At 72.7% G+C, this 55,937-nt stretch carries 50 protein-coding genes, 2 tRNA genes and 1 pseudogene (2 of these 53 only partly in view); 17 read left to right on the top strand and 36 right to left on the bottom strand.

All coding sequences use genetic code 11. From position 1 onward, the window contains the following. Together ACPPVO_RS15185 and ACPPVO_RS15180 are read right to left on the bottom strand one after the other, a co-directional pair. Positions 1–489, bottom strand: partial view of an alpha/beta fold hydrolase gene (locus ACPPVO_RS15185; protein WP_426511846.1) — the 5' portion only. Its footprint begins 297 nt before the window's first position; 489 of the gene's 786 nt are visible here — the first part of the coding sequence; its start codon is at positions 487–489; the stop codon falls past the left edge of the window. Next, complete coding sequence (locus tag ACPPVO_RS15180) at positions 486–1,751, bottom strand: LLM class flavin-dependent oxidoreductase (RefSeq protein WP_426511845.1); 1,266 nt, start codon at positions 1,749–1,751, stop codon at positions 486–488. Before ACPPVO_RS15180 ends, ACPPVO_RS15185 begins: the two co-directional genes overlap by 4 nt. A gap of 155 nt (positions 1,752–1,906) precedes the next feature. Between ACPPVO_RS15180 and ACPPVO_RS15175 the strand changes: the two genes are divergently transcribed. The 5 genes from ACPPVO_RS15175 to ACPPVO_RS15155 all read left to right on the top strand — a co-directional run bounded on the left by ACPPVO_RS15175 (position 1,907) and on the right by ACPPVO_RS15155 (position 10,029). After that, on the top strand, positions 1,907–2,212 hold the full coding sequence (locus tag ACPPVO_RS15175; RefSeq protein ID WP_360389674.1) for an acyl carrier protein: 306 nt from the start codon (positions 1,907–1,909) through the stop codon (positions 2,210–2,212). A gap of 31 nt (positions 2,213–2,243) precedes the next feature. Next, entirely contained in the window at positions 2,244–8,432 is a 6,189-nt protein-coding gene (locus ACPPVO_RS15170) for a type I polyketide synthase (protein WP_426511844.1), read from the top strand. A 70-nt stretch (positions 8,433–8,502) separates the two neighbouring features. After that, positions 8,503–9,267, top strand: coding sequence for a thioesterase II family protein (locus ACPPVO_RS15165; RefSeq protein ID WP_426511843.1), 765 nt, complete (start codon positions 8,503–8,505; stop codon positions 9,265–9,267). Further along, positions 9,264–9,638, top strand: coding sequence for a hypothetical protein (locus tag ACPPVO_RS15160; protein WP_360389665.1), 375 nt, complete (start codon positions 9,264–9,266; stop codon positions 9,636–9,638). The genes ACPPVO_RS15165 and ACPPVO_RS15160 overlap by 4 nt, the downstream gene beginning before the upstream one ends. A gap of 10 nt (positions 9,639–9,648) precedes the next feature. Then, entirely contained in the window at positions 9,649–10,029 is a 381-nt protein-coding gene (locus ACPPVO_RS15155) for a hypothetical protein (RefSeq protein WP_426511841.1), read from the top strand. Here ACPPVO_RS15155 and ACPPVO_RS15150 read toward each other — a convergent pair. After that, positions 9,968–10,825 carry a helix-turn-helix domain-containing protein gene (locus tag ACPPVO_RS15150; RefSeq protein WP_426514632.1) on the bottom strand — a complete coding sequence of 286 codons (858 nt, stop codon included), beginning with the start codon at positions 10,823–10,825 and terminating at the stop codon, positions 9,968–9,970. The two genes, ACPPVO_RS15155 and ACPPVO_RS15150, sit on opposite strands and share 62 nt — an antisense overlap. A gap of 161 nt (positions 10,826–10,986) precedes the next feature. Between ACPPVO_RS15150 and ACPPVO_RS15145 the strand changes: the two genes are divergently transcribed. The 3 genes from ACPPVO_RS15145 (at position 10,987) to ACPPVO_RS15135 (ending at position 14,683) form a co-directional block, all read left to right on the top strand. Continuing rightward, positions 10,987–12,465 (top strand): MFS transporter, encoded by a 1,479-nt coding sequence (locus ACPPVO_RS15145; protein WP_426511840.1) that lies wholly within the window; start codon positions 10,987–10,989, stop codon positions 12,463–12,465. A 240-nt stretch (positions 12,466–12,705) separates the two neighbouring features. Further along, positions 12,706–13,104, top strand: coding sequence for an acyl carrier protein (locus ACPPVO_RS15140; protein WP_426511839.1), 399 nt, complete (start codon positions 12,706–12,708; stop codon positions 13,102–13,104). Between the two features lie 34 nt (positions 13,105–13,138). Then, a complete protein-coding gene (locus ACPPVO_RS15135; protein ID WP_426511838.1) occupies positions 13,139–14,683 on the top strand; it encodes a long-chain-fatty-acid--CoA ligase in 1,545 nt (514 codons plus the stop codon). A gap of 15 nt (positions 14,684–14,698) precedes the next feature. Here the strand turns inward: ACPPVO_RS15135 and ACPPVO_RS15130 are convergent, their stop codons facing one another. The 4 genes from ACPPVO_RS15130 to ACPPVO_RS15115 form a co-directional block, all read right to left on the bottom strand. Then, positions 14,699–15,433 carry an AfsR/SARP family transcriptional regulator gene (locus ACPPVO_RS15130; RefSeq protein WP_426511837.1) on the bottom strand — a complete coding sequence of 245 codons (735 nt, stop codon included), beginning with the start codon at positions 15,431–15,433 and terminating at the stop codon, positions 14,699–14,701. A gap of 439 nt (positions 15,434–15,872) precedes the next feature. After that, positions 15,873–17,126, bottom strand: a complete 1,254-nt coding sequence (locus ACPPVO_RS15125; protein WP_426511836.1) for a sulfate adenylyltransferase subunit 1 — start codon at positions 17,124–17,126, stop codon at positions 15,873–15,875. A 2-nt stretch (positions 17,127–17,128) separates the two neighbouring features. Then, on the bottom strand, positions 17,129–18,049 hold the full coding sequence (gene cysD, locus ACPPVO_RS15120; RefSeq protein ID WP_426511835.1) for a sulfate adenylyltransferase subunit CysD: 921 nt from the start codon (positions 18,047–18,049) through the stop codon (positions 17,129–17,131). After that, positions 18,036–19,409, bottom strand: coding sequence for a cation:proton antiporter (locus tag ACPPVO_RS15115; RefSeq protein ID WP_426511834.1), 1,374 nt, complete (start codon positions 19,407–19,409; stop codon positions 18,036–18,038). The genes cysD and ACPPVO_RS15115 overlap by 14 nt, the downstream gene beginning before the upstream one ends. A gap of 60 nt (positions 19,410–19,469) precedes the next feature. Between ACPPVO_RS15115 and ACPPVO_RS15110 the strand changes: the two genes are divergently transcribed. After that, positions 19,470–20,222: an SDR family NAD(P)-dependent oxidoreductase gene (locus tag ACPPVO_RS15110; RefSeq protein WP_426511833.1), complete on the top strand. Its 753-nt coding sequence runs from the start codon at positions 19,470–19,472 to the stop codon at positions 20,220–20,222. 5 nt (positions 20,223–20,227) lie between these two features. On the opposite strand, the gene ACPPVO_RS15105 is transcribed toward ACPPVO_RS15110, so the two are convergent. The 7 genes from ACPPVO_RS15105 to ACPPVO_RS15075 form a co-directional block, all read right to left on the bottom strand. Next, positions 20,228–21,619, bottom strand: coding sequence for a class-II fumarase/aspartase family protein (locus ACPPVO_RS15105; protein WP_426511832.1), 1,392 nt, complete (start codon positions 21,617–21,619; stop codon positions 20,228–20,230). A gap of 13 nt (positions 21,620–21,632) precedes the next feature. Continuing rightward, on the bottom strand, positions 21,633–22,784 hold the full coding sequence (locus ACPPVO_RS15100; RefSeq protein ID WP_360376098.1) for a Glu/Leu/Phe/Val dehydrogenase dimerization domain-containing protein: 1,152 nt from the start codon (positions 22,782–22,784) through the stop codon (positions 21,633–21,635). Further along, on the bottom strand, positions 22,781–24,160 hold the full coding sequence (locus ACPPVO_RS15095; RefSeq protein WP_426514631.1) for a pyridoxal-phosphate dependent enzyme: 1,380 nt from the start codon (positions 24,158–24,160) through the stop codon (positions 22,781–22,783). Before ACPPVO_RS15095 ends, ACPPVO_RS15100 begins: the two co-directional genes overlap by 4 nt. Before the next feature lie 2 nt (positions 24,161–24,162). Next, positions 24,163–25,824, bottom strand: a complete 1,662-nt coding sequence (locus ACPPVO_RS15090; RefSeq protein WP_426511831.1) for a thiamine pyrophosphate-dependent enzyme — start codon at positions 25,822–25,824, stop codon at positions 24,163–24,165. Between the two features lie 4 nt (positions 25,825–25,828). Next, positions 25,829–27,058, bottom strand: coding sequence for an ABC transporter substrate-binding protein (locus ACPPVO_RS15085; RefSeq protein WP_426511830.1), 1,230 nt, complete (start codon positions 27,056–27,058; stop codon positions 25,829–25,831). A gap of 27 nt (positions 27,059–27,085) precedes the next feature. Next, a complete protein-coding gene (locus tag ACPPVO_RS15080; RefSeq protein ID WP_426511829.1) occupies positions 27,086–28,207 on the bottom strand; it encodes a sulfotransferase family protein in 1,122 nt (373 codons plus the stop codon). Between the two features lie 151 nt (positions 28,208–28,358). After that, positions 28,359–28,441: transfer RNA gene (locus ACPPVO_RS15075), tRNA-OTHER, on the bottom strand. A 146-nt stretch (positions 28,442–28,587) separates the two neighbouring features. On the opposite strand from ACPPVO_RS15075, the gene ACPPVO_RS15070 reads away from it, so the two are divergent. Both ACPPVO_RS15070 and ACPPVO_RS15065 read left to right on the top strand, forming a co-directional pair. Next, positions 28,588–29,586 (top strand): bifunctional lysylphosphatidylglycerol flippase/synthetase MprF, encoded by a 999-nt coding sequence (locus ACPPVO_RS15070; protein ID WP_426511828.1) that lies wholly within the window; start codon positions 28,588–28,590, stop codon positions 29,584–29,586. Between the two features lie 13 nt (positions 29,587–29,599). Continuing rightward, on the top strand, positions 29,600–29,737 hold the full coding sequence (locus ACPPVO_RS15065; RefSeq protein WP_426511827.1) for a hypothetical protein: 138 nt from the start codon (positions 29,600–29,602) through the stop codon (positions 29,735–29,737). On the opposite strand, the gene ACPPVO_RS15060 is transcribed toward ACPPVO_RS15065, so the two are convergent. The 10 genes and pseudogenes from ACPPVO_RS15060 to ACPPVO_RS15015 form a co-directional block, all read right to left on the bottom strand. Further along, the gene (locus ACPPVO_RS15060; protein WP_426511826.1) at positions 29,707–30,348 is read right to left on the bottom strand and encodes a DNA-3-methyladenine glycosylase family protein; all 642 of its coding nucleotides are present in this window, start codon (positions 30,346–30,348) and stop codon (positions 29,707–29,709) included. The two genes, ACPPVO_RS15065 and ACPPVO_RS15060, sit on opposite strands and share 31 nt — an antisense overlap. A gap of 63 nt (positions 30,349–30,411) precedes the next feature. After that, positions 30,412–30,753, bottom strand: coding sequence for a VOC family protein (locus tag ACPPVO_RS15055; RefSeq protein ID WP_360376122.1), 342 nt, complete (start codon positions 30,751–30,753; stop codon positions 30,412–30,414). A gap of 12 nt (positions 30,754–30,765) precedes the next feature. Further along, positions 30,766–31,992, bottom strand: coding sequence for a serine--tRNA ligase (gene serS / locus ACPPVO_RS15050; protein ID WP_426511825.1), 1,227 nt, complete (start codon positions 31,990–31,992; stop codon positions 30,766–30,768). Beyond that, complete coding sequence (locus tag ACPPVO_RS15045; protein WP_426511824.1) at positions 31,961–33,547, bottom strand: amino acid permease; 1,587 nt, start codon at positions 33,545–33,547, stop codon at positions 31,961–31,963. Before ACPPVO_RS15045 ends, serS begins: the two co-directional genes overlap by 32 nt. Before the next feature lie 13 nt (positions 33,548–33,560). After that, the gene (locus tag ACPPVO_RS15040; protein WP_426511823.1) at positions 33,561–34,568 is read right to left on the bottom strand and encodes a VlmB-like protein; all 1,008 of its coding nucleotides are present in this window, start codon (positions 34,566–34,568) and stop codon (positions 33,561–33,563) included. Continuing rightward, the gene (locus ACPPVO_RS15035) at positions 34,565–35,068 is read right to left on the bottom strand and encodes a flavin reductase family protein (RefSeq protein WP_426511822.1); all 504 of its coding nucleotides are present in this window, start codon (positions 35,066–35,068) and stop codon (positions 34,565–34,567) included. Before ACPPVO_RS15035 ends, ACPPVO_RS15040 begins: the two co-directional genes overlap by 4 nt. A gap of 11 nt (positions 35,069–35,079) precedes the next feature. Then, a complete protein-coding gene (locus ACPPVO_RS15030; protein WP_360376136.1) occupies positions 35,080–35,607 on the bottom strand; it encodes a hypothetical protein in 528 nt (175 codons plus the stop codon). Positions 35,608–35,628: 21 nt separating this feature from the next. After that, the gene (locus ACPPVO_RS15025) at positions 35,629–36,768 is read right to left on the bottom strand and encodes an acyl-CoA dehydrogenase (RefSeq protein WP_426511821.1); all 1,140 of its coding nucleotides are present in this window, start codon (positions 36,766–36,768) and stop codon (positions 35,629–35,631) included. A gap of 145 nt (positions 36,769–36,913) precedes the next feature. Beyond that, positions 36,914–37,002: pseudogene (locus ACPPVO_RS15020) on the bottom strand. Between the two features lie 60 nt (positions 37,003–37,062). Continuing rightward, positions 37,063–37,146, bottom strand: a tRNA-OTHER gene (locus ACPPVO_RS15015). A 134-nt stretch (positions 37,147–37,280) separates the two neighbouring features. Here ACPPVO_RS15015 and ACPPVO_RS15010 point away from each other — a divergent pair. Beyond that, a complete protein-coding gene (locus ACPPVO_RS15010) occupies positions 37,281–38,690 on the top strand; it encodes a pyridoxal phosphate-dependent decarboxylase family protein (RefSeq protein WP_426511820.1) in 1,410 nt (469 codons plus the stop codon). A gap of 106 nt (positions 38,691–38,796) precedes the next feature. Here ACPPVO_RS15010 and ACPPVO_RS15005 read toward each other — a convergent pair whose 3' ends face one another. The 9 genes from ACPPVO_RS15005 to ACPPVO_RS14965 are packed head-to-tail and all read right to left on the bottom strand — an operon-like array spanning position 38,797 to position 48,038. Beyond that, the gene (locus ACPPVO_RS15005) at positions 38,797–40,290 is read right to left on the bottom strand and encodes a class I adenylate-forming enzyme family protein (protein ID WP_426511819.1); all 1,494 of its coding nucleotides are present in this window, start codon (positions 40,288–40,290) and stop codon (positions 38,797–38,799) included. Further along, positions 40,287–41,225, bottom strand: coding sequence for an LLM class F420-dependent oxidoreductase (locus ACPPVO_RS15000; protein WP_426511818.1), 939 nt, complete (start codon positions 41,223–41,225; stop codon positions 40,287–40,289). Before ACPPVO_RS15000 ends, ACPPVO_RS15005 begins: the two co-directional genes overlap by 4 nt. Then, positions 41,222–41,617, bottom strand: coding sequence for a nuclear transport factor 2 family protein (locus tag ACPPVO_RS14995; RefSeq protein WP_360376150.1), 396 nt, complete (start codon positions 41,615–41,617; stop codon positions 41,222–41,224). The genes ACPPVO_RS15000 and ACPPVO_RS14995 overlap by 4 nt, the downstream gene beginning before the upstream one ends. Then, positions 41,614–43,290: a class I adenylate-forming enzyme family protein gene (locus ACPPVO_RS14990; protein WP_426511817.1), complete on the bottom strand. Its 1,677-nt coding sequence runs from the start codon at positions 43,288–43,290 to the stop codon at positions 41,614–41,616. The genes ACPPVO_RS14995 and ACPPVO_RS14990 overlap by 4 nt, the downstream gene beginning before the upstream one ends. Before the next feature lie 33 nt (positions 43,291–43,323). Next, positions 43,324–44,631, bottom strand: coding sequence for an ABC transporter substrate-binding protein (locus ACPPVO_RS14985; RefSeq protein WP_426511816.1), 1,308 nt, complete (start codon positions 44,629–44,631; stop codon positions 43,324–43,326). Next, positions 44,567–45,676, bottom strand: a complete 1,110-nt coding sequence (locus tag ACPPVO_RS14980) for a branched-chain amino acid ABC transporter permease (protein WP_426511815.1) — start codon at positions 45,674–45,676, stop codon at positions 44,567–44,569. The genes ACPPVO_RS14985 and ACPPVO_RS14980 overlap by 65 nt, the downstream gene beginning before the upstream one ends. Beyond that, entirely contained in the window at positions 45,676–46,572 is an 897-nt protein-coding gene (locus tag ACPPVO_RS14975) for a branched-chain amino acid ABC transporter permease (protein WP_360376161.1), read from the bottom strand. Before ACPPVO_RS14975 ends, ACPPVO_RS14980 begins: the two co-directional genes overlap by 1 nt. Before the next feature lie 12 nt (positions 46,573–46,584). Next, the gene (locus ACPPVO_RS14970; RefSeq protein WP_426511814.1) at positions 46,585–47,286 is read right to left on the bottom strand and encodes an ABC transporter ATP-binding protein; all 702 of its coding nucleotides are present in this window, start codon (positions 47,284–47,286) and stop codon (positions 46,585–46,587) included. A gap of 29 nt (positions 47,287–47,315) precedes the next feature. Then, entirely contained in the window at positions 47,316–48,038 is a 723-nt protein-coding gene (locus ACPPVO_RS14965) for an ABC transporter ATP-binding protein (protein WP_426511813.1), read from the bottom strand. 233 nt (positions 48,039–48,271) lie between these two features. Here ACPPVO_RS14965 and ACPPVO_RS14960 point away from each other — a divergent pair, with 233 nt between their 5' ends. The 5 genes from ACPPVO_RS14960 to ACPPVO_RS14940 are packed head-to-tail and all read left to right on the top strand — an operon-like array spanning position 48,272 to position 53,576. Then, positions 48,272–49,798 (top strand): AMP-binding protein, encoded by a 1,527-nt coding sequence (locus tag ACPPVO_RS14960; protein ID WP_426511811.1) that lies wholly within the window; start codon positions 48,272–48,274, stop codon positions 49,796–49,798. Then, on the top strand, positions 49,799–50,299 hold the full coding sequence (locus ACPPVO_RS14955; protein ID WP_426511810.1) for a nuclear transport factor 2 family protein: 501 nt from the start codon (positions 49,799–49,801) through the stop codon (positions 50,297–50,299). Then, a complete protein-coding gene (locus ACPPVO_RS14950; RefSeq protein ID WP_426511809.1) occupies positions 50,296–51,030 on the top strand; it encodes an SDR family oxidoreductase in 735 nt (244 codons plus the stop codon). The genes ACPPVO_RS14955 and ACPPVO_RS14950 overlap by 4 nt, the downstream gene beginning before the upstream one ends. After that, positions 51,031–52,050 (top strand): hypothetical protein, encoded by a 1,020-nt coding sequence (locus tag ACPPVO_RS14945; protein ID WP_426511808.1) that lies wholly within the window; start codon positions 51,031–51,033, stop codon positions 52,048–52,050. Next, on the top strand, positions 52,047–53,576 hold the full coding sequence (locus ACPPVO_RS14940) for a long-chain-fatty-acid--CoA ligase (RefSeq protein ID WP_426511807.1): 1,530 nt from the start codon (positions 52,047–52,049) through the stop codon (positions 53,574–53,576). The genes ACPPVO_RS14945 and ACPPVO_RS14940 overlap by 4 nt, the downstream gene beginning before the upstream one ends. Positions 53,577–53,740: 164 nt before the next feature. Here the strand turns inward: ACPPVO_RS14940 and ACPPVO_RS14935 are convergent, their stop codons facing one another. The 3 genes from ACPPVO_RS14935 to ACPPVO_RS14925 form a co-directional block, all read right to left on the bottom strand. Beyond that, positions 53,741–54,406 (bottom strand): nitroreductase, encoded by a 666-nt coding sequence (locus ACPPVO_RS14935; protein ID WP_426511806.1) that lies wholly within the window; start codon positions 54,404–54,406, stop codon positions 53,741–53,743. 198 nt (positions 54,407–54,604) lie between these two features. Then, positions 54,605–55,300: a hypothetical protein gene (locus tag ACPPVO_RS14930; RefSeq protein WP_426511805.1), complete on the bottom strand. Its 696-nt coding sequence runs from the start codon at positions 55,298–55,300 to the stop codon at positions 54,605–54,607. After that, positions 55,293–55,937: the 3' portion of an AMP-binding protein gene (locus ACPPVO_RS14925; protein ID WP_426511803.1), read on the bottom strand. Its footprint extends 627 nt past the window's final position; 645 of the gene's 1,272 nt are visible here — the last part of the coding sequence; the start codon falls outside the window, past its right edge — the gene reads right to left on this strand; the stop codon is at positions 55,293–55,295. Before ACPPVO_RS14925 ends, ACPPVO_RS14930 begins: the two co-directional genes overlap by 8 nt.

The following is a 55,937-nucleotide window of genomic DNA, read 5'->3' as shown; positions in this document are numbered from 1 at the left end:
GGGCAGGGTCAGGGCGGCCTTGGCGGCGTCGCCGGCCGGGTCGTGGAAGAGCATCCCGGCCGTCTTGTCCGGGGCGACCGTCGTCCAGTTCACCACCGGGTGGTCGTCGTGCCACAGGCCGACCGGCGCGACGAGCACCAGCCGCGACGGCAGCGCCGGGAAGTGCGCGGCGAGGTCGGCCGCGAGCATGCCGCCGAAGGACTGGCCGACGACGACCGGCCGCTCCAGGCCGAGCCGGCGGGTCACCTCCTCGTAGGCGAGGACCACGTCGGTCCAGCCGTCGAGGGCGTGGATGGCGTACGGGTCGCCGGGCGTGGTCCCCGGGAACTCCGGCGCGAACACGGTGTACCGCTCGGCCAGGTGGGTCAGCAGCGGGTCGCGCGGGGCGAGACCGCCCTCGGGGTGGATGTACAGCAGCGGCTCCCCCTCGCCGAACCGCTGCACGCGCAGGCTGATCCGCCCGCCCAGGATGTCGAACGTCGTGGTCATGCCACGGCCTCCTTCGCGCGCGCCTTGCCACCCAATCTTTCAGGCCACCAGTGGTGCTCGAACGCAGTCCCGGTCGAGGAATCGGAATCCGACCAGACCTTGCGCAGCCGCGGCAGGACCTCGGCCGAGAACAGCGCGATATTCTTGAGCACCAGCTCCTTCGGCATCGAGCCGAAGCCGAGCATGGCGTGCAGGTTGCCGATGCGGTACTCGGTGCAGAACTCCACCAGCTGGTCCGCGACGGTCGCCGGGCTGCCGATGACCACGGCCCCGGAGCCGACGATGTCGGCGTAGCTCGCCCCGCGCATCTGCCGGGACATGCCCAGGTCGCCCGGGTCCTTGAGGATCGCCTCGACGCCGCGGATGTCGACCGCGCCGGGGATGCCCAGCAGGTGCGCCGGGATCGCGCCGAGGCCCTTGCGGTACGCGTACTCGACGTGCGGGGCGTACTCGCGCTCGGCCCGCTCGTCGGTCTCGGAGACGGCGATGGTCTGCAGGAAGCCGACGCGGTACGGGTTGCGGGGCAGCCCGGCCTGGTCGACGAGGTCCCAGAAGCGCGGGAAGATGCGCTTGCCGGTGAGCTTCGGGCCGGAGAAGCCGAAGTAGTTGAAGCCGAAGTCGCGCTCCAGCGTCATCTGCATCGTGATCGGGTTGCCGATGCCGGTGACCCACACGGGCGGGCGCGGCTGCTGCAGCGGGCGCGGCCAGATGTTCACCATCGGGTGGCGGCTGTGCCGGCCGTTCCACGCGAACGGCTCCGGGTCGCTCCACGCGCGCAGCACCAGCTCGAGGTTCTCGTTGAACCGGCCGCGGCCCTCGATCGGGGGCACGCCGTTGTTCACGGTCACGTCGTAGCTCAGCCCGACCGGGAAGCCGGCGATGAGCCGGCCGCCGCTGATGAGGTCGAGCATCGCGTACTCCTCGGCCACCCGGACCGGCTCGCGCGTCTTGCCCAGCGTGCGCCCCATCGGGTAGATGCCGACGTCGAGCCCCTCGGCCTCGGTGGCGTAGGCCAGCGCGCCGGCGACGATGTCGGGGTTCGGGGTCAGGTCGTAGGAGCTCTGGCCGTGCTCGGTCACCATGAGCGCGTCGAAGCCGGCCCGGGCCCCGGCCATGAGCTCGTCGAGGAAGCTGCGCATCGAGGTGTACGCCAGCTCCGGGTCCACCAGCGAGTACGGGGTGTCGCAGACCGAGTCGTACCGCTCCTCGAAGTCCGCGGGCAGGTACCGGTACGGCGCCTGCTCGAACAGCGTTACCTTCATGCCTCCACGATTGCCCTCGGCGCTGACCGCCCGCTGACCCCCGGATGACCGTCCACAAGGGATCACGGGGATCAGTTCAGCGTCAGAAGCCGGTCAGCGCGCGCTGTTTGACTTGCCGATACGCGGCATCCCCGGGCAACGAGGAGTGAGTGGTGATGGAGAGCGCGACGGAATCGCCGGCCGTGCTGCAGCTGCGCGAGCTTCCGCGCTCCGAGCGCCGCGAGGCGCTGGAGGAGCTGGTCGTCGCGCAGCTGCGCGCGACATTGCTGATGGAGGACGACGAGGAGCTGTCCGACACCGAGAGCTTCTTCGACATGGGCCTGACCTCGCTGCTCATCGCCGACATCAAGGAGCGGCTGGAGCAGACCCTGGCCTGCTCGATCAGCGCGAATGTCCTGTTCAACAGTCCGAACGTGCGCCGGCTGGTCGACCACCTCGCCACCGACGTGCTGGCGCTGTGACCACCCCGACGTAATTCGAAGGAGACGGACGATGCCGGACGTCGAGCCGATCGCCATCGTGGGAGCCGGCATCCGGTTCCCCGGCGGCAACGAATCCCTGGACGACTTCGCGGCGTTCCTGCGCCGTGGCGGCAACGCGATCCGGCCGGTGCCGGAGGACCGCTGGGACAGTGCCGCGTTCACCTCCGACGACCCCGAGGCCCGCGGGAAGATCCGCGCCGCCGGCTTCGGGTTCATCGACCAGATCGACCAGTTCGACGCGCCGTTCTTCGGCGTCTCGCCGCTGGAGGCGCAGTACACCGACCCGCAGCAGCGGATGCTGCTGGAGGTCGCGTGGGAGGCGCTGGAGCACGCCAACATCGACTACGAGACGCTGCGCCACGGCAGCGGCGGCGTCTACATCGGGGCCAGCTGCATCGACTTCGCGCTGGAGCTCGACTCGCTGTCCTACGAGGAGCTCGACGGCCACCTCGCGGCCGGCATCACGATGTTCCCGATGTCGGGCCGGCTGTCGTACTTCCTGGGCTGGCAGGGCCCCAGCCTGACCACCGACACGGCCTGCGCGTCGTCGCTCACGGCCCTGCACCTGGCGGCCGAGGGCCTGCGCAACGGCGAGTGCGACATCGCCCTGGCCGGCGGCGTCGCGGCCATCCACCACCCGCGCATCCCCGTGATGTTCACGCACGGCAGCATGCTGGCCCCGGACGGGCAGTGCAAGACGTTCGACGACTCGGCCAACGGCTACGTGCGGGCCGAGGGCTGCGGCGTGCTGGTGCTCAAGCGCCTCGGCGACGCCCGCCGCGACGGCGACCGGATCATCGGCGTCGTCCGCGGCACCGCCATCGGCCAGGACGGCGCCAGCGCCGGGCTGACCGTGCCCAACGGCACCGCCCAGGAGGGCGTGATGCGCACCGCGCTGCGGGTGGCCGGGGCCGACCCGGGCGACGTGCAGTACGTGGAGGCGCACGGCACCGGCACCGCGCTCGGCGACCCGATCGAGATGGGCGCCATCGTCGACGTCTTCGGCGCCTCGCACACCCGCGAGCGCCCGCTGGTCGTCTCCTCGGTGAAGACCAACGTCGGGCACATGGAGCCCGTCGCGGGCATCGGCGGCCTGGTCAAGGTGCTGCTGCAGATGCGCGAGCGCAGCTACTTCCCGCACCTGAACATGACCAGGCCGTCCGGGCGCATCCCGTGGGACCGCATCCCGGTGTCGATCCCGACCGACCTGCGGCCGTGGGAGGCCGAGACCCGCCGGGCCGTCATCAACAGCTTCGGCTTCGGCGGCGCGATCGCCGCGGCCGTCGTGGAGGAGCCCGCCGTGTCCGGGCAGGCCCCGCCGCCGCCGGCCCCGGGCGCCGCGGTGTTCACGCTCTCGGCGAAGAGCAAGCGCTCGCTGGGGGCACTGCTGCAGCGGTACCGCGACCGCCTCGCCGCCGACCCGGAGCTGACCGCCGAGGACGTCTGCTACACGGCAAACGTCGGGCGCACCCACCTGCCGCTGCGGGTCTCCGGCGTGGTCGGCGACCGCTCGGAGCTGGACCGGCTGCTGGAGCGCGAGCTCACGCGCGTCGACAAGGCCGGCGGGGCGACCCGGCGCAAGGTCGCGTTCCTCTTCGCCGGGCAGGGCGCGCAGTACCCGGGCATGGGCGCGGCGCTCTACGAGCAGTTCCCGGTGTTCCGCGAGCAGGTCGACGCCTGCGACGAGCGCTTCGCCGGCCCGCTCGGCTGTTCCGTGCGCGAGCTCATGTTCGGGGACGACGCCGACCGGCTGCGCCAGACCCGGTACACCCAGGCGGCGCTCTTCACGCTGGAGTACGCCCTGGCGAAGCTGTGGCTGTCGTGGGGCGTGCGGCCCCACGCGCTCATCGGCCACTCCATCGGCGAGGTGGCCGCGGCCGCCGTCGCCGGGCTGTTCACCCTCGACGACGCCGTCCGGCTCGTCGCCGCCCGCGGCCGGCTCATGCAGTCGGTGACCGCGTCCGGCGGCATGGCGGCCGTCGACGCCCCGGCCGAGGAGCTCGCCGCGGCCGTCGCCGAGCACCCGCAGCTGGCCGTCGCCGCGCTGAACTCGCCGCAGCAGACCGTCGTCTCCGGCGAGACCGGCGCGCTCGACCGGCTCTGCGCCACGCTGGAGGCGCAGGGGCGCAAGGTGACCCGGCTCGCCGTGTCGCACGCGTTCCACTCCCCGCAGATGCGGGAGGTGTACGACGGCTTCCGCCGCGAACTGGCGGGCATCGAGTTCCACGAGCCGACCCTGACCCTCGTCTCCAACCTGACCGGCAAGGTCGCGCGGTTCGCCGAGCTGGCCGACGTGGAGTACTGGGTCCGCCACATCGGCGAGCCGGTCGACTTCCGCGCCGGGATGGCCACCATCGAGAAGCGCGGCACCCACGCCTTCGTCGAGATCGGCCCGGGCCGCTCGCTGACCGCCCCGGCCCGCCAGTGCGTCACCGGCGAGAAGCACCTGTGGCTGTCCAGCCTCGACCGCAACGACCCCGAGGGCGTCGTCGTCCGCGAGGCCCTGGCCCAGTACTACCGGGCCGGCGGCGCCGTGCACTGGCCCGGCTTCCACGCCGGGCGGGAGCGGCGCAAGGTCGGGCTGCCCACGTACGCGTTCGACCGCAAGCGGTACTGGCTGCCGATCAAGGGCCCGCGCCACGGCGTCGGCGGCGCGCGCACCGCGGGCGGGCGGCTCCACCACCCGCTGCTCGGCGCCGAGATCCCCGCCGGGGAGGGCGTGCGCGAGTTCAAGGCGCGCTGGAGCGCCACCGCGCCGGCCTACGTCGCCGACCACGTCGTCATGGGCCGGGTCGTGATGCCCGGCACCGGCTACCTGGAGGCGCTGCTGGCCCTGCAGGACGCGGTCTTCGGCGAGGCCGGCCGGCCCGTCACCGACGTGCGGATCCTCGAGCCGCTGTTCCTGCCCGACGACGGCGACGTCGAGGTGCGGGTGCGGCTGCGCGACGGGGTCCGCGCCGAGATCGTGAGCGTGGCCGACGGCGGCGTGGAGCGCGCCCACCTGCGGGCCGTCATCGGCGAGCCCGGCCCCGCGGCGCTGACCGAGGCCGGGGAGGCGCTGCTGAGCCGAGCCGCCCAGGCGGAGCCGGCCGACGAGGTGGTCGACGCCGAGACGGTGTACCGGCTCTACGCGGCGGCCGGGCTGGAGTACGGCCCGCAGTTCCGGCGGATGGGCGACGTGTCCCGGCACGGCGCCGACTTCGCCACCGGCGAGCTGCGCGGCGCCGACGCCGACGCGGCCGAGCTGGTGCCGCCGTTCATCGTGGACGCGGCGACCCACGCCTTCGCCGCCGTCGGCAACGACGGCAACAGCTACCTGCCCGTGCGGTACACCTCCTTCCGGATGTTCAAGAAGCCCAAGGCGGCGACGCTGCGCGTCCTGCTGCGCCTCGACCCCGACCCGGTGCCGGAGGTCGACATCGCGATCGACCTCGTCGCGCTGGAGGGCGACCGGCCGGTGTTCGAGCTGCGCGGCCTGGGCATGAAGCGGGTCGCCGACAACGGCGCCCGGCGCGAGCTCGCCCACGACCTGCGCTGGCTGCGGCGCTCGCTCGTGGTTCGCGGCGAGGAGCCGCACTCGATCCTGGCCGTGCGGGCGCCGCAGCACGCGCGGGGGGCCCTGAACGGATCCCGGTTCGTCGACGAACCCGGGGCCGCGGACCTGCACGACGTCTCGGACGTGTGCTGGTTCTGGGAGCCGGGCGGCACGCTCGCGGAGGAGTCGGAGCGCAACTACCGGCGCCTGCTCGACCTGCTGCGGACGCTGGGCGAGGCCGGCTTCGGCCGCGACCAGCGGCTGTGGCTCGTGACCGAGCGGGCCCAGCACCTGGCCGGCGACGCGGCCGCCCTCGACCGCCCGCCGGCCGCGGCGAGCCTGTGGGGCTTCGGGCACACGCTGCTCAACGAGCACCCGGCGTACCGCACCACCATGGTCGACCTGCCCGGCGACGAGGGCGGCTACGGCTCCCTGCTGGAGGAGGTCGGGGCCTCGCCCGCCGGGGAGTTCCAGATCGCGTACCGCGACGGCCGCCGCCACGTGCGCCGGCTCGTCCCGCTGGAGCTGGCCGCGCCCGGGCCCGACGACAGCTTCGCGCTCGCGATCCGCGAGTACGGCCAGTTCGCCGGCGTGCGCAAGGTGCACGCCGAGCGGGTCGCGCCGCGGGGCGACGAGGTCGAGATCCTGGTGCGCGCGGCCGGCCTGAACTTCAAGGACGTGCTCAACGCGCTGGGGCTGCTCAAGGAGTTCGGCGAGCAGCCGCTGGGCTTCGAGGCCGCGGGCACCATCGTGGCCGCCGGCCCCGAGGCGACCCACCGCGTCGGCGACGACGTCGTGGTCAACTACCTCGGCTGCATGCAGCGGCACGTGGTCGCGCCGTCCGCGGTCGTCGTGGCCAAGCCGCCGCGGCTGAGCCACGCGGAGGCGGCGGGGCTGCCGGCGGCGTACGTCACCGCCCACTACGCGCTGCACACCCTCGCGGGCATCAAGACCGGCGACCGGATCCTGATCCACGCGGCGGCCGGCGGCGTCGGGCAGGCGGCGGTACAGCTGGCGAAGGCGGCCGGGGCCGAGATCTACGCGACCGCGAGCCCGCACAAGTGGCCGCTGCTGCGCGAGCAGGGCGTGACCCACCTGTACAACTCGCGCTCGCTCGACTTCGCGGCGCAGCTGCTGGAGCAGACCGGCGGGGCCGGGGTCGACATCGTCCTCAACAGCCTGAACAAGGACTTCATCCCGGCGAGCATGTCCTGCCTGGGCCGCAACGGGCGGTTCGTGGAGATGGGCAAGGTCGGTGCCTGGACGCCGGAGCAGGTGCGCGCCGAGCGGCCGGATGTGGCGTACCACAACTTCGACCTCAGCGAGCTGCCGTGGGACGACGCGGTGCGGGTCACCGCCGAGGCGATGCGGCTCGTCATCGGGCAGGTCGCCGACGGCACGCTCGCGCCGCTGCGGACCAGCGTGTACTCCCTGGACGAGGTCGAGGAGGCCTTCGGGGTGCTCAGCCGGGGCGCCAACGTCGGCAAGCTGGTGCTGGACCTGGACGGCCCGCGCCGCGGCGCGCCCGTCGAGCTGCGCGACGACCGCACCTACGTGGTCACCGGCGGCCTCGGCGCGCTCGGCGTGGTGACGGCCCGCGCGCTCGTCTCGGCGGGCGCCCGGCACATCGTGCTCACCGGGCGCGGCGGCACCCCGGCCGCGGACGTGGCCGGGGAGTTCGAGCGGCTGGGTCAGGACGCCGACGTGCGGGTGATCCGCGGCGACATCGCCAAGGACGCCGACGTCGTCCGCATCCTCGCCGAGGCGGGCCGCACCTGGCCGGTCGGCGGGATCGTGCACTCGGCCGGCACCCTGCAGGACGCGCCGGTCGCGGCGCAGACCTGGGAGACCATCGAGCCGGTGTTCTCGGCCAAGGTGTACGGCACCTGGTTGTTGCACCGCGCCGCGCGGGACCTGCCGGAGCTGGACTTCCTGGTCGGGTACTCCTCCGCCGCCCCGATCGTGGGCACCCCCGGCCAGGCGAACTACTCCGCGGCCAACGCCTTCCTCGACGAGGTCATGGTGCGCCGCTTCGCCGCCGGCACGCCCGGCACGACGGTGAACTGGGGCCCGTGGGGCGAGGTCGGCATGTCAGCCCGCCTGGCCGACGTGCTCTACAAGCGCTGGGCCGACGAGGGCATCGTGCTCACCACGCCCGCGGTCGGCATGCGGGCCCTGCGCGCCCTGCTGCGCCGCCCGGCCGGGCAGGCTGTGGTCGGCGAGTGCGACTGGGACCGCTTCGCCGGCGGCAAGCCGGTGGCCAACGCGGTGTACCAGCGGCTGCTGTCCGACAGCGGGGCCGGCGGCACCGACCGGCCCGACCTCGACGAGTTGGCCGCCGCGCCGCGCGAGGAGCGGCTGGCCCGCATCGACGCCTTCGTGCGGGCCCGGGTCGCCGCGGTGCTGCACTTCGACGACGCCGACGCGGTCGACTCGGCCACCGAGTTCGTGCGGCTGGGGCTCGACTCGCTGGTCGCCGTCGAGCTCAAGAACTCCCTCGAGGCGGCGTTCGGGGTGCCGCTGCCCTCGGCGGTGGCGCTGGAGTACCCCAGCGCCGAGCTGCTGGCGGAGTTCATCGACCGGCAGATGTTCCCGTCAGGCGACACCGGCCCCGTCGGTGGAGACGCAGTCGGCCGGCAGCGGCCCGAGCCGGCCGCGGTGTAGTCGGCGCCGGCCGGCCCGGGCCTCGCGACGGGCCGGCCGGCGTCTCGTTCCCTTCTGCCTTGGAGGACTCATGGTCGCCCGCTGGTTCCACCCGGACGTGCCCTCGCCGGAGGCGACGGCCCGGATCTTCCTGTTCCCCTACGCCGGTGGCAGCGCCCCGATGTACCGCGACTGGCTGCCGCTGTTCCCGCCGGACATCGCCGCGCAGGCGGTGCAGCTGCCGGGGCGGCTCGACCGGCGCGCCGAGCCGCTGCTGGAGAGCCTCGACGACATCGTGGCGGCCACGAGCGAGGCCCTCGCGGCCGAGCTCGACGACCGGCCGTACGCGGTGTTCGGGCACTCGATGGGCGTGCTCGTCGCCTACCGGGTGGCGGCGGCGATGACGCGCGAGTTCGGCCACGGCCCGATGCTGCTGGCGTCGGCGGCCTGGGCGCCGGAGGGCTTCGCGATGCCGACCCGCGAGCAGGTCGAGATGCCGCAGGACGAGCTGCTCAAGTGGGTGATCGGGCTGGGGTCGCTGCCGCCGGTGATGTACGAGGACCCCGAGATGCTGGCGGTGACCCTGCCGCCGACACGGGCCGACCTGCGGGCCTGCATCGACTACACCGACGACGGCGCGAAGCTCGACTGCCCGGTCGTCACCTACGCCGCGGCCGAGGACCCGCTCATGGCCCCGGCCGCGGCCGACTCGTGGATCTCGCGCACCCCCGAGTACCTCGGCACGTCGGTCTTCGCCGGCGGCCACTTCTTCATCTACGACAACGTCCTGCCCATCGTCACCGACCTCACCCGGCACATCCGCAAGCTCGCTCAGCAAGAAGGAGGAAGACCGTGACCGGATTCAACGCGATCGCCGAGCGCTACGTGGCGATCTGGAACGAGCCCGACCCGCAGCTGCGCCGCAAGCTCATCGACGAGCTGTGGGCGGAGGACGGGGTGTACTACAACCGGCTCTTCGCCAGCGGCGGCCGCGACGGCGTGGAGATGGCGGTGCGGACCGCCCACGAGGAGTACTTCGCCAAGGGGCTGTCGTTCCGCAGCCGCGGCGACGCCTACGGACACCACAACGGGATGCGCTTCGGCTGGGTGCTGGTGGTCACCCGCACCGGCGAGGTCGACACCTTCGGCGAGGAGTTCCTGCTCCTCAACGACGACGGGCAGATCCGCGTCGACTACCAGTTCGGGCTCCGGCCCCCGGCGATCTAGGAGCGCGGACATGACGAGCATCGACTACAACGAGCTGGCCGAGCGGTACATCGCCTCATGGAACGAGCCCGACGACGAGGCCCGGAGCAAGCTGGTCCGGGACCTGTGGGCCGAGGACGGCACCTACAACAACCGCTTCTTCACCGTCACCGGCGTGCAGGCCATGGAGTTCGTCACCGCCAACGCGGTGCAGGAGTACGGGTCGAAGGGCTTCGTGTTCCGCTCGCAGCAGGACGCCTACGGCCACCACGGCGGCGTGCACTTCCACTGGGTGATGGCCTCGGCCGTCACCGGCGAGGTCGACACCTGGGGCGAGGACTTCCTCGTGCTCAACGCGGCGGGGAAGATCGCGTCGGCGCACCAGTTCGCGATGAAACGTCCCTCCGCGTGAGGTGAGGGGCACGCGCGCGGCGCGGGCCGGTCGTGGCCCCCCGCAAGGCCCGCGTCGTCGCGTCGTCCATGGGATAGAAGGTCTTGATCGCCACGCCGGCCACGGTGACGTCGAGAGCGGTGCCGAAGACCGTCACGGTGCAGTAGAAGTTGAGCCGGCGCGAGCCGTCCCGCAGCTTGAGGGGCAGGAGGATGTTCTCGATGCCCTCGACGTCCTCGCCGCAGCGGCCGGTGTGGCCGCACAGCTCGCGGTACAGCTCGGCCAGGGCCGGGTCGCAGACGCGGTCGACGCGGCGGCGCAGGCGGGAGAGCAGGTTGTGCTGCCACTCCTCCAGGTTGACGATCCGCCCGGCGAGGCCGTCGGGGTGCAGGGTCAGGCGCAGCACGTTCACCGGCGGCTCCAGCAGGTGTGCGGCCACCCCCTCGGTGAACAGCCGGAAGCCGGAGTTGGCGCCGAGCAGGTTCCACAGCCGGTCGACGGCCATCGCGGGCAGGGGCTCGTGGGCCCGCAGCACCTGCCGGGCGGGCTCGATCACCTCCTCGACCGCCGCGTCCTCGACGTGGTACACCGGCGCGAACCCGGCCGCGAGCAGCAGCTCGTTGCGCGCGTGGGCGGGCGCCCCGAGGTGGTCGGCGAGGCGCAGCAGCACCTCGCGGCTCGGCGAGGAGCGGCCGGTCTCGAGGTAGCTCAGGTGGCGCGGGGAGACGTCGGCCTCGCTGGCCAGCCGCAGCTGGCTGAACCCGCGTGACTCGCGCATGAGGCGCAGCCGGTCGCCGACCGGCTGCCAGGTCCGCATCGGCAGCTCCGTCACACCTGCGAGGGTACGCGCCGTGCGGTCATCGTGCTGACTGAGCACCATGACCTCCGACGTTATTGACCCGTTCGGGACGAACCACGCACGGTGGGATGAGCGGCGTGTGCCCACCGCCGCGGCAACCGGGATTGGAGTAGCAGCTGATGACGGCAGAAACGAAGTCGACGGCGGGCGCGGGCGGGGGTCCCGGACCGACCCCGGTCGATGGCGGATCGCCGCCGGCGCCGGCCCTGGGCGGCACGCTGTTCGTGCTCATGATCGGCGTGTTCGTGACGGTCCTGGACTTCTTCATCGTCAACGTGGCGATCCCGTCGATCCAGACGGACCTGCACGCCGGGGCCTCGGCGATCCAGTTCGTGGTGGCCGGGTACGCCATCGCCTACGCCGGCGGGCTGGTGATCGGCGGCCGGCTCGGTGACATCTTCGGCCGGCGCCGGCTCTACGCGGTCGGCATCGTGCTGTTCACCCTCGCCTCGCTCGCCTGCGGCCTGGCCCCGACGGCCGGCGCGCTGGTCGCGGCCCGGGTCGTGCAGGGCCTCGCGGCCGCCGTGCTCGCGCCGCAGGTGCTCAGCACCGTCGGCGCCACGATGACCGGCGAGGCGAAGGCGCGCGGCTTCACGCTCTACGGCGTGACCATGGGCCTGGCGTCGGTCTTCGGCCAGCTCATCGGCGGGCTGCTCATCCAGGGCGACGTGTTCGGCCTGGGCTGGCGCGCCTGTTTCCTCATCAACATCCCGATCGGGGCGCTCGCCCTGGCGCTCATCCCCCGCTTCATGCCCGACTCGCGCTCGCCCGGCAAGCCCACCCTCGACATCGGCGGCATGCTGCTGTTCTCGGCCGCGCTGATCGCCGTGGTCCTGCCGCTGATCGAGGGGCGCGAGCAGGGCTGGCCGCTGTGGGCCTGGGCCTCGCTGGTGGGCGCGGTGGTGCTGTTCGCGGCCTTCGCCGCCTACGAGCGCTCGATCGCCGCCCGGCAGGGCTCGCCGCTGCTGGACCCGGGGTTGTTCCGCGAGCGGGCGTTCACCGCAGGCCTGCTCGCCCAGCTGGTCTTCTACTTCGGGCAGGCCTCGTTCTTCCTGGTGTTCGCGCTGTACGTGCAGGAGGGGCGGCACTACGACGCGCTGCACGCCGGGCTGATCTTCATCGCACTCGGCGGCGGCTACATGGTGACCTCGCTGACCGCGCGGTTCGTGGCCGCCCGCATCGGCCGCCAGGTGATCGCGCTCGGCGCGGTGCTGCGGATCGTGGGGATGGCCGGGCTCATCGCGGCCGTGGCGCACGTGGGCACCACCGGCAGCATCTGGTGGCTCGTCCCGGCGCTGGTGATCGACGGCGCCGGCCAGGGCCTCGCGGTCGCGCCGCTGGCCTCCACGGTGCTCTCGCGCATCACGCCGCACTACGCGGGGGCGGCCTCCGGCGTGCTGAGCACCGGCGCCTGGGCCGGCAATGCGTTCGGGGTGGCCGTCATCGGCGTCATCTTCTACGGGCGGCTGGCCCAGACCGGGCCCGCCGATCCGTTCGGGCACGCGTTCAGCGGCAGCCTCGTGTACATCATCGCGGTGGCCGCCGCACTCGCGGTGCTCGTGCAGTTGTTGCCCGCCAAACCGGCGGCCGCGAAATAGCGGTAGTACGATGTGCGGGGCCGGTTTCGCCGACCCCGCACATTGCCGTCGGGCTAATTCCCCTAATTCCTATCGATCCACTTTTAAATGGCCTCTGACCAGCGGTCAGAGACATGTCAGCGACATGTCACGGGCGTCTGATTGAATCGGTTCCGAGAGATAGTTCATTGACATACATGCATGTCGATAAATTCTCTCACGCCCGATATCAACCTCCGTTGCGCAGAGGTGGACGACACAATGACGGTAACCACGACAGCGGTCGAAATCCTGCGACGCCTCCCGATGCCCGACCGGCGGTCCGAGCTCGCGGCCATGGTGTCGGAGCAGTTCCGCGGGGTGCTGCTCATGGACGAGGACGAGCGGCTGGAGCCCACCGAGAGCGTGTTCGCCCTCGGTATGTCCTCGGTACTGCTCGTGCAGGCCCAGGAACGGCTCTCCAACCTCTTCGGCGTCGACCTCTCCAGCGCCGTGCTGTTCAACAGCTGCACCGTGCAGCAGGTGACCCAGTACCTCGCGGGCGAGGTGCTGGCCGACCTCTTCACCGACGAGCGGCCGGTGCGCCGCGCGGCCCCCAAGGCGCGCACCCGCCTGCTCTGGGACGACGTGCTCGGCCGCGTCTACCTCGACGCGGCCTGACCCCCACCCCCCCTTCACGAAACGGATGGACGGCATGGCGCACGCCTCGGAACCCACCATCGTCGCCCGCATCGCCGAGCACGCCCGCACCCGGCCCGGCCACGCCGCCATCGTGTTCGAGGACACGGTGGTCAGCTGGGACCGGCTGCACCGCGACAGCAACCGCGCGGCGCACGCGCTGCGGGCGCACGGGGTGGCCCGGGGGGCGCGCGTGGCGTACATCGGCCGCGAGTCCCACCACTACTACACGCTCGCCGTGGCGTGCGCGAAGGCCGGCGCGGTGCTGGTGCCGTGCAACTGGCGGCTGACGCCGGGCGAGGTGCAGCACATCCTGCGCGACTCGGCCGCCGCGGTGCTCTTCGCCGAGGCCGAGTTCATGCCCGTCGTCGCGCGCGCCGTCGAGGAGTGCGACGTCGTCGAGGTGGACGCCCCCGGGCAGCGCTACGCCGGCTTCACGGCCTGGCTCGCGGGGCGGCCGGAGACGGACCTCGAGTTCGCCCCCTCCACCGACGAGCCGGTCGCGCAGATGTACACCAGCGGCACCACCGGCCTGCCCAAGGGCGTCGTGCTCGCGCACCGGACCTTCTTCACGTTCATCGACAACATGCGCCGCGCGGGGGTCGACTGGATCGACTGGCGGCCCGAGGACCGCAGCCTCAGCGCGTTCCCGGGCCTGCACGCCGGCGGGTACGCCTGGTTCATGCACTGCCTCAACGCCGGCGCGACGAGCGTGGTGCTGCAGACGTTCGTGGCCGAGGACGCGGTGCGGGCCATCGAGCGGCACGCCGTGACGACCCTGTGGGCGGCGCCGGCGATGCTGCAGATGATGCTCGTCGAGCCCGGCGTCACCCGGGACACGTTCCGCTCGCTGCGCAAGACGGTCTACGGCGGCTCCCCCATCCACCGGGAGCTGCTGCTGCAGTGCATGGAGGGCTTCAGCGGCGAGCTGGTGCAGGCCTACGCCGCGGCGGAGACGGGCAGCTTCATCACCTGCCTGCGCGCCGAGGAGCACCGGCCGGAGAATCCCAAGCTCGCCTCGGCGGGCCGGCTGTGCCCGGGCAACGAGCTGCGCATCGTGGACGAGGACGGCAACACCCTGGGGCCGAACGAGCCGGGGCGCATCTGTGTGCGCACGCCGGCCGAGTTCGTGGAGTACTGGCACCGCCCCGACGAGACCGCCGGCATGAAGCGCGACGGCTGGCTCTACATGGGCGACTCCGGGTACCTCGACGAGGACGGCTACCTGTTCCTGCGCGACCGGATCAACGACACCATCATCGTGGCCGGGCAGAACATCTACCCGGTCGAGGTCGAGGACGTGATCCGCACCCACCCGGCCGTGGACGACGTGGCCGTCTTCGGCGTGCCGCACCCGCGCTGGGGCGAGGTGGTGCGCGCGGCGGTGGTGACCCGGGCCGGGGAGACGCTCAGCGGGCGGGACCTCATGAAGTTCCTGCGCGGCAAGCTGGCGGGCTTCAAGATTCCGATCGGGTACGACTTCGTGGAGTCGCTGCCGCGCAACCCGACGGGCAAGGTCCTGCGCCGCGTCCTGCGCGCGGAGGCCGCCCCCGCGCGCTGAACCCCCGGCCGGCGCTCAGGACGCGTAGCGCTGCTCGTCGGCCGTGCCGGCCAGGTCCTCGTACAGCAGCAGCGGATCGTGGTCCAGGATCGCCTTCTCGAACCGGCGCAGGATCGGCGACGGCTCGATGCCGAGCTCCTCGGCGATCCGCTTGCGTAATTCGCGGTACACCTCGAGCGCCTCGATCTGGCGGCCGGAACGGTACAGCGCGACCATGAGCAGGCTGCACAGCTGCTCGCGCATCGGGTTCTGGGCGAACAGCTCGGTCAGCTCCGGCACGATCCGGGCGTGGTTGCCGACCCGCAGCTCGAGGTCGAACAGCAGCTCGTGCGCGGTGGTGCGGGCCTCGTCGTAGCGGGCGACGGTGGTGCGGCACAGCGGGCCGCCGGTCAGGCCGCCGAAGACCGGGCCCCGCCACAGGCTCAGGGCGCTGCGCAGGTCGGCGATGTCGCGGTAGGGGTCGACGCGCGGCCGGCTGCGGATGACGTCGACGGTGTGCAGGAAGGACATCGCGTCGACCTCGGTCCAGGCGACGGAGAAGCGGTACCCGGACACGCTGGTCACCAGCCGCGGCTCCCGCCGGTCCGGCTCCATGGCGGTGAGCACGCGCCGGATCCGGCTGATCTGCGCCTGTAGAGCGTTCTCCATCTTGAGCGGCGGGGTCGTCCCCCACAGCTCCTCAGCGAGCGCGTCCACGGTGATCAGATCATTGTTGGCCGCGATGAACGCCGCGACCAATGTCTGTTTCATCGTGCCCGAGACGCGGACGACGTGGTTTCGGTTTCGCATTTCCATCGCGCCGAGTACGAAGAAGCTCGTCATTTCACTTCCCACGTCGTGGCCGGCCGGAGAATTAGCGCGCACGGACACCAGCATCCACTCATGCGAATGCGACGATGTTCCCCCGTTTGATCCCAACCCGACCGATGATTGCACACGGTGTGGGGCTCTTCAACCGATCGGAGGAGGCCAACTCCCTACCGCTCCGCCCGACAATCGGGGAAATAGACCGAGCCCCGCCCCGGGCGGCACCGCCATCACCTGCGGAAATCGCGGGAAGATCGAGCGGGAGCCGCCGGGCGGGTCCGGTATCGTAGGCAGGCTCACCGAAGTGAGTCAATGTGTTGTACGCCCCTTCATGCAACGGTCACATTCACCGGCATATTCATGTGCAGCGTCATCCCCATCCTCACGGGAGTTCGATCAACATACCCGCGCCGACGGTCCGGTTGGTCGTTTCGTCGATGATGATGAACCCGCCGGTGGTGCGGTTGCGGCGGTACTCGTCGGCCAGCAGCGGCACCGTCGTGCGCAGCCGGACCCGGCCGATCTCGTTGAGCGCGAGGCGGCTCGCGGCCGTGTCGCGGTGCAGCGTGTTCACGTCGAGGCGGTACTGCAGGCCCCGGACCACCGTGCGGGCCGAGCGGGTCGTGTGCTTGATCGCGTACATGCCGCCGACCGTCAGCGGCCGGGTCTCGTCCATCCAGCAGACCATCGCCTCGATGTCCTGGGCGACCCGGGGCGCGTTGTTCGGCCGGCAGATGAGGTCGCCGCGGGCGATGTCGATCTCGTCGGCGAGGCGGATCGTGACCGACATCGGGGGGTACGCCTCGGCGAGCTCCCCGTCGGCGGTCTCGATGTGCGTGATCTTCGTGGTGAACCCGGACGGCAGCACCATGACCTCGTCGCCCGGGCGCAGCACGCCGCCGGCCACCTGCCCCGCGTAGGCGCGGTAGTCGGGCGCGGCCGCCGACTGCGGCCGGATGACGTACTGCACCGGAAATCGCACATCCACGAGATTGCGGTCCGAGGCGATGTGCACGTGCTCCAAATGGTGCAGCAGGGACGGCCCCTCGTACCACGGCATCCTGTCGCTGCGGGCCACGATGTTATCGCCGTGCAATGCCGAGATCGGAATCACGGAAAGATCCGGCACCGACAGTTTGGCCGCGAACGAGGTGAACTCCTCGGCGATGCGCTCGTGGACCTCCTGCGAGTAGTCCACCAGGTCCATCTTGTTCACGCACAGCACCAGGTGCGGCACCCGCAGCAGCGAGCACAGGAACGCGTGGCGGCGGGACTGCTCCACCAGGCCCTTGCGGGCGTCCACGAGGATCAGGGCCAGATCGGCGGTCGACGCGCCGGTGACCATGTTCCGCGTGTACTGGATGTGCCCGGGCGTGTCCGCGATGATGAACTTGCGCCGGGGGGTCGCGAAGTACCGGTACGCCACGTCGATCGTGATGCCCTGCTCCCGCTCGGCCCGCAGGCCGTCGGTGAGCAGCGCCAGGTTGGTGTACTCGTCCCCGCGCGAGCGCGAGGTCGCCTCGACCGCCTCCAGCTGGTCCTCGAAGATCGCCTTCGAGTCGTACAGCAGCCGCCCGATCAGCGTCGACTTGCCGTCGTCGACCGAACCCGCGGTCGCGAAACGCAACAGATCCATGGCTAGAAGTACCCCTCCCGCTTACGGTCCTCCATGGCCGCCTCGCTCACCTTGTCGTCGCCGCGGGTCGCCCCGCGCTCGGTGATGCGGGTGGCCGCGACCTCGTCGATGACCTTGTCGATCGTGTCCGCGTCGCTGCGCACCGCGGCCGTGCAGGACGCGTCGCCGACCGTGCGGTAGCGGACCCGCTCCACGGTGGACGTCTCCCCCGGCCGCAGCGGCAGGAACTCGTTGACGGCGTACAGCATCCCGTCGCGGTCGACCACCTCCCGCTCGTGCGCGTAGTAGATCCCCGGCAGCTCGATCCGCTCCCGGGCGATGTAGTGCCAGACGTCCAGCTCGGTCCAGTTCGACAGCGGGAACACCCGGATCGACTCCCCCGGCGCGATCCGGGCGTTGAACAGCGCCCACAGCTCCGGCCGCTGGCTGCGCGGGTCCCACTGCCCGAAGTCGTCGCGGAAGCTGAACACCCGCTCCTTCGCCCGCGCCTTCTCCTCGTCCCGGCGCGCCCCGCCGAACAGCGCGTCGAACCGGTACTTCTCCACCGCGTCGAGCAGCACCGGCGTCTGGATCCGGTTCCGCATCCCGTCGGCCGACTCGGCCACCTTCCCGGAGTCGATCGCCTCCTGGACGCTCGCGACGATCAGCTGCACGTTGAGCCCGGCCGCGCACCGGTCGCGGAACGCGAGCACCTCGGGGAAGTTGTGGCCGGTGTCGATGTGCATGACCGGCGCCGGGATCGGCGCGGCCGCGAACGCCTTGGACGCCAGGTGCAGCATCACGACCGAGTCCTTGCCGCCGGAGAACAGCAGGACCGGCCGCTCGAACTCGGCGACCACCTCCCGCATGATGAACACGCTCTCGGCCTCCAGCGCGTCCAGGTGGGAGAGCCGGCGCACGTGCGCCTCGTCACGCGATGGCATCTGCGGTCCTTTCCTCGGCGGGCGCGCCGTGCCCGAGCAGGCGCAGCAGCGGCTGGGTCATAGCCGTGGTGACGAGCGCCATCACCACGAACATCGCGAACAGCGGAAGGCCGAGCACCCCGAGCTGCAGGCCCAGGTTCAGCACGACCAGCTCGGTGAGGCCGCGGCAGTTCATCATCACGCCCAGGGCGAGCGCGTCACGGGGCGAGGCGCCCACGGCCCGGGCCGCGCCCGCCGTGCCGGCGAGCTTGCTCACCACCGCGACCGCCAGGATCAGCAGCGCGGTGAGCCACATCGCCGCGGTGAAGCCGATGAGCCGCACGTGGAGCCCGACGGTGACGAAGAACAGCGGCAGCATGACCCACAGGGTCACGCCCTCGATCTTCGTGGTCAGCTCGGCGACGAGCCGGGAGCCGCGGGGCATGACGACGCCGGCCAGGAAGGCCCCGAAGATGGGGTGCACCCCGATCCGCTCGGTCGCCAGCGCCGAGAGGAGCACGACGCAGATCATCGCCGCGGCGATGGGCAGCCCGACTTCGCCCCGGGCCCGGACGCGGTCGTCGAGGCGGCGCAGCAGTGGCCGTACCCCCCAGAGCATCACCGCGCCGAAGACGGCCACGAGCCCGACCGTCACCGCGACCCCGGCCAGCGACGTGCCCCGGACGACGGCGATGACGAGCGCCAGCACGCACCAGGCGGTCACGTCGCCGATGCCGGCCGCGGCGATGCCCTCGGCCCCGATCGGCGTGCCGAGCAGGCCGCGCTCGCGCAGGATCCAGGCCAGCACCGGGAACGCGGTGATGGCGAAGCCGACCCCGATGAACAACAGGAACGCCACCCCGCTGATCCCCGGCGGCGCGTAGGTGTCGCGCAGCAGGACGGCGACGCCGAGGCCGGCGGCGAATGGCAGCACGATGGTGGCGTGCCCGACCACGAGCGGGCGCGCGCCGGCCCGGCCGAGCAGGTCCAGCCGCAGCTCGGCGCCGATGAGGAACATGAAGAACACCACGCCGAACTGGGCCAGCGCGTCGAGGTAGGGCACCACGCCGGCCGGGAAGAACCAGCGCTGCGCGTCCGGGGCGAGCGCGCCGAAGAGCGACGGGCCGAGCGCGATGCCGATGAGCAGCTCGCTGACGACGCGGGGCTGGCCGAGGCGGGCCGCGAGCGCGCTGCCGAGCGCCCCGAGCGCGACGACCGTGACGGTGGCGATCAGCAGGTGGTAGACGATGCCCTGGGCCGGCGCCGGGTGGCCGGGCCCCGGGTCGCCGCGGGCGTCGCGCAGCAGGAAGAGCACGGCCGCGGCGGCGGGGAGGGCGACGAGGGCCGCGTACACGCCGATGTAGCGCCGATTTTTATCCACCGCCGTGGATATCTGGCTAGCATTGCGGGCGTTGTCCATACGAGCTCCCGGAGGTTTTTCGTGGCGTCACGTCTGGTCGTGGTCTCGGGCGGAGGAACGGGCATCGGGCGGGCGGTCGCGGCCGCGTTCGCCGATGCGGGCGACGAGGTCGCGGTCCTCGGCCGCCGGCCCGGCCCGCTGGCCGAGGCGGCGGAGAAGATCAACGCCTCGGCCGGGGCCGAGCGGGTGCGCGCGTACACCGCCGACCTGACCGAGCCCGAGCAGGTCCGGTCCGTCGCCGCGGAGATCACCGCCGGCGGCCGCCGGGTCGACGTGATCGTGAACAACGCCGGCGGCAACTTCGCGCCCGCGCCGCCGGACTCCCTCGAGCGCATCCGCGCCGACTGGGAGGCCAACGTCGCGGGCAACGTGCTGCCCACCGTGCTGCTCACCGCCGCCCTGCTGCCGGCCGTGCGCCGCCCGGGCGGCCGGATCGTCACCGTCACGTCGGTCGCGGCCTTCCGCGGCCCGGCCACCTACGGCGGTTCCAAGGCGGCGCTGCACCCGTGGTCGGCCGAGCTGGCGACCGCCCTGGCCCCGGAGGGCGTCACGGTCAACGTGGTGGCCCCCGGGTACATCCCCGACACCGAGTTCTACGGCGCCCGGATGAGCCCGGAGTTCGACGCCGGCCGCGCCGCCCAGGCCCCGATGCGCCGCGGCGGCACCCCGGCCGAGGTGGCCGCCGCCGTGCGCTACCTGGCCTCCGCCGAGGCCGGCTTCGTGACCGGCCAGATCCTGCAGATCAACGGGGGCGCCCTGTTCGGCCGCGGCTGAGCGGCTCAAGCCTGCGCGGCCTGGCGCTTGCGCGCCTCGGCGACCACCCGCATGGTGAGGGCCGCCGAGGCGCCCAGGTAGCTGCCGGGGTCGAAGATGGCCTCGAGGTCGGCCGGCCCGAGCACCGCGCGCACGTCGGGCGAGCTCGGCAGCAGCGTGCGCACCGGCACCCGCTCCTGCTGGGCCCGCTGGGTCAGGTCGTAGACGACCTCGTGCGCGTGCTGCTTGCCGAGCCGGGCGCCGAGGGCGAGCATCAGCCGCTCCGACATGATGTGGTCGGTGACCGCGTCGACGTTGCTCCGCAGCCGCTCGTGGTTGACGGTCAGCCCGGCGACGCTCTCCAGCACCATGGCGACGGCCGAGAGCGTGTAGTGCGCGGCGTCGGGCACGCAGGACCATTCCACGCGCAGCGCCCGCGAGTCGCGCTCGTGGTCGCCGACCATCCCGCCCAGCGCCACCCCGACCTGCGCGGCGGCGAGCCGGGCCATGACCACGACCTGCTCGCAGCGCTCGGGGTTGCGCTTGTGCGGCATGGTGCTGCTGCCGACCTTGCCGGGCCGCCAGGCCTCGGTCACCTCGCCGAACTCGGGCCGCGACAGCAGCCGGATCTCGTCGGCGATGCGGGCGAGGGTGCCGGCGAGCATGGCCAGGCCGCTGACGAACTCGACGACCCGGTCGCGGGCCACGTGCCAGCCGACGGCCGGGGCGGCGAGGCCGAGCCGGTCGCTGAACCGCTCCAGCAGCTCCGGGCCGTGCTCGCCGAAGGCGGCCATCGTGCCCGAGCCGCCGAAGAGCTGCGCGACGAGCACCCGCTCGCGCAGCTGCCGCAGCCGCTCGGCGTCGCGCGCGAGCTCGTCGACCCAGCTGGCCAGCTTGAGCCCGAAGCTCATCGGCAGCGCCGGCTGCGCGTGGGTGCGCCCGAGCGCCACCGTCTCGGCGTTGTCCTCGGCCAGGACGGCCAGGACCGCGAGCAGCTCGGCGAGCTGCGGCTCCAGCACGTCGAGCACGTCGCGCATCTCCAGCACCTGGCCGGTGTCCTGGATGTCCTGGGTGGTGGCGCCGTAGTGGATGAACTGTCCCGCCTGCGGCCCGCACGCCTTCTCGAAGACGCGCAGCAGCCCGACCAGCGAGTGCCCGCTGCGCTCGATCTCCTCCTCGACGGCGTCCAGGTCGATGTTCTCGATGCGGGCGGTCAGCGCGATCCGGTCGGCCATCTCCGGCGGGATCATGCCGAGCTCGGCCTGGGCGAGGGCGAGCGCGGCCTCGATGTCCAGCCAGCGCTGGTGGCGGCATACGTCGCAGAAGATCTCGCGGCTCGCCGGGGTGGCGTACCGGTTGCCGTAGAAGCGGGAGTCGGTGATGTGGCCGCGCTCGTGGCGGCACTCGGGCTTGTCCATGGTGACCGTTCTCCTATCGGGTGTACCGGGAGGTGCCGTACGGCGGCGCGGCGGGGTCGGTGTCGGCGGCCGCGGCCAGGCGCAGGGCCGCCTCGCGCGGGGTGACGCCGAGCCGCCGGGCCGACCCGGCGATGTCCTCGACGAGCCGGTGCATGATGCCCGCGAGGGAGTCCAGGACCCCCCGCGCCGTGGGGACCTGGCGCGGGCCGAAGAGCGCCTCCATCGACGCCGAGCCGCCGATCCCGCCGATGAAGTCGGGCACGACGAACACGCCCCGGGTGTGCAGGCCGGTCTCGGCCGAGTCGCTCAGGCCGCAGTTGGCGCCGACGGCGACCGCGCCGAAGCGCGCCTCGGCGACCGCCTTCTCGTCCATGGCGTCGGCCGCGGCCGCGAGCACGAGCACGTCGGCCGGGGCGGTGAACACCGCCGGGGCGGGCCGGCGGACGCCGGGCGCGGGCAGCTCGGGCACCGGGGTGCGGGCCGGGGCGGCCAGCATCCGGGGCACGTCGAGGCCGGCCGGGTCGGCGATGGTGCCGTGCTCGTCGGCGACCGCCACGAGCCGGGCTCCCTCCTCGTGCAGGGTGCAGGCCGCGGCCCGGCCGAGGTTGCCGAAGCCCTGCAGCGCGTAGGTGAACTCGCGGGCCGCGACGGTCGCCCGGGCGGCGCCGAGCACCGCGTGCCCCAGCGCGTGCCCGGCCCGCCGCTCGCTGAGCGTCATCAGCCCGACCCGGTCGTCGAGCCGCTCCATCCGCTCGTGGAACGCCTGGTCGGTCAGGCCCTGGGCCCGGCGGACGGCGTACTTGATCGACGGCAGCCCCACGGTGCCGGCGATGCGCTGCAGCTCGTTCCAGCCGGTGCCCATGTCGGAGCCCATGCTGAAGCGCTCGACCAGCTCGCCGCGCAGGAACGCCAGGAAGCCGCGCAGGATCTCGGCCTTGTGCGGCGAGCGCGGGTCGAGGTCGAGCCCGCACTTGGCGCCGTCGACGTTGACGCCGAGCACCCGCTGCTTGAGCGTCATGCGGGCGGCCAGCTCGGCGAGGTCGGTGTCGCGCAGCCCGGGCAGCAGCCGGCAGCCGCCGGCGGCCAGGGGGCGCGCGGTCCCGTCGTACGCGAGCCACCCGCGCACGCCGCGGCGCGGGTCCTCGTACGTGATGATCTCGGTCATGACCGCCGTACCCCCATCGGATCGCGGAGCAGCTGGGCAATGTCGTGCGCCGTGACCACGCCGAGCACGACCCCGGCGTCCAGCACGGTGAGGGCGTCGTCGCCGCCGTCGAGCAGCGCGACGGCCCGGTCGAGCGACTGCCCGGCCCCGGCGGTGGGCAGCGGCGGCCCGAGGTGCTCGCCGACCGGGTCGCCGAGATCGGCCTCGCCCCGGGCCAGCCGCCGCACCAGGCTCGCCTCGCGGGCGGTGCCGAGCACCTCGGCCGCCCGGACCGGGTGCGGGGCCCGGCTCACCAGCAGCTCGCGCACGCCGGCGCCGGCCATGGTCTTGAGCACCACGCCGACGCTCTCGCCGGGCTCGGCCGGGCCCGGGCGCCCGGGCCCGGCGGCGAGCACGTCGGCCAGGTGCGGCCCGGCCGCGTCGCGGGTGAAGCCGCTGCGGCCGAGCCACTCGTCGTTGAAGAGCTTGGAGAGGTACCCGCGCCCGGAGTCGGGCACGATGACGACCACGACGTCGTCGGGGCCGAGGCGCCCGGCCGCGGCCAGCGCGGCGGCGACCGCCATCCCGCCGGAGCCGCCGGTGAGGATGCCCTCCTCCAGCGCCAGGCGCCGGGTCAGGGCGACGGCCTCGCGGTCGTGGACGGCGAGGATCTCGTCGGGCACGCCCGGGTCGAAGGAGCCGGGCAGGCTGGGCTGGCCGACGCCCTCGACGAGGTACGGCCGCAGCGTCCGTCCCGAGTAGACGGAGCCGTCCGGGTCCGCGCCGACGACCCGGACGCGGCCGCCGGAGACCTCCTTGAGGTAGCGGCCGGTGCCCGAGATCGTGCCCCCGGTGCCGACGCCCGCCACGAAGCAGGTGACCCGCCCCGCGGTCTGGGCCCAGATCTCCGGGCCGGTGCTGTGGTAGTGCGACTCGGGGTTGGCCGCGTTGGCGTACTGGTCGGGCCGGTACGCCCCGGGCCGCTCGGCCGCGAGCCGGGCGGCGGTGTTGCGGTAGAAGTCCGGGTGCTCCGGCGGCACCGTGGACGGGCAGACGACCACCTCGGCGCCGTACGCGCGCAGCACCGCGATCTTGTCCGGGGAGACCTTGTCGGGGCAGGTGAACACGCACCGGTAGCCGCGCTGCTGGGCCACGAGGGCCAGGCCCACGCCGGTGTTGCCCGACGTCGGCTCGACGATCGTGCCGCCGGGGCGCAGCAGGCCGGCGCGCTCGGCGGCGTCGACCATCCGCAGCGCGATGCGGTCCTTGGCCGAGCCGCCCGGGTTGAACGACTCGAGCTTGGCCAGCACCGTGGGCGCGAGGCCCGCGGCGACCCGGCGCAGCCGGACGAGGGGCGTGTGCCCGATGAGGTCGAGGACCGACTCGTGGAACTCCATGGTCATGAGGGCGTTCCGTTCAGACGTCGGGAGGGCGAGACGTGCTCGAGGCTGGTGCGCACCTCGAGCACCGCCGGGCCCGGGTGGCGCAGCGCCTTGGCGAGGTACGCGCGGATCTCGTCGGGGTGCCCGGCGGTGAGCCCCAGCGCCCCGAACGACTCGGCCAGCGCGGCGAAGTCGGGGTTGGCGAGGTCCGTGGCGATCGTGCGGCCCGGGTAGTGCCGCTCCTGGTGCACGCGGATCGTGCCGTAGCTGGCGTTGTTGGCCACGATGTAGGTGATGTCGAGCTGCCGCTCGCACGCGGTGGCGAGCTCGCCCGGGTTCATCACGAGGCCGCCGTCGCCGACGACGACGACGGTCGGGCCGCCGTTGGGGCGCAGCGCGGCCGCGACGCCGGCGCCGGGGCCGAAACCCATGGCGCTGGACGAGATCCCGACGAGCCGCCCGCGTGCGCCGAAGCGCAGGTGGCGGTACACCCAGGCGGTGAACGTCCCCGAGTCGACCACGACTGTCGCGTCGCCGCCGGTCAGCTCGTCGAGGGTGGCCACGACGGCGCCGAAGACCACCCCGTCGCCGGCCGTGACCGGGTGCCAGACCGCCTGCGCCGCCTCGATGCCGTGCAGCTCGGCGCTCCACGCCGCGCGGCCGTGCGGGTCGCCGGTGCGCTCCCACCCGGCCAGCTCCGCGAGGAACCCGGCCGGGTCGGCCGCGCAGCCGGCCGCCACCGGGTGGTAGGTGCCGATGCGCTGCGCGTCCGGGTGGACGTGCACGAGCGGCTGGCGGCCGGGCAGCCGCCGGCCCGCGGTGGTCGTGTTGTCCAGCCGCGTGCCGACCGCGAGGATCAGGTCGGCCCGCGCGAGCGCGTCGAGCTGGGCGCGCGGGACGGAGTTGCTGAGGTGTCCGGCGTACTGCGGGTGCCGGTTGGCCAGCAGGTGCTGGCGCTTGTTGGCGGTGACGACCGGGATGTCGTGCCGCTCGGCGGCCTGCCGCAACAGGGTGCGCCCCTCGGCACTGTCCACCGCGGCCCCGGCGATGATGAGCGGGCGCTCGGCCCGGCACAGCAGCCGGCGTACCTCCGCGAGCACCTCGACCGGCACCGCGGCCCGGGTCGGCGCCCGCCCGGCCGCGCCCGGCACCAGCCGCGCCGGGTCGCCCACCGGCTGCGCGAGCACGTCCTCGGGGAGCACCAGCACGACCGGCCCGGGCGTGCCCGCGGTGGCCGTGCGCACGGCCCGCGCCACGAGCTCGCCGGCGTTGCCGGGATCGTGCAGCGTCCACACCGCCTTGGCGAACCCGCCGAAGAACCGGGCGCAGTCCAGGCCCTGGAACGGCTCCCGCTCGGTGCGGGCCAGCGGTACCCCGCCGACGAGCAGCAGCAACGGCGCGCCGTCCTCGGCCGCGGCGTGCACCGCGATCGCCGCGTTGGCCGCGCCCGGCCCCCGGCTGACCGCGCAGACGCCGGGCCGCCCGGTGAGCTTGGCGTCGGCGAGCGCGGCGAACCCGGCCGAGCCCTCGTGCCGGCAGGTGACGACGTCGATGCCGGGCTCGTCGTGCAGCGCGTCGAGCACCGGCAGGTAGCTCTCCCCGGCCACGCAGAACAGCCGGTCGGCGCCGTGTGCGCGCAGGCCGGCGACGATCGCGGTCGCCGCGGTGGGTGCGGTCATCTCCTCACCCCGCCGCCGGGGCCCGGTATCCGGCGGTGGCCAGCTCGGGCGGGTGGATGATCGCCGAGTCGTCGAAGGTCTGGTCCCGGCTCTGGTACTGCAGCAGCGCCAGCTCGGGCGCCACGTGGTGCCAGTGGGCCGCGCCCCGCTCGTAGCGGATCCGGCCCTGCCAGGTGTCGAACTCGCTCGCCTCGAGGGCGTCGATGAGGTCCTCGCGGGAATCGGAGCGCGCCGCGTCCAGGGCCGCCGCGATGATTGTGATGTCGGTGAAGTGGGTCAGCGCGGTGTCGGGCGGGAAGGTGCCGAAGCGCTCGGTGTAGCGGTCGATGAACCAGCGCCCGATCGGCGTGATGCCCTCCCACGACGGGCGGTAGCGCATGGCCGGCCACATGGTGCCCACGCCCGCGTCGCCGGTGAAGTTCCAGAAGTCGGCCGAGCGCAGCGGGAAGCCGAAGGTGACCATCATCGGCGTGCCCGGCAGCAGGCCCAGCGCCTTCGCCTGCTCGATGATCATGTAGTTGGTCTTGATGACGCCGCCGTTGACGAACAGGTCGGGCTCGAAGGTCTGGATGGCCTTGAGCGCGTCGGTGAAGTCGCTCGTGTCGTCCTGCGGGAAGTCGAAGCGCAGGAACTCCATGCCGTGCTTGGTGCGGCCGTAGTGCTCGAGCGTGTCGGCGGTCTGCTGGCCGAAGACGGTGTCGGCCGCGATGAGCCCGATGCGGTGCATGCCCTGCGACGCGGCGAAGTCGAGCATCACCGGCACCCGGTCGGCGATGGAGAAGTACGCCCGGAAGACGTTGCGCCGCTTCTCCGACGTGACCGTGCTGTGCCCGTTCTCGATGAAGATCGGCACGTCGTACCGCGTGGCGACGTCGACGACCCAGGGCGTGGTGCGCAGGTGCCACTGGCCCAGGGCCGCGGTGACCTCCTCGACGAGCGCGAGCTTGGTCATCTGGGCCGCGGACGAGCGGGCCATGCCCTCGGCCGCGGCGGTGGCCTGGTCGTCGTAGAGCACCAGCTCGATCTGGCGGCCGTCGCGCGTGCCGCCGTGCTCGCGGACGTACTCCACGCCGAGGCAGGCGCCGCGCACGACGAGCTCGCCGGCGGTCGCGTCGCCGGGCGCCGAGAGCGGGGTGATCACGCCGACGCGGACCGGGTTCTCCCCCGCGCCCTCGTTGGCCGCGTCGACCATCGCCTTGGCGCGGGCGTACGGGTTGTCGGCTGGTCGGGTCATCGCTGCCTCCATCGGATCGGGTGGGCGTCAGACGTCGAATGCGGCGCGGTAGGCGGCCAGGCGGCGGTCGAGGCGGTCGCCGTCGATGCCGAAGTCGCCGAGCCGGTACCGGTGGGTCGTCGCCGGCTTGTCCGCCCCCGCGGCCAGGTAACGGGTCATGCGGTCCCGCGCCGCGACGGTGACGGGCACGCCGATGCGCTCGCAGACTCCGGCGACCACCCGCAGGGGGTCGGCGACGAGATCGGCGTAGCGGACGTCGATCGGCGCCCCGCCGGGGTGGGTGGCCTCGAGCGCGCGGGCGGCCCGGTCCAGCCAGTGCGCGCCGATCTCGGACGGGCTCACGTCGTCGGAGCGGGCGGAGCGCACCGCGGCGGTGAGGCTGCACACGCTGCCGATCGCCACCTTGGGGTCGCGGTGCAGCCGGATCACGGTCGCGCCGGGGTACACGCGGTCCAGGTCGTCGAGGTGCCACAGGTGCGAGGGGCACTTGAGCACGACCGCGGCCGCGGGCTCGGGGTCGGCGCTGAGCAGGCAGTCCAGCTGCAGCTGGTGGAAGTGGTAGGCCGCGGCCATCGGCTGCTGGTCCAGCCAGTCCATGTAGGACGGCACGTTGTAGCGCAGCCCGTAGATGAAGTGGCGGAAGCTGTTCGCGGTGAGCCGGTGGCACTCCTCGGGCAGCTGCGGGTCGAGCGGGTGGATCGCCCGGAAGTCCGGGGCGGCGCGGTAGTACTCCTCGACGTAGGCCGCGCACCCGCGGATGCGCTCCCGCGGCGGCCTCGGGTCGGCGACGCTCATCAGCTCCCACAGCCGCGGCGCGCGCAGGTCCGGGTGCTGGGCGAGGAGGTTGTGCAGGAACGTGGTGCCGGTGCGCAGCAGGCCGGTGATGAACACCGCCCGCGGCCTTGCGACCGGCGGCCGGCCCTTGACCGCGCGGGCCACCCGCAGCTGGGTGACGAGGGCGCCGAGCAGGGCCGCGCGGGTGCCGGCCCGGCCCCGCTCGCTCAGCCGGGCCTCCTCCTCCAGCGCGGTGGTGAGCACGCCCAGGCCGTCGAGGAAGCGCAGCGGCTCCCCGGGCTCGGCGCCGGCCGCGAGGCGGGCCTCGTCGACCAGGCGGCCGGCCTCGAGCGTGGGCGTCGCGATGCCGGTCACGTGACCTCCCCGTACTCCATTGCTGCGAATGCAATTCCCGGAACGAGTCTGGCAAGGGCGGCTGACGTTCTGCTGACCTTGTCCTGACCATTCGGACCGAAACACGAAAACGCCCGGCCAGGGTCTGGCCGGGCGTTTCGCGATACATTTGCGGAGAGGGCAGGATTCGAACCTGCGCAGGCAGTGCCCATCCGATCGAAACCAGATCCCGTTAGCCGCTCCGGGCACCTCTCCCTTGTGCTGCCTCAATCATGGCAGGCCACCCTGACGGGCCGCTGACCCTGCGCTGACCCATTTTCGCGCCTTGCAATGGCCGCCCGCAGGTGTATAACTGGTCAACGGATGCCATTTACCGCCGCTGATCGGAAAAGGGCTTTGCCATGACTGAAGTGTTGACGGAAAGCGACCTCGTCCTCGACGCGATCCAGCGCTACCCGGTGGCGAACAATCCGAGCGCTTTCCTGGCGCTCAACGACGGCAACCTGTATTTCCGTGCCGAGGGCGTTCCCGGCGTGGTCGTGTACCGCGAGTTCGACCGGTACCTGGTGCAGTTCGCCGGCCCGTTCGCCCCGCTGGAGGCCCGCCGCCGGCTGCTGCAGGAGTTCGTGCGCCACGCCGCGGAGCTGGGCAAGGAGATCGTCGCGGTGCAGGTCCAGGACGGTGACGCGCCCGACTACGTGGCCGAGGGCTTCACCGTCAACCAGATGGGCGGCTCGTTCGCGCTCGAGCTGTCCCGGTTCACGCTCGCCGGCACCGCGTTCATGCAGCTGCGCAACAAGATCTCGCGGGCGCTGCGCACCGGGATGGTGGTCCGCGAGGTGCCGCTGGAGCAGTGGCACGACGCCATGCTCGAGCTCGACCGCGGCTGGCTGGGCACCAAGGGCGAGAACGTGAAGCCGCTGGAGTTCCTCGTCGGGCAGTACGGCGGGCGGTACCAGCCGATGCGCCGCGTGTTCATCGGGGAGACCGACGGCCGGCTCATGGGGTACATCACCTACTCCCCCGTCTACGGCGAGCACCCCGGCTGGCTGCACGATCTCACGCGCCGCCAGCCCGACGCGCCCCCCGGGGTGATGGAGGCGATCAACAAGACGGCGATCGACACCTTCATCGCCGAGGGCGTGCCGTGGCTGCACTTCGGCTTCACGCCGTTCTGCGAGCTCGAGACCCAGCCGAAGTTCCCGGGGTACAGCAAGGCGTTCCACTGGTTCATGTCGCACCTGTGGGAGCACGGCGAGATGGTCTACCCGGCGCAGACCCAGCACGCGTACAAGCACAAGTGGAACCCGACGCTGATGACCGGCGAGTACATCGGATTCCAGCACGGCGCCTCGATCCCCGCGCTGGTGCACATCTTCCGCGCGTGCAACGCCATCTAGAGGAGGATTTGTCATGGACGAGATCGAGGCCGCCGGGCAGAAGGTGTTCGAGATGTTCGCCGCGTGCGGCGCGGCACCGGACGACGTCGCCGTGGGCGAGGAGGCCGACCGGGCCCTGCGTCACCTGGACGAGCTGCTGGCATCCGGCTGACGCAGGACTTCGACCGCACGCCACAGGTAGTGGCAGGCCGTGGTGCGATACGGGCGCCACGGCTCTGCCATGTCCGTGAGCTCGGCCGGCGACGGCAGCTCCGCGGTCCCGAAGACCAGCGACGCCCCCTTGCGCACCCCCAGGTCGCCCACCGGCAGCACGTCGGGGCGGCCCAGCCGGAAGATCAGGAACATCTCCGCCGACCAGCGGCCGATCCCCCGCACCTTCGTCAGCGCGGTCACGATCGCCTCGTCGTCCATGGTGGACACGTCGTCGAGGGTCGGCAGCTCGCCCGAGTCCGCGCGCTCGGCCAGGTCGCGCAGCGCGAGCACCTTGGCCCGCGACATCCCGCACCCCCGCAGGTCCTCGTCGGAGGAGCCCAGCACCGCTTCGATGCCGGGGTAGTCGTTCGGGCCGGGGCAGAGCTTGACCAGGCGGCCGAAGACGGTCGCCGCCGCCTTGCCGCTGAGCTGCTGGAACACGATGGCCTCGGCGAGCATGGCGAACACGTCCGGCGCGCCGCGCAGCGGCGTCTCCAGCGGCCCGAGGCGCTTGATCGCCCGGCCCAGCTCCGGATCCGCCTTCCGCAGGTGGTCGACGGCGACACTCATGCGACTTCTCCCTTCCACGGCGGAGACCCGCCGGGGTCACCGGCGGGTCTCGGGCTCAACGGGTCATTCGGCGCAGACGCAGAACTGGTTGCCCTCGGGGTCGGCCAGTACCACCCAGCCGCTCTCCGCGTAGCTCTTCACCTCGCTGGCGCCGAGGCCCTGGATGCGGCGCACCTCGCCGGCCAGGTCGGCGGTGGTGAGGTCGAGGTGCAGCCGGTTCTTGCCGGTGGCGGCCTCGGGCACCCGCTGCAGCGCCAGGCCCGGGCCGCTCTTGGCCGGGTCGTGCAGGTAGGTGTTGTCGTTGTCCGACGAGGAGACCTCGTAGCCGGTGACGTTCAGCCAGAACGTCTTGGCGCGGTCCATGTCGTTGGTGTCGATCGTGATCGTGCCGATCCGTACAGACATGTACATATCCTCCTAAAGATTGCTGCTGTGTGCAAACATCTCGGTCAGCCCGCAGTAGGGCACCAGGGCCGCGGGCACCTCGACGGAGCCGTCGGGGCGCTGGTACTGCTCGAGGATCGCGGCCAGGGTGCGCCCGATCGGCAGGGCCGAGCCGTTGAGGGTGTGCGGGAAGCCGCCGCCGCGCAGCCGGATGCCGGCCCGCCGCGCCTGGAAGTCGCCGCAGTCGGAGCAGGACGAGATCTCGCGGTACGCGTCCTGCCCGGGCAGCCACACCTCGAGGTCGAACGTGCGCCGGGCGGTGAAGCCGAGGTCCCCGGCGCGCAGGTCGATCACGCGGTACGCGAGCCCGAGCTCCTCCAGGCAGCCCGCCGCGTGCGCGGTGAGCCGCTCCAGCTCGGCGCCGGCGTCCTGCGGGCGGCAGAGGCGCACCAGCTCCACCTTCTCGAACTGGTGCACCCGGATGAGCCCGCGGGTGTCCCGACCGTAGCTGCCGGCCTCGGCGCGGTAGCAGGGGGTGCGGGCGGTGACCGCGATCGGCAGCGCGGCGGGGTCGAGCGACTCGCCGCGGTACAGGTTCACCAGCGGTACCTCGGCCGTCGGGATGAGCAGCAGCTCCCGGTCGGCGACCGCGGTGTGGAACAGGTCCTCGGCGAACTTGGGCAGCTGCCCGGTGCCGGTCATCACCTCGGGCGTGACCAGGTGCGGCAGCCCGTGCTCGACGTAGCCCGCCCCGGCGTGCCGGTCGAGCAGGAAGGAGACGAGGGCCCGCTCGAGCCGGGCCCCGGCGCCGCGGGTGACCGCGAACCGCGCGCCCGAGAGCTTCGCGGCCCGGCCCGGATCGAGGATCCCCAGCTCCTCCCCGAGCTCGGCGTGGTCCTTGCGGCCGAGCAGGGTGCGGCCGGGCGGGTCCCAGGTGCGCACCACGACCGGCTCTTCGGCGGCGGTACCGTCGGGAGCCTCCTCGGCCGGCACGTTGGGCACCCGCAGCAGCCGGTCGTGCAGGCCGGTCTCGACGGACCTGATCTCGGCCTCGAGCTCCTGCAGCACGCCGCGGCCCGCGCGGGCCTCCTCGCGGGACCCGCTCGAGCGCTTCAGCGAGGCCCGCAGCTCGTCCCGCGACCGGATCAGCTCCCGCCGCCGCTCGGCCAGCTCGCCGAGCCCGGCGGTGTCGACCTCGTAGCCGCGGCGCTTCAGGCCGACGACCGACTCATCGGTCAGCAGTTGCCGCACGTCGTGCATGAGCCGGCTCCTCCTCCACCGTTGCGGCCGCTTGCTCGACGGCCACCGGTTCCTCCGCAACCGCTTGCTCGACGGCCACCGGTTCCTCCGCAACCGCTTGCTCGACGGCCACCGGTTCCTCCGCAACCGCTTGCTCGACGGCCACCGGTTCCTCCGCGGCCAGCGCCGCATACCGGGCCGGCCGGGCGGACCGCAGCCACAGGCCGTAGCCGATCCCGGCCAGCGCGACCAGGCCCATGAGCCACGGCAGCGCGTTGACGACCGCCGAGTCGGTGCCGGTGACGAGCGGGAACCTCATCACCAGCAGCACGGCCGCGTAGAGCAGCCCGGCCAGGCCGAGCAGCGGCGCGAGGCCGGTGCGCCACCAGTGCCGGTCGGCGCGGCGGGCGAAGAACCCGAGCACGCTCGCGGCCGCGGCGGCCTGCAGCACCACGATCCCGAGCGTGCCGAGGCCGAGCATGCTCGTGGCGAGGTTGGTGTACGGGTCGAGGCCCGCGACGGCGAACAGCGCGCACACCACCACGGTCAGCACCGTCTGCACCAGGCTCGCGCGGGACGGCGACCCGTGGGTCGGGTGCGCCCGGCCGACCCAGCGCGGGAGCACGCCCTCGCGGCCCAGGACGTAGGTGTACCGGTTGGTGGCGCTGTGCAGCGACAGCACGGCCGCGAACAGGCTCGTGCACATGAGCACCTGCATGACGGTCGTGGCGGTGCCGTTGAGGTACTCGTCGGAGAGCCCGAAGAACAGGTCGCCGAGCTGCGCGTTGGCCGTCTCGGTCACGCGGTCCGGGCCGATGCCGCCGACCGCGAGCCAGCTCGTGACGGCGTAGTACACGGCGATGAGCACGACCGAGGTGTACGTGGCGATGGGCACTGCGCGCCGCGGGTTCGGCGTCTCCTCGCCGTACAGCGCCGCGGACTCGAAGCCGATGAACGACATGAACGCGAACATGAGCGCGACGCCGAGCCCGGGCGAGAAGACCGTGTGGGCGCTGAAGGACTCGGCCGGGGCCGCGTGCGCCCCCCGGTGCACCAGGATGGCGACGTCGAGGATCGCGAGGATGGCGATCTCGCAGACCATCAGCACGGAGAGCAGCCGGGCGCTGATGTCGATTTCGCGGTACCCCAGGAAGGCGACCACGAGCACCGCGACGCCGACCCACACCTCCCACGGCAGGTGCAGCCCGTGCTCGCCCGCGACGAGGCTGGTGAAGTACCCGAAGGCGCCGATGAGCCCGATGGTCGCGGCGTTGTAGGCGATGAGCGCGACGAGCCCGCCCCCGACCGCCGCCGGGCGCCCGAGCCCGCGGCCGATGTAGGTGTAGAAGCCGCCCGTGCTCACCACGTGGTGGCTCATCGCGGCGTACCCGACCGAGAAGCACAGCAGCGTGAGCCCGGCGAAGACGAAGGTGGCCGGGACGCCGGCGCCGTTGCCGATCCCCATCGCCAGCGGCACCGTGCCGACCATGGCGGTCAGCGGGGCGGCCGCCGCGACGACGAGGAACACGATCTTCGGGGCGCTCAGCGAGCGCATCAGTTGCGTGGTGCCGTCCATGGCTGCTCCCGTCTCACAGGATGCGGGGCGCCTGGGCCCGCAACAGGTCGATGGCCTCGGGGATGCCCATGTACACCAGGCGGGCGTCGGCCAGTTCGTCGTTCCACCTGGCGGCCAGCTCCCAGCGTGACTCCGGGGTGGTGTCGATCAGCCGCCGGCCGGGGAAGAGCTCGTAGTCCTGCAGCGCCGCCCGGTGCGGCTCGATGCCCTCCTGGAACAGCCGCTCGCGGTGCATGACGAACTCGCGGTCGTGCAGAGTCTCCCAGAGCTCCCGGCCCCGGCGCAGCACGTCGAGCACGTGGCCCCGCTCCTCGGGGTGCCGGATGAGGTGCTCGCGCACGTACGAGCTGCCGACCGTCAGGTGCCGGATCTCGTCGATGGCCGCGCCGCGGGCGATCTCGCCGGCGACCGGGTCGAGGACGCCCCACTTGCGCTCGCTGAGCTCGGTGGAGGCGGCCAGGACGCCCTCGATGATGATGGCGAAGGCGACCACGGCGCCGACGAAGTCGCCCTCGTCGCGCACGATCTGGGTGGCGAAGCGCTGGATCGGGTCGAGGATCTCCTGCTGGTACACCTTCCCGGTCTCCCGGATCCGGTCCATCAGCCCCTCGGCGGGGTGGCCGAGGTCGAGGAGGTGGTCGCGGAAGATCTGGTGGTGGCGGGCCTCGTCGATGAGCTGGGTGCTGTAGAACTCCAGCTCCGCGACGCCGGGCGCGGCCGCGACGTAGTGCGACAGGACGCGGGTGGCCGCCTCCTCGTCCAGCGCCCGGTACGACAGCTCCAGGCTGAGGGCCTCGCGCAGGGGGCCGGGCTCGCGCATGTACTGCGGCGTCTGCTGTTCGCCCGTGTGGCCGCTCGGGCGGCCCTTGAGCGTGCCCTGCGCGACCGCGCGGAACCAGTACGCGACGTTGCACTGCTCGACGGTGAGCTCGAGGTTGGCCGCGCCGTCGAGCAGGCCGGGCGCGTGGTCGAAGTCGGCCTCGACCGGGATCTCCAGCTCGCGGTGTACGGTCTGGGTCATTGCGTTGCTCCTCTGTCGTTGAAGAGTCGGCCACCGAAGGTGAGCAGTGGTTCGCCGGCGTGGTCGTGGCGGCCGCCGACGACGTGCGCGACGAGCATGTGGTGGTCGCCGATGGCGTGCCGGTCGGCCAGGCGGCAGGCGAGGTGGGCGAGGCAGCCGCCGATGAGCGGCGCCCGGGTCTCCGGGTCGGGGGCGATGCTCAGGCCGTCGAACTGCGCGCGCCCCATCGGCCGCTCCGGGTCGGCGAAGCGCGCGGCCAGCGGCGCCTGGGCGTCGCTGAGCACGTTCACCGAGAAGGCCCCGCTGCGCTCGGCCATCGCCGTGAAGGCCGAGGGCCGGCGCAGGCACACGCCGACTACCACCGGGTCGCGGGAGATCGCCACGACCGCGCTGACCGTCGTGCCGTGCCACAGGTCGCCGTCGCAGACCGTCAGCACCGTCACGCCGGACGCGACCCGGCGCAGGGCCGTGCGGGCCAGCACGTCGACGTCCTCGCCCACCGCCGCGCTGGTCACCGCGCCGCGCGCGCCGACGCCGCGACCGGGGCCGGAGACGGCGGCAGGTCCACGGCCGCGGGCACGCGCCGCGCATCGGAGGGGGTGCGCCGGAGCATCTCCACGATCCGGTCGTAGGCCGGGCTCGGGATCGGCTCGAACGGCAGCCCGAAGGGCTTGAGGAAGTTGCCGAACAGGCCGCGGTCGCCGAACACGTGGAACGGGATCGCCAGCAGCGCCCACTCGGGGCCGATCAGCCACAGGTACAGGCCGATGACGGCGGTCTGGGTGACGAAGCTGTGCGCCGAGTTGTACAGCACGTAGTACACCTTGGAGATGCGGTGGTCGGGGCTGCGCCGGAACGCGATGGCGCCCGGGATGTAGCCGACCAGGTCGATCCAGGCGAACAGCGCGATGAACGGGATCCAGCGGATCTCGGTGATGTGCCACAGGATGAGCACGATGGACAGGCCGAAGCCGAGCAGGTACTCGGCGCGGTGCAGCTTGAACGTGACCGGCGATTCGAACGGGTTCTTCTGGTCCATGGTGGAGGGTCTCCCTTCCTGTCAGGACAGCCGCAGCGGCTCGCCCTTGAAGTAGTCGTCGAGCGCGCCGGCGGTGCTGCCGCGCGACGGCGGGTGGAACGCCAGCGCCCCGATGGTCGAGGCGAGGTAGGTGGTGTCGGCGTCGCGCAGGAACGCGATGCCGCCGAGCAGCTCGACCGCGCCGGTGACCGCCGCGGCCAGCAGGTCCTGGCTCGCGTACCGCGCGACGAGCACCTTCGCCACGGCGTCCTCGCCGGCCAGGCCGGCCTCCAGCGCCCGCGCGGCCCCCTCGACGAGGTCGACCGCGGCCTCCAGGCGCAGGGTGAGCGCGAGCCGGTCGGTGGCGCCGCCCCGGCCGCGTTCGAGCACCCGCGCGACGATCGCCGACGCGGCCCCGACGTACGTCGAGGTGGCCAGCAGCTCGAACCACGTGAAGCCCGCGGTCTGCAGGTCGTCGAGGCGGCTCTCGTCCTCGGGGGTGCTGGCGATGACGAGCTCGGCCGGCACGTGTACCCGCTCCAGGCGCACCTCGTGGCTCTGCGCGCCCAACAGCACCGGGTTGTTCCAGAACGGCTGCACGCTGATGCCCGCCGACGAGGCCGGGATCAGCAGCAGGGCCAGGGCCGGGCGCCCCTGCTCGTCGGTGACCGACACGCTCGCGGTGAGCACGTCCATCGAGCGCGCGAGGCTGCACGGCTTCTTGGCCCCGTTGACCTCGTAGCCGCCCTCGACGGGCGTCGCCACGACCGACGGCAGCAGGATGTTCTGGTCGGTGCGGCCCTCCGCCCAGCCCGACGCGAGCAGCAGCCCGTCGGCGCCGATGCCGGACATGAGCTTCAGCTGCGCGTCGGTGAGCCGGCCGGCCGACTCGGCCAGCGAGAACAGCATGGCGACGGTGAAGTGGTGCATGGCCAGTCCGACGCCGAGCGACGGCGACAGGGCGGACACGGCGCGCTGGACCCGTACGGCCTCCAGCGGCCCGGCCGCGCCGCCGCCGAAGTCGGCCGGCGCGAGCAGGCCGGGGCCGCGGTGGCGCCGGTAGATGTCGAGCACCGGGCTGCCGTCGGCCTCCCGATCCGCCAGCGGCAGCGCCTCGAGCGCGGCGAGCAGGCCCGGATGGAAGCGCTCGCACTCCTCGCGGGCGACGGTCAGGGAACGCATCGGGCGAACGCCTCCTTCGAACGGTTGGAACAGCTCCGTCGCCGAGTCTGGCAATGGCGGCTGACCGTGGCCTGACTCTGAACTGACCACCGTTTCCGACGTGAAAAAGCGCCCGGGATCGCATCCCGGGCGCTCTTTCTTTCAATGGCGGAGAGGGCAGGATTCGAACCTGCGTGGGCCCGTTGGGCCCGACCAGTTGCCCGGTCCCCGGTAGGCCGCTCCGGGAACCTCTCCTCGCTGGGTGTCGCCTCGATCGCCTCGATCGCCGCGATCGCTTCGATCGCTTCGCTTTCGCGGAGAGGGCAGGATTCGAACCTGCGCAGGCAGTGCCCATCCAGTCGAAACCGGATCCCGATGAACCGCTCCGGGCACCTCTCCTTGTTTCCCTCGTCCGGTGCCTTGCGGCTCCGTTCGATGTCTCCATCTTGCACCCCCCGCCTGACCCCCGGCTGACGACCGCCTGACGCATTTGACGTCAGCCGGAAATCAGCCGGGAATCGCATGATGAGCGCATGACACACGCCGACGAAGCGGTGCTGGGACTCGCCGCCGAATACGCGAACGAATACCTCGCCGGCCTGGCCACGCGGCCGGTCGGCGCCACCGCCGGGCCCGCACAGCTGGAGCCGCTGCTCGGCGGCCCGCTGCCCGCGGGCCCCGGCGAACCCACCGAGACCATCAGCCTGCTGGCGAAGGCCGCGCGCGCGGGCGGCGTGGTGGCCAGCGGCGGCCCGCGGTACTTCGGCTTCGTCGTCGGCGGCGCCCTGCCCGTGTCCGTCGCCGCCGACTGGCTGGTGAGCGCCTGGGACCAGAACAGCGGCGTGTACGACCTGGGGCCGGCGACGGCGACCGCGGAGTACGTCACCGCACAGTGGCTCGTCGAGCTCTTCGGCCTGCCGGCGGGCACGTCGGTCGGCTTCCCCACCGGCTGCGCGATGGCGCATCTGACCGCGCTGGCCACGGCCCGCCACCACGTGCTCGCCGCGGTCGGCTGGGACGTGGAGCGCGACGGCCTGCGGGGCGCGCCGGAGGTGCACATCGTCGCGTCGGCCCAGCGGCACCTCACGATCGAGCGGGCGCTGCGGTACCTGGGCCTCGGCGTCGGCCGCACGAAGTCGGTCGGCACCGACGCCGAGGGCCGGATGCGCCCCGACCTGCTGCGCGCCGAGCTCGCCCGCTGCGACGGCCCGACGATCGTGTGCACCCAGGTCGGCGACGTCAACAGCGGCGCGATCGACCCGGTCGGCGAGATCTGCGACAGCGCCCACGAGCACGGCGCCTGGGTCCACGTCGACGGCGCCTTCGGCCTGTGGGCGGCGGCGAGCCCGGCGCTGCGCCCGCTGCTGGCCGGCATCGAGCGCGCCGACTCGTGGGCGTCGGACGCGCACAAGTGGCTCAACGTGCCGTACGACTGCGGCCTGGTCTTCGTCCGCAACGCCGAGGACCACCGCGCGGCCATGCTCAACGCCCGCGCCGACTACCTGCCCGACCCGGTTCCCGGCGAGCGCGACCCGATCGAGTGGGTCCCGGACTTCTCGCGGCGCGCGCGCAGCCTGCCGGTGTGGGCGGCCCTGCGCACGCTGGGCCGCTCGGGGGTCGCGGCCCAGATCGAGCGCGGCTGCGCCCTGGCCCGCCGCTTCGCCGCCGGCCTGGCCGCGATCGAGGGCGCGGAGGTCCTCAACGAGGTGGCCCTGAACCAGGTCCTGGTCCGCTTCGCCGGCGACGACACCATCACGAGGGGCGTGATCGAGCGCCTGCAGGAGCGCGGCGTGAGCTGGTTCGGCGGCACGACGTGGAACACCCAGGCGGCAATGCGCGTCTCGGTGACGTCATGGCGCACGACCGAGTCCGATGTGGACACGGTGCTGGCCGAGATCCGCGCCGTCTTCACCGAGGTCCTGTCGGCGACCGTCCCCGTCTAGGCCCTCAACGCGGGAGGCGCTGGGCCCAGTAGACCCGGCCGTCGACGGCCGGCACGGCGGCGGCCGCCGTGAGTCGCCTCCGTCCCATGCGAGGTAGTACAGCACATCAGCGCCGGGCGTAGAGCTCCCTCAGGCGGGGCTTCGGGACCTTCAGGGCGGCGTTGCGCGGCAGGGCGTCCAGGAACAGGACCGACGTCGGCTTCTTGTACGACGCCAGGTGCTGCCGGCACCAGGCGGTGACCGCGGCCTCGTCGAAGGTGTGGCCCGGCGCGCGGACGATCGCGGCGACCACCGTCTCGCCCCAGCGTTCGTCCGGGGCGCCGAAGACCGCGGCCTCGGCCACGCCCGGCATGCGGGACAGGGCCTGTTCGACCTCGGCCGGGTACACGTTCATGCCGCCCGTGACGATCATGTCCTTGAGGCGGTCGGTGATGTACACGTAGCCGGCCCGGTCGACCCGGCCGATGTCGCCGGTGTGCAGCCAGCCGTCGCGCAGGGCCTCCGACGTGGCCTCGGGGCGGCGGAAGTAGCCCGCGAAGAGCGTCTCGGACTGCACCAGCAGCTCGCCCTCCCCGCCCGCCGGCACGTCGGCGCCGTCGGGGCCGATGACGCGGACGGCCGCGATGTGGGCCGGGCGGCCCGCCGAGGCGTAGATGTCGTCCGCCTCGCAGGCGCCGGTCCAGTCGGCGGGGACGGTGGTGGTCACCGGCGCGCCGGTCTCCGTCATGCCCCACGTCTCGACGAAGCGGTCGCCGATGACGGAGACGAGGTCGCGCATCACCTCCGGGCGCATCGCCGAGGCCGAGTGCAGTACGCCGGTCAGGGAGCCGAGCACCTCGGGGCGGCGGCGGACCTCCTCGGTGAAGGCGGGGGCGAGCGGCGACGGTACGTAGGTGAAGGTGGAGCGCTCGCGGATCATGCGGTCGACCCACTCGGCCGGGGGCAGGCCGGCCATGAACGAGAGCTCGCCGCCGAGGTACAGGTGCGGGAGCATGACGCCCCAGATGCCGGCGACGAACGAGAAGGAGCCGGTGAAGGCGCAGCGGCTGCCGGGCCGCAGGCCGTCGTGGACCGGCATGTGCCGGATGATCCGGCTCAGGTTCTCCTGGGTGATGACGACGCCCTTGGGGGCGCCCGTGGTGCCGCTGGTGTAGCCGATGATGGCCGGGGCCGACGGCGGGGCCAGGCGCGGGGCGATCGGGGCGGCGTCGAAGACCGGCTCCAGGACCACCGGCGCGGAGACCGGCCGGCCGGACCCGGCCGCCGGGTCGAAGCGGCCGGCGGCCGGCGCCACGAAGGCGGCCACGCCGGCGTCGTCCACGATGGACTGTACCTCCGGCCGCGCGAGCCGGTCGTTCACGTGGACCGCCGTGTAGCCGCCCAGCAGGCACCCGAGGTAGCACTCCAGGGCCTCGACGCGGTTGTCCATCATCAACGCGACCCGGTCGCCGGCGCGCACGCCGTGGGCGGTCAGCACGCCGGCGAACCGGGCCGCGTTGTCGAACAGGTCGCCGTACGTGCGCTCGGTGCCCCCGGCCCGCACCGCGACCCGCCCGGGGATGCGCCGCGCGACGCTGAGCAGCAGCATTCCCGGAGTCACAGCAGTTCCACGGCGGATGCCAGGGTCGCGGCGCCGAGAGGGTCGGCGTCGGTGGACGACGGCACCAGCACAATGTCGTCGACGCCGTTGTCCACATAGGAGCGGACCCGCTCGGCCGCCGCCGAAGGGGAGCCCACGACACCGATCGCGTCGATCAGCTCCGACGGGATCGCGGCCAGCAGGTCGCGCGGGTGCGGGCCGGTGCGCGCGAACGCGACCACGTCGCCGAAGCCGGCGCGGATGAACATGTCGGAGTACCCGGGCGCGGCGAGGTAGCCCACGACGCCCCGGCGCAGCTGCTCGTACGCGGCCGCGAGGTCGGTGCCGATCGCGGCCGGGGCCCAGACGGCGACCCGCGGGCGGGGACCCTCCGCGGCCGCCTCCAGCTGGGCCACGAGCTCGCCCGCGGTCGGCGGGTCGAGCAGGTTGAGCACCATGCGGTCCGCGTGCCGGGCCGCGGTGGCGACCGCGCGCGGGCCGAAGGCGGCGACGACGAGCTCGCCGGGCACCGGGGGCAGCCGCAGCCGGTACCCCCGCACCCGCTCTCCCGCCAGGAGCGCCCGCACGGCCTGCGCCGAGTCGTCGAGCGCCTGCGCGGAGCCGGACCGGGAGCGGCCGTGCCACTGCTCGACGACGACGGGGCTGGAGGTGCCCAGCGCCACCGAGACCGCGCGCCCGGTCAGCGCCGCGACCGAGGCCGCGCCCATCGCGACCATCATCGGGTCGCGGACGGTGACCGCGAACGGGCCGAGCACGAGCCGGGTCGCGGCCGGCAGCAGCGGCCCGGCCGCGGCCGCGAGGGCGAAGGCGTCGTACGTGGCCATCTCGCCGATCCACACGGCCGGGAAGCCGTGCTCGCCGGCGAGGCGCGCGGTGTCCAGGGCCTCGGCCGCCGGGCGGTCCTGCCACAGGCCGAGGGAGATCTCGATCGTCATGAGTGGCTGAAGTCCGCCGGCAGGCCCATGCCGCGCATCATCGTGGCGCGATCGTAGTACTCGAGCCACTCCGTGACGAGCCCGTCGGCGCCGATGCGCAGGATGCCGACGACCGGCAGCTCGACGTGGTGGCCGTTGATGTCGAAGTCGTCGACGCGCTCGATGAAGACGCGGCCGTCGATGACGCCCATCGCCTTCACCCGCAGCTCGATCCGCTCCAGGCCGGCGGTCAGCGAGCGGATCCGGGCCTCGATGGCGGGCCGGCCGACGATCGGTTCCTGCATCACGCTGTGCAGCACGCCGTCCGCGGCGAACAGGGCGACGACCCGGTCCCAGTCCATCCGGTTCCAGGCGTCGACCATGTCCCGCGCGACGTCCAACGGAGCACTCATGCGTTGATCTCCTCCCGGAGGGACCGTTTCAAGACCTTGCCGACGGGGTTGCGGGGCAGGGCCTGGCGCAGCTCCAGTCGTTCGGGCAGTTTGTACGAGGCGATGCGCTGGTCCTTCAGGAACTCCACCAGGCCGGCCAGGTCGAGCTCCCGGCCCTCGCGGGGCACGACGACGGCGCACACCCGCTCGCCGAGCACCTCGTCGGGGTAGCCCACGACCGCGACGTCGGCCACGGCCGGGTGCGCGGCGATGAGCCCCTCCAGCTCGGCCGGGGCGATGTTCATCCCGCCGCGGATGACGAGGTCCTTGGCCCGGTCGACGTACTCCAGGAACTGCCCGTCGTCCCCGGCGATGACGAACACGTCGCCGGTGCGCAGGTACCCCTGCTCGTCGAACGGGCTGGCGAGGCGCTCGCCGTGCAGGTACCCCGCGAAGACCGTGGGGCCCTTCAGCCGCAGCTCGCCGGGGACCCCGGGCTCGGTGACCTCGTCGCCGGTCGCCGGGTCGACGAGCCGGACGGTGGTCCACTCGGTGACGCGGGAGCTCCAGGTGTAGCCGGGCACGCCGTAGCGGGGGAAGTAGCGGGCGCGCTGCTCCGGGTCGGGCACGTCGTGCGGGTCGGTGAGCAGCGAGATGCCCTCGTTGGAGCCGAAGAAGTTGATGATGCCGATGCCGTGGCGCTCCTGCCAGCCGCGGACCATCGGCGGCGCCAGCGGTACCGAACCCGACCCGATCTGCTTGAGGCTGGAGATGTCCGCGGCGGCCAGCAGCTCGTCGCGCTGCAGGAGCAGGGTGAGCAGGGCCGGCGGGGCGACGGTGTAGGTGGCCCGCTCGGCGGTGATCTGGGCCAGGAACGTCGGCAGGTCGAACGGGTGGTGCTGCACCAGGATGCAGCCGACCCGCAGCCACGGCAGGAACATGCCGTTGATGCCGGCCATGTTCACCATCGGGAACGGGTTGAGCAGCACGTCGTCCTCGGTGAGGCGGGGCGCCTCGACGGTGGCCCAGCAGATCGCGAGCCAGTCGTAGTGGCTGCGCGGGACGCCCTTCGGGGTGCTCTCGGTGCCGGAGGTCCAGCAGATCGTGACGCAGTCGTTCGGGTCGGCCTCGTGCGCTTCCACTGTGGACCCGTCGGCCGCCGCCATCAGCGCGTCGGCCGGCAGCACGCCTTCGGGGAGGTCGGCGCCGTGCGCCAGCACGACGCCGGGGAGGTTGTAGCCCGCGAACTCGGCGGCGTGCGCCCGGTCGCCGATCCGGTCCGACGTCAGGTAGAACTTCGCATCGGCCAGCTCGGACAGGGCGACGATCTCGTGCTCGCGGAACTGCACGGGGAACGGGGTGACGATGAGGCCGATCCGCCAGGCCGCCAGGTAGGCGACGACGAGCTCCACGGTGTTGGGGAGCTGGACCGCGACGACATCGCCCGGCTCGGCGCCGAGGTCCAGCAGGACCCGGGCGAGCCGGTTGGTCGAAGCGTCCAGCTCGCCCCAGGTGAGGCGGCGCGGCTCGGTGCCGACGAGCGCGGCCTTGTTGGCCGGGTCGACGACCGCGAGCCGGTCGGGCTGCCGGGCGACCTGGGCCCGCAGCAGAGCGTCCATGGTGTCCTGCGACCACCAGCCGCGCGAGGTGTACTCCGCCACGCGCTCGAGTGGGTGCAGTTTACGTCCCGGCATGCCCGAACCCCCCTTACTACTTAGTGATGTCCGCTATTTCGTCAGGTATTTGCCGGAGATGTCGATGACGTCGCCGAAGGGCTTGAACGCCACCGCCGTCGCGTCCCACTGGAACGGGCGGAACGCGAGGATGCCCAGCGGGGCCGTCGGGGCCATCTTCCACTTGATCCCGTCGATGAACATCGGCGGCTGGTACTCCTGCGTCCGCGCCGCCTCCATGATGCCCGCGTGGGACAGCTTGGAGGGGGAGGACGCGGCCTTCTTGAACACGTCGATCATGAGGTCGCCGATGACCCAGCCGTTGACCGTGTAGCTGTTCGTCGGCGCCGCGTTGTTCTGGGCCTTGAGCTTCGCGAGGTAGTCGGTCATGCCGGGGTCGGACGCGTACAGGTCGCTGGCCGGGTTCTTCAGCCACACCGGCACGAGCTGCCCGTCGGCGGCGGCGCCGGCCGGCTTGTAGAGCGTGTTGCCGTCGACGCAGTTGGACGGCTGGATGAACGTCTCGGGCTTCCAGCCGCTGCGGCCGATCGCGGTCGACAGGGCCGGGCAGTCGGTGGTGACGCCGGCGTCGAAGAGCACCTGGGCGCCGCTGGCGCTCAGGGTCGTGGCGGCCGCGGCCGGGTCGGCCAGCGAGACCTCCTTGACCAGCTCGAGGTTGGTGCCCTGCAGCGCCTTCTTGAAGCCGTCGGCGAGGCCCTTGCCCGACTCGGTCTGGTTGGCCGCGATGGCCACCTTGGCGCCGTTGGGGTACTTCTTCTTGAGCAGCTCGACGTCGAACGCGGTCTCGACGTCGGCCGACGGCAGGTACTGCGTCGTCCAGGGGAAGCTCTTCACGTCGCGGAACGTCGGCACGCCGGACTGGGCGAACAGCAGCGGGACGCAGGCCGCGTTCTGGTCGTCGGCGACCGCGTCGAGCTGGCCGGAGCCGAACACGTCGAGCACGTCGACCTTGTCGCTCTGGATCAGCTGCCCGACGTTGGCCTTGGCCTTGGCCGGGTCGAACGCGTCGTCGCGGGTGACGACGTCGAGCTTGACGCCGTTGATGCCGCCGGCCGCGTTCTCCACCGCGAAGCGGTCCTTCATGCCCTGTAGCACCGCGCCGACGGCGCCGGCCAGCGGGCCGGACAGCGCCGCGGACCAGCCGACCTTGAGCGTGCCGCTGATCTCCTTGGTGGCCGCGGCGGGGTCGTCGCAGTCCTGCGTGGGGGCCTTCCAGGCGCCGGCGGCGGCCGGGGCCCCGCTCGCGGCGGGCTCCGGGTCGTCGCCGGAGTTGGCGTTACTGCACGCCGCGAGCAGTAAGGTCGCGGTCGCCGCGGCCACCAGGTAGTGGTGACGCCTCATGGGTGTTCTCCTCTGACGCGGGGGTTGGGGTGTGCACCTGGACCAGGCGTCCGCTCAGCCGGCTGAGCCCGCCGACGATTCCGTCGGGCATCAGGAAGATGATCAGGATCAGCACGACGCCGAAGAGGACGCCGGAGAGCTGGCCCTGGCTGACGTTCGCGGGGTTCAGGCTGGCGGTCAGGTAGGGGATGTAGACGACGGCGAAGGCCCCGACGAGCGGGCCGAGGCGGGTCGCGGCGCCGCCGATGACCAGACCGGTGATGAACTCGATGGACTTGAGCAGGGTGAAGGAGCCGTCCGGGGAGAGGGCGGCGAGGTACATCGCGAAGAGGCACCCGGCGAGGCCGGTGACGGCGCCGGAGAGCCCGAAGACCGTCGTCTTGACGGCGGCGACGCGCACGCCGGAGGCGGCGGCCGCGATCTCGTTGTCGCGGGTGGCGACCATGGCCAGGCCCGCGCGGCTGCGCACGAGCAGGTGCACGAGGACCAGGACCGCGCCGAGCGTGACGGCCGAGAGCCAGAACAGCCACTCGGCGCGTTCGCCGGCGCCGAACCCGCTCCACGGCGGCGGGTTGAGCAGGCGGCGGCGGATCACCAGGCCGCGGGCGCCCCCGGTGAGCGACTCGAAGCGGCGCACCAGCTCCGGGAAGGCGACGCCCACGGCCAGGGTGACCAGGGCCAGATACAGGCCGCGGATGCGCAGCGCGGGCAGGCCGATGACGAAGCCGACGACGAAGCACAGCAGCACCGCGGGGACGACTGTGGAGAGCGGATCGAGGTTGTACTTCATGACGAGGACGCCGGTCGTGTAGGCGCCCAGCCCGAAGAACGCGCTGTGCCCGATGGACAGCAGGCCGGTGTAGCCGGTGGCCAGGTTGAGCCCGCTGATCGCGATGGCGTAGATGAAGACGCTGGTGAGCTGGGAGACGCGGAACTGGGCGAGCCCGGAGGCCCACAGCAGTGCCAGGACGGCGAGCGCGGCGAGCGCCAGGAGGACGGCGCGGTGCGGCCAGGTGCCGCGGGTGAGGACGATCGGCGTACGCATCACACGCGCTCCGGCTGACGGGTGCCGAACAGGCCGTTGGGGCGCAGCACGAGCACGGCGACGATGATGGTCAGCGCCGCGGTCTGCGGCAGGGTGTCGCCGATGAACCCGACGTAGCCCATGATCAGCTGCTGCAGGACGCCGAGGACGAGGCCGCCGACGACCGCGCCGACCGGGCTGTCGAGGCCGCCGAACAGCGCCGCGGCCGAGGCGTAGATGAGGATCGGGAACATCGTCTGCAGCCCCAGCTGCTGCGGCGAGAGCGGGGTGACGAGCACGCCGGCGACGGCGCCGATCGCGCCCGAGACGCCCCAGCCGAACATGAGCACGCGTCCGGTGCGCACGCCGCTGAGCGCGGCGGACTCGGGCGCGTTGGCCACGGCCCGCATGTGCAGGCCGAGCGTGGTCCGGTTGAACAGCAGGAACATCAGGCCCACGACGACGAGGACGACGAGCCAGACGCCGAGGCCGTCGAAGTACAGCCGGGCGCCGCCGATGCTCAGGTAGTCGTCGAGGCCGTTGGGGAAGATGCTCGGCATCACCTTGGTCTCGGAGTTCCAGATGAGCCCGGCCAGGGCGTTGAGCGCGGTGAACAACCCCAGGCACACGATGAGCACGGCCATGTCGTTGCGCCGGCGCACCGGCCGGATCAGCGTGCGCTCGATGCCGGCGCCGAGCACGAGCCCGGTGACGGTGGCCACGACGAGCCCGGCCCAGATCGGCGCGCCCAGGGTGGTGAGCCACCAGGCGATGTAGGTGGTGAAGAGGGCGAGCTCGCCCTGGGCGAAGTTGATGGTCCCCGAGCCCCGGAAGACGATCACCAGGGCGAGGGCCATGATGGCGTACACGCACCCGTTCGTGATGCCGTCGAAGAGCCGGTCGAGCAGGAGCGACACGGTGTTCCTCCCCTAGTAGCCCAGGTAGGCGCGGCGGACCGCGTCGTTGTCGCGGAACTCGGCGGCGGGGCCGTGCCCGGCGACGCGGCCGACCTCCAGCAGGTAGGCGCGGCCCGCGAGGTCGAGCGCGAGCTCGGCGTTCTGCTCGACGAGCAGCAGCGCGGTGCCGTCCTCGCGGTTGATGTCCCGCAGCACCGCGAACAGCTCGGCCACGATCTTCGGGGCGAGCCCCAGGCTGATCTCGTCGCACAGCAGCAGTTGCGGGCGGCTCATGAGGGCGCGGGCCACGGCGAGCATCTGCTGCTCGCCGCCGGACAGCGTGCCCGCGATCTGCTTGGCGCGCGCCTTCAGGACGGGGAAGACGCCGTACCAGCGCTCGACGTCGATCTTCTCCCGGCCGCGCACGGCCGCCCCGACGCGCAGGTTCTCCTCGACGGTGAGCGCGGTGAAGGTTCCGCGGCCCTGCGGTACGAGGCTGATTCCCTGGCGGACGACCGCCTCGGCCCGGCCGCCCAGCGGCTGCCCGGCGAACGCGATCGTGCCGCGGCTGGGCAGCAGGCCCGCGATGGCCCGCATGAGCGTCGTCTTGCCGGCCCCGTTGGCGCCGAGTACGACGACGACCTCGCCGGCCCCGACCGTGAGGTCGATGCCGTGCAGCACCTGGGCCTGGCCGTAGCCGGCGACGAGCCGCTCGACTTCCAGCAGATCGCTCATGCCGACGCCTCCGCTTCGCTCCGTACCGCTCATGTCCGCCCCAGGTAGGCCGCCGCCACGGTCTCGTCGCGCTGCACCGCTTCCGGCGCGCCGTCGGCGATCTTGCGGCCGGAGTCCATCGCGACGACGTGGTCGCAGATGCCCATCACGAGGCCCATGTGGTGCTCCACGAGGAGGGCCGAGAGTTCGTACCGGTCGCGAATCCGCCGGATCAGCTCGCCCAGGTCGCGGACCTCGGCGTGGGTCAGGCCGCCGGCCGGCTCGTCCAGCAGCAGCAGCCGGGGGCGCGCGGCGAGGGCCCGGGCCAGCTCGACGCGCTTGAGGGTGCCGAACGGCAGGCCCTGCGCCGGGTGGTGGGCCACGTCGGTGAGGTCGAGCGCGGCCAGGATGTCGTAGGCCTCGGCCCGCAGCGCCCGGTGCCGCCCGCGCCGCACGTGGGCGCCGGCGACCGTGTTCTCCAGGACGCTCAGCGAGCCGAAGAGCGCGAGGTTCTGGAACGTCCGCGCGATGCCGTGCCGCACGATGCGGTGCCGTGGCACCGCCAGCAGGTCGCGCTCGCCGAACCGGATCGTGCCCCCGTCCGGCTGGTAGATGCGGGTGATGCAGTTGAACAGCGTGGTCTTGCCGGCGCCGTTCGGCCCGATCAGCCCGCAGATCTCACCGGGCGCGACGGTCAGGCTGATCCCGTCGAGCGCGGTGACCCCGCCGAAGTGAATCCGGACGTCGCGCACGTCCAACGCAGCAGCCGACACCAGCGTCACCTCCGGCTTACTTCAATTGACAGTGCTACTCGTCTTACTACAACAGTCGGAGTGACTCGTCAATGGGGCGTCCTGAGCCCTCGAAGTACTCGCAGCTCACGATGCTCAGCGTCCGGCCCTGGAACCATCGCGAAACGGTGCAGAAATATTTCGCCCACCGGCCCCCTGTGCAAGTCACTCTTCTAGTTGTAGCGTGTGGACACCGTTTGGTTTGGAGGTCAACGATGTTCTCCATCGCCGAGGTGGTCCGCGACGCCGCGCGCCGGCACCCCGACGCCCCCGCGGTCGCCGGCCAGGGCCGGCCCGCGACCTTCGCCGAGATCGACCGGCGCTCCAGCCGGGTCGCCGCCGGCCTGCTCGCCCTCGGCGTGCGCCGCGGGGACCGGGTCGCCTACGCCGGCCTGAACCGCACGGACGTGCTGGACATCGCCTCCGGGGCGGCCAAGCTGGGTGCGGTACCCGTCCCGCTGAACTTCCGCCTCGCCGGCCCCGAACTCGCCGCGGTGCTCGCCGACTCGGGCGCGGCGGTGCTCTTCGCCGAGCCGGCCCAGGCCGAGCTCGTCCGGGGGTCCTTCGAGGGCGTGACGCTGACGCTGGACGGCGACTACGAAGCGTGGCTGGACGCGCAGCCGGAACAGGACCCCGGGGTCGTCACCGACCCGGACGACCTCGCCGTGCTGCTGTACTCCTCCGGCACCACCGGCCTGCCCAAGGGCGTCATGATCCGCAACCGCAACCTGCACTCGATGCTCGACGTGGCCCGCCGCCGCTGGCAGCTCGACCCGGGCGACGCCTCGCTGAACGTCTCGCCGTACTTCCACGTCCTCGGCTTCGCGTGGGCCGTGCACAGCCTGCGCCAGGGCGCGGCCCTCGCCCAGGTGCGCGACGCCGCCCCGCAGGCGCTGCTCGGCCTGATCGCCGGCGCGCGGGTGCGGGTGGCCGTGCTCGTGCCGGTGCTCATCGACGTGGTCCTGCGCAGCCCCGGGCTCGACGAGGCCGACCTGAGCAGCCTGCGCCTGATCCTGTACGGCTCCGCCCCCATCTCCGCCCAGGTGCTCGTCGAGGCGACCAAGCGCCTCGGCGCCGCCATGGAGCAGTCCTACGGCCTGACCGAGATCTCCGGCGGGGCCACCTTCCTCAGCCCCGAGGACCACGACCGGGCCCGCGACGAGCCGGGGCTGCTGCGCTCCTGCGGGCGGCCGGACCCGAGCAGCGAGCTGCGCGTGGTCGACCCGGTGACGCTGGAGGAGCTGCCCACGGGGTCCCCGGGCGAGGTGCTCATCCGCTCGGCCCAGGTGATGGCCGGCTACTGGCAGCGGCCCGAGGAGACGGCGTACACGCTGCCCGGCGACGGCTGGATGCGCACCGGGGACGTGGGGCGGCTCGACTCGGAGGGGTACCTCTACCTCGTCGACCGGGCCAAGGACATGATCGTGTCCGGGGGCGAGAACGTCTACCCGGCCGAGGTCGAGCGCGCGCTGCAGGGCCACGACGAGGTCGCCGAGGTCGCCGTCGTCGGCGCACCCTCGGCGCGGTGGGGCGAGTCCCCGGTCGCCGTGGTGGTCCGCGAGCCCGGCAGCGAGCTGACCGAGGAGGCGCTCATCGCCTGGGTCCGCGAGCGGCTCGCACATTACAAGTGCCCGGTCGCGGTGCGCTTCGAGGACGCACTGCCGCGCAACGCCTCCGGCAAGGTGCTGCGGCGCGTCCTGCGCGAGCCACTGTGGGCGGGCCACGAGCGAAGGGTCGGCTGAGTGTCGCTGCAGGACCTGCTGGACAAGCAGGAGATCACCGAGATACTGACGCGGTACATGCGCGCCGTCGACCGCGGCGACCTCGACGCCCTGCGCGCCTGTTACCTCCCGGGCGCGGTCGAGGAGCACGGCGGGGTGTACAGCGGCCCGGCCGACGCCTACGTCGACAGCATCGCCCGCACCCTGACCCACCCGAAGGCGATCACCACGCACGTGCTGTCCAACGTGCTCATCGAGCTCGACGGCGACCGCGCCGACGTCGAGTGCTACGTGACCGCGTTCGCCCGTGTGAAGCCCGGCGACACGCTGACCGTGGCCCGGATGCTCGACGTCTTCGAGCGCGTGGACGGCCGCTGGGGCATCCGGCACCGGCGGCTGCGGTGGGAGTGGAACCACGACATGGAGCGCACGGAAGGCTGGATCTTCGGCATGCTCGTCCCCGACCCCTCGGTGCTGCAGCGCGGCGCCAAGTTCCCGGCCGACCCGGTGTACGGCTCATGACCGGCGTCGTCGCCCTCGTGACCGGGGCCAACCGCGGCATCGGCCAGGCGTTCGTCGAGGAGCTGCTCGAGCAGGGCGCCCGCGTCTACGCCGGCAGCCGCGACCCGGCCGCCGTGCAGACCCCCGGCGCGATCCCGGTCGGGCTCGACATCACGGACCCCGCGCAGGTGGCGGCGGCCGCCGCCGGGTGCGCCGACGTGAACCTGCTCGTCAACAACGCCGGGCTGTTCACCAAGCAGCGGCTCGTGCTGCCCGAGGACCCCGAGGCGGCCCGCGCCGAGATGGAGGTCAACTACTTCGGCACCCTCGCCATGACGCGGGCCTTCGCCCCCGTGCTCGCGGCCAACGGCGGCGGGCAGATCATCAACGTGCTGTCCGTGGCCGCGATCGTGCCCACGGCGTTCATGGGCGGGTACTCCCCCGCCAAGGCCGCCACCCTGTTCCTGTCCGGCATCACCCGCGCCGAGCTGGAGCCGCAGGGCACGAAGGTCACCGCGCTCATCGTCGGCTCGGTCGACACCCGCATGGCCGACCACGTCGACGGGCGCAAGGAGGACCCGCGGGACATCGCCCGGGCCGGGCTCAAGGCGGCGGCCAAGGGCGAGCTGACCTTCGACACCGACTGGATGGCCGTCGACGCGCGGGCCCGCCTGGCCCGCGACCCGGTCCGCTACGAGCGCGGGCTGGGACGGCTCGTGCACAGGGCGGCGCTGCGGACGGGCCGCGAGTAGATGGGTACCCGCGTCATCCAGTGGGCCACCGGCGCCATCGGCAAGACGACGCTGCGGGCCGTGCTCGACTCCCCCGAGCTCGAGCTCGCCGGCCTGTACGTCTACGGCGAGCGCAAGGCCGGCCGCGACGCCGGCGACATCGCCCGCCGCCCGGCCACCGGCGTCACCGCGACCCGCGACATCGAGCAGATCCTGGCCCTCGACGCCGACGTCGTCATCCACGCGCCCCGGCTGCGCCTCGACTACGGCGAGCACGACGAGGACATCTGCCGGCTGCTGCGCTCCGGCAAGAACGTCATCACCACCGCCGGGCACCACTACCCGGCCCCCGAGCGCGCGGCGCGGTTCGAGCGGGCCTGTGCCGAGGGCGGCAGCACCCTCTTCGGCGTCGGGATCAGCCCCGGCGTCATCGGCGAACGCCTCACGCTCGCCCTGACCGGGGTCGCGGTCCGCCTGGACCGGGTCGAGATCGACGAGGTCCTCGACGCCCGCGCCATGCCCGACCCCGACTTCGTCTTCAACGTCATGGGCATGGGTTCGTCGTCGCCGGAGCCCGGCGCGCTTTCGGAGCTGTATGGCGAGCTGTACACCGAGACGCTGCGGTTCATGGGCGACGCGATGGGTGTGGTCTACGACCGGATCGAGCCCGACCACCACTACGAGCTGGCCGCCGTCGACCTGCAGGTCGCGGCCGGCACCATCCGCAAGGGCACCGTCGTGGCGACCGAGTGGCGCTGGCACGCCGTCGTGGCCGGGCAGCGGTTCATCACCCTGTCGATCATCTGGACGATGGACCCGGCGCTTCCCCGCTACGCCGGGCGCGACCACTGGACGATCCACGTGTTCGGCAAGCCCGAGGTGGTCATGTCGCTGAACCTGGTCGAGCCCCAGGAGCCCGGCGTGCGAACGACCGCGGCCCAGTACGTGACGGCCGGCCCGGTCATCAATGCGATCCCGCTCGTGGTCGCGGCCCCGCCCGGCATCCTGTCCTTCGACGTCTTCGGCGCGTGGTCCGCATGAGGCCGTTCTTCGCGGTCCACGCCGACGGCGGCCGGGTCACGAGCGTCGCCGACATCATCCGCCGCCGCGCGGCCGCCACCCCCGCGCTGACGGCCGTCATCGAGGCCGGCCGCACCACCACGTTCGGCGCGCTGGACGAGCGCTCGAACCGGGTCGCCCAGGCGCTCATCGCGGCCGGCGTCGCGCCCGGGGACCGGGTGGCCTACATCGGCGCCAACGCACCGGAGTTCCTCGAGGTCCTCTACGGCGCGACAAAGGCCGGCGCGATCGCCACCGCCGTCAACAACCGCCTGGCGCGGCCGGAGATCGCGGCCATCCTCTCCGACGCCGCCCCCGCGGCCCTCATCGTCGACGATCCTTCGCTGGTACCGCCGGGAGCTCGCGCCGTGTGCACCGGTGACGAGTACGAGGCCTGGCTGTCCACTGTGGACCCGGTCGACCCGCTCGTGCCCGCCGGGCCGGACGACACCGCGGTCATCTTCTACACCTCGGGCACGACGGGCCGGCCGAAGGGCATCATGCTCAGCGGCGACAACCTCGGCCAGGCCCTCGCGACCATGCACTACGACATGGAGCTCACGACCACGTCGGTGGCGATGGCACCCATCCCGTACTTCCACATCTCCGGCCTCGGCCTGGCCCTCGTGGCCAACCTCAACGGCGCCGCGCTGCTGCTGGAGACCGCGGCCGGCCCCGACGCGCTGATCGCCCTGCTGGCGCGGCGGCGGGTCTCGCACGCGGCCGTCGTGCCGACGATCCTGCAGACGCTGCTGCAGCTGCCCGGCACGCGCGAGACCGACTGGTCGGCGCTGCGCTACCTGGTGTACGGCGCGATGCCGATCCCGCTGCCGGTGATCCGCGCCGCGACGGAGGTCTTCGGCTGCAAGTTCCTGCAGTCGTACGGCCTGACGGAGTCGACGGGCGGCGTGACGGTCCTCTGGCCCGAGGACCACCTGCCGGACGAGCCGCGCAAGGAGCGCCGCCTGCGCTCGGTGGGCCGCCCCATGCCGGGCGTCTCCCTGCGGGTCGTCGACCCGGTGACGCTGTCGGACCTGCCCCCGGGCGAACGCGGCGAGGTCCTGATCGGCGGCGGCCACGTGATGCGCGGCTACTGGCGCAACCCCGCGGCGACGTCCGCCACGATCGTGGACGGCTGGGTCCGCACCGGCGACGGCGGCTCCTTCGACGAGGACGGCTACCTGTACCTGCACGACCGCATCAAGGACATGATCGTCTCCGGCGGCGAGAACGTGTACCCGGCCGAGGTCGAGAGCGTGCTGACCGGCCACCCGGACCTGGCCGAGGTCGCGGTGGTGGGCGTGCCGTCGGCGCGGTGGGGCGAGTCCCCGGTGGCCGTGGTGGTACCGCGCGCGGGCCACACCCCGGACGAGGCCGAGGTGATCGCGTGGTGCCGCGAGCGGCTGGCCCACTTCAAGTGCCCGGTCGCGGTACACGTGGTGGAAACCTTGCCCCGCAACGCTTCCGGCAAGCTCCTCAAGCACGCCCTGCGCAGTAGTTTCTCCTAGCTCGCTGCGCTCGCGGCGGGGGAGCTCCGCTCCACCCACACCCCCTCAAAATCTCCGCCGTCGCCGACGAGCACCGAACGGGCGCTGCCGATTTCGGCTCGACGACGCGACTTCGGCGCGCTGATCCAGCCTGCGCGCCGGGAGCGTCCTGGGCGCGCTGGCTGTCACATCCCGACGAAGGTCACGGTCTCGGTCAGGTCCGCCCGCCCGGTACGCAGCGGTGGCACGCCCGGCCGCTCGAACCCGACCGAGACCCCGCAGAGCAGCACGAGCCCATCGTCGGCCCCGACGATCCGGCCGACGGTCCTGCGAAACATCGTCCACATCACCTGCGGGCAGCTGTGCAGCCCCTCGGCCCGCAGCAGCAGCATGACCGTCTGCAGGTACATGCCCGCGTCGGCCCACTGCCCAGGCCCCATCGTCCGGTCGAGGTAGCAGAACAGGACGACCGGCGCCCCGAACGCCGCCGAGTTCAAGGCGGAGATCTTCACGGGCCGGGCGGGGTCGTCGCGCTCGATGCCCAGCGCCGCGTACCGCTGGGCCGCCGCGGCGGAGAACCGGTCCAGGTACGGCGGGACCAGGTCGGCCGGGTACATCGGGTACTCCCGTTCGTCGCCGGGGTCGCCCGCCAGCGCCCTGGCCGTCGCACGCCGCTTCAGCTCCGCCAGGGGCTCGCCGGTCACGACGTACACCTGCCACGGCTGGAGGTTCCCGCTCGACGGGGCCCGCGCCGCGGCCGCGAGCACGCGTTCCAGGGCCGCCTTCGGAACCGGTTCGGCGCTGAACGCCCGCACGGCGCGCCGGCTGTCCACAGCGTCATACACGTCCACCAACCCAGCCTATGACGAGGCCGAGGGATGCTCAGCGGATGCTCAGCAGATACTCAGCGCCATGCGTTCAGCCTCGTCCCGGACGCGTCGGACGAGGCCGCCGGGCTGTTCGGTGCTCGAGCGCGCCGGCGTGGATTTTGAGGGGGTGCGGGTGGAGCTTGCTCCCCCACCGCGAGCGCAGCGAGCCAGGGAAAACCCTCAGCGGTACCGGCAGTGCACGCCCAGGAGGCTCTCGTCGCGCAGGGCCGGGCCGCGTTCGGAGCGCAGCAGGGTCAGCGTCCACCGGGGCAGCTCGGCCGCCGGGCGGAAGCGCACCGTGCGGCCGCCCAGGTCGATGGTGTCCGCGGCGGCCGGCTCGTAGCCCAGGATCTCGGCCCACTGCTTGACCGTCGCCTCCGGGTCCTGGGCCGGTACGTCCACCGCCACCACGTCGTCGATCAGTGCGTGCGGCGACGGGTCAACGCCCATGCCGTCCCAGAACCAGGCGTCGCGGTCCGCGATGCCGTCCAGCTCGAGCAGCAGGCCGGCGTCGGCCGGGTGGAACTGCACGATCGGGTGGCCCATGACGAGCTGGTCGGCGACCACGCGGACGCCGAGGGCCAGGGCGCGGTCGCGGGCGGCCAGGGGGTCGCTGTGCTGGACCGAGAGCGCGTAGCCGCCCGGGCCGCGCTTGGCCAGCCAGCGGGCGATCGACACGTCGGGCGTGAGCGGAGCGACGAGCTCCAGGTAGGAGCCGCCGGCCAGGGCCATCGTGTCGTCGGCCATGCCGATCGCGGCCAGTTCGGGATCGGCGAAGCCGGGGCCGAGGCCGTAGTGCTCGCGCAGGAGGCGGCCGTCGGCGGCCATGTCGGAGGTGGCCAGGACGACCTGGCGCAGTAGGGCCCAGTCACTCATGAGCGTATTCCTTGCGTAGCAGGCGTTTCAGGATCTTGCCGGAGGCGTTGCGGGGCAGGGTTTCCACGACGTGTACCGCCACCGGGCATTTGTAGTGGGCCAGGCGCTCGCGGGACCACGGGATGAGGTCGTCGACGGCGCCGTTCGTGACGACCACGGCGATCGGGGACTCGCCCCAGCGCGCGGACGGCACGCCCACGACCGCGACGTCGAGCACGTGCGGGTGGGCGGCCAGGACGCGCTCGACCTCGGCCGGGTACACGTTCTCGCCGCCGGAGACGATCATGTCCTTGATGCGGTCGTGCAGGTACAGGTAGCCGTCCTCGTCGAAGGAGCCGCCGTCGCCGGTGTGCAGCCAGCCGTCCACGATGGACTCGCCCCGCCAGTAGCCCCGCGTGACCGACGGGCCGCGGACGAGGATCTCGCCGCCGGCGACCCGGACGTCGAGTCCCGGCAGCGGGCGGCCGACCGAGGTCAGGCGGCCGTCGGGGCGGTGCTCCTCCGGGTCGAGGACGGTGGCGACGCCAGTGGTCTCCGTCAGGCCGTACGACTGGTGCAACCGCGCGCCGAGGACCTCCGTGGCCCGTCCCACCAGGGCGGGGGTGATCGGGGCACCGCCGTAGACGATGTGGCGCAG

The sequence above is a fragment of the Dactylosporangium sp. McL0621 genome (assembly GCF_049995355.1).
In the GTDB taxonomy this organism is placed as follows: domain Bacteria; phylum Actinomycetota; class Actinomycetes; order Mycobacteriales; family Micromonosporaceae; genus Dactylosporangium.
This window is presented reverse-complemented; position numbering and strand designations above follow the sequence as displayed.

What these genes read in the sequence shown, in the direction of transcription:
- ACPPVO_RS15055 (WP_360376122.1), bottom strand. Translation starts at nt 30,753, where the DNA reads ATGTCTGTACGGATCGGCACGATCACGATCGACACCAACGACATGGAC.
- ACPPVO_RS15105 (WP_426511832.1), bottom strand. Translation starts at nt 21,619, where the DNA reads ATGGACAAGCCCGAGTGCCGCCACGAGCGCGGCCACATCACCGACTCC.
- ACPPVO_RS15150 (WP_426514632.1), bottom strand. Translation starts at nt 10,825, where the DNA reads ATGCGGACCTGGCAGCCGGTCGGCGACCGGCTGCGCCTCATGCGCGAG.
- ACPPVO_RS14930 (WP_426511805.1), bottom strand. Translation starts at nt 55,300, where the DNA reads ATGAGTGACTGGGCCCTACTGCGCCAGGTCGTCCTGGCCACCTCCGAC.
- ACPPVO_RS15145 (WP_426511840.1), top strand. Translation starts at nt 10,987, where the DNA reads ATGACGGCAGAAACGAAGTCGACGGCGGGCGCGGGCGGGGGTCCCGGA.
- ACPPVO_RS15180 (WP_426511845.1), bottom strand. Translation starts at nt 1,751, where the DNA reads ATGAAGGTAACGCTGTTCGAGCAGGCGCCGTACCGGTACCTGCCCGCG.
- ACPPVO_RS15065 (WP_426511827.1), top strand. Translation starts at nt 29,600, where the DNA reads ATGGACGAGATCGAGGCCGCCGGGCAGAAGGTGTTCGAGATGTTCGCC.
- ACPPVO_RS15100 (WP_360376098.1), bottom strand. Translation starts at nt 22,784, where the DNA reads ATGACCGAGATCATCACGTACGAGGACCCGCGCCGCGGCGTGCGCGGG.
- ACPPVO_RS15060 (WP_426511826.1), bottom strand. Translation starts at nt 30,348, where the DNA reads ATGAGTGTCGCCGTCGACCACCTGCGGAAGGCGGATCCGGAGCTGGGC.
- ACPPVO_RS14985 (WP_426511816.1), bottom strand. Translation starts at nt 44,631, where the DNA reads ATGAGGCGTCACCACTACCTGGTGGCCGCGGCGACCGCGACCTTACTG.
- ACPPVO_RS14980 (WP_426511815.1), bottom strand. Translation starts at nt 45,676, where the DNA reads ATGCGTACGCCGATCGTCCTCACCCGCGGCACCTGGCCGCACCGCGCC.
- ACPPVO_RS14950 (WP_426511809.1), top strand. Translation starts at nt 50,296, where the DNA reads ATGACCGGCGTCGTCGCCCTCGTGACCGGGGCCAACCGCGGCATCGGC.
- ACPPVO_RS15140 (WP_426511839.1), top strand. Translation starts at nt 12,706, where the DNA reads ATGACGGTAACCACGACAGCGGTCGAAATCCTGCGACGCCTCCCGATG.
- ACPPVO_RS15155 (WP_426511841.1), top strand. Translation starts at nt 9,649, where the DNA reads ATGACGAGCATCGACTACAACGAGCTGGCCGAGCGGTACATCGCCTCA.
- ACPPVO_RS15010 (WP_426511820.1), top strand. Translation starts at nt 37,281, where the DNA reads ATGACACACGCCGACGAAGCGGTGCTGGGACTCGCCGCCGAATACGCG.
- ACPPVO_RS15000 (WP_426511818.1), bottom strand. Translation starts at nt 41,225, where the DNA reads ATGACGATCGAGATCTCCCTCGGCCTGTGGCAGGACCGCCCGGCGGCC.
- ACPPVO_RS15030 (WP_360376136.1), bottom strand. Translation starts at nt 35,607, where the DNA reads ATGGACCAGAAGAACCCGTTCGAATCGCCGGTCACGTTCAAGCTGCAC.
- ACPPVO_RS15135 (WP_426511838.1), top strand. Translation starts at nt 13,139, where the DNA reads ATGGCGCACGCCTCGGAACCCACCATCGTCGCCCGCATCGCCGAGCAC.
- ACPPVO_RS15070 (WP_426511828.1), top strand. Translation starts at nt 28,588, where the DNA reads ATGACTGAAGTGTTGACGGAAAGCGACCTCGTCCTCGACGCGATCCAG.
- ACPPVO_RS15125 (WP_426511836.1), bottom strand. Translation starts at nt 17,126, where the DNA reads ATGGATCTGTTGCGTTTCGCGACCGCGGGTTCGGTCGACGACGGCAAG.
- ACPPVO_RS14990 (WP_426511817.1), bottom strand. Translation starts at nt 43,290, where the DNA reads ATGCCGGGACGTAAACTGCACCCACTCGAGCGCGTGGCGGAGTACACC.
- ACPPVO_RS14995 (WP_360376150.1), bottom strand. Translation starts at nt 41,617, where the DNA reads ATGAGTGCTCCGTTGGACGTCGCGCGGGACATGGTCGACGCCTGGAAC.
- ACPPVO_RS15085 (WP_426511830.1), bottom strand. Translation starts at nt 27,058, where the DNA reads ATGACCCGACCAGCCGACAACCCGTACGCCCGCGCCAAGGCGATGGTC.
- ACPPVO_RS14940 (WP_426511807.1), top strand. Translation starts at nt 52,047, where the DNA reads ATGAGGCCGTTCTTCGCGGTCCACGCCGACGGCGGCCGGGTCACGAGC.
- ACPPVO_RS15170 (WP_426511844.1), top strand. Translation starts at nt 2,244, where the DNA reads ATGCCGGACGTCGAGCCGATCGCCATCGTGGGAGCCGGCATCCGGTTC.
- cysD (WP_426511835.1), bottom strand. Translation starts at nt 18,049, where the DNA reads ATGCCATCGCGTGACGAGGCGCACGTGCGCCGGCTCTCCCACCTGGAC.
- ACPPVO_RS15025 (WP_426511821.1), bottom strand. Translation starts at nt 36,768, where the DNA reads ATGCGTTCCCTGACCGTCGCCCGCGAGGAGTGCGAGCGCTTCCATCCG.
- ACPPVO_RS15095 (WP_426514631.1), bottom strand. Translation starts at nt 24,160, where the DNA reads ATGGAGTTCCACGAGTCGGTCCTCGACCTCATCGGGCACACGCCCCTC.
- ACPPVO_RS15040 (WP_426511823.1), bottom strand. Translation starts at nt 34,568, where the DNA reads ATGACCCAGACCGTACACCGCGAGCTGGAGATCCCGGTCGAGGCCGAC.
- serS (WP_426511825.1), bottom strand. Translation starts at nt 31,992, where the DNA reads ATGCACGACGTGCGGCAACTGCTGACCGATGAGTCGGTCGTCGGCCTG.
- ACPPVO_RS14970 (WP_426511814.1), bottom strand. Translation starts at nt 47,286, where the DNA reads ATGAGCGATCTGCTGGAAGTCGAGCGGCTCGTCGCCGGCTACGGCCAG.
- ACPPVO_RS15045 (WP_426511824.1), bottom strand. Translation starts at nt 33,547, where the DNA reads ATGGACGGCACCACGCAACTGATGCGCTCGCTGAGCGCCCCGAAGATC.
- ACPPVO_RS15130 (WP_426511837.1), bottom strand. Translation starts at nt 15,433, where the DNA reads ATGAAACAGACATTGGTCGCGGCGTTCATCGCGGCCAACAATGATCTG.
- ACPPVO_RS14960 (WP_426511811.1), top strand. Translation starts at nt 48,272, where the DNA reads ATGTTCTCCATCGCCGAGGTGGTCCGCGACGCCGCGCGCCGGCACCCC.
- ACPPVO_RS14945 (WP_426511808.1), top strand. Translation starts at nt 51,031, where the DNA reads ATGGGTACCCGCGTCATCCAGTGGGCCACCGGCGCCATCGGCAAGACG.
- ACPPVO_RS15175 (WP_360389674.1), top strand. Translation starts at nt 1,907, where the DNA reads ATGGAGAGCGCGACGGAATCGCCGGCCGTGCTGCAGCTGCGCGAGCTT.
- ACPPVO_RS15165 (WP_426511843.1), top strand. Translation starts at nt 8,503, where the DNA reads ATGGTCGCCCGCTGGTTCCACCCGGACGTGCCCTCGCCGGAGGCGACG.
- ACPPVO_RS15090 (WP_426511831.1), bottom strand. Translation starts at nt 25,824, where the DNA reads ATGACCGCACCCACCGCGGCGACCGCGATCGTCGCCGGCCTGCGCGCA.